Source organism: Algoriphagus sp. 10J20-15 (assembly GCF_055809615.1).
In genome coordinates this window covers 1-57375 of sequence record NZ_JBVVUG010000009.1, presented here as the reverse complement: position 1 = coordinate 57375, position 57375 = coordinate 1, and the positions used below count along the sequence as shown (strand labels likewise).

Sequence of the window (57375 nt, the reverse complement as noted above, 5' to 3'; positions counted from 1 at the left end):
TTACAAATAATACTGATCAAGAAGTGGAAGTAACCATGAGTGTTAAGGAGGATGAACTAAATGAATTTAAAAATTTAAGACTCTTGCCTGATGAAAGCACAACTCTTTGTATAGAATATGAAGGTTCAATAACTGATGGGATCCATATGGAATTTGGAAATCAAACCACAATCATCAAATTGGTTCCCCAACAATCTAATGAGTTCATTTTGCTGGAAAGAGAATTGAAAAAAACTTTAGCCAAGGTCGTTAACTCCCACTTTGAAAAAACACAGAATCGATTAAAACATGGGGCAAGACTTTAAAATAGAATTTGATTTTGACCCAAAAAACGAATGGAGAGTTTTTAGAAAATCAATTATTTTTCACATTGGGACACTTAGTGGATTTATTTACTTTCTCGCAACTAAAGAAGATATTGGACTTTTTTTAGGGTTTGGTTTTCTATTATTAGCACTACCTCAATTGGTTTTACATTTTCAATACAAACTGAATGACAGAAGGAAAAAAATTATAGTAAACCATTCAAAGCAGACAATTAGAATTGAGAATAATGGTAAGCTTGAAAAAGAATTTCGATTTAAAGACATAAATAAAATCATTAGGTATAAGGGACAATGGGACGAGGAAAATATGACGTATGCTCTACCAACCTTCTTTTACAATTACACAGGAATTATTCTTGATGACGGTCATAAAATATTCTTCTCTGACTTTATAGCAAAGAACCTTGGTTTAAAGAATATTGAAATAGAGGAAAAACTATCCTTATTTAATTTGATCCAATATTAAGTGACTGTGAATATGAGGATTAGCAGAATTTATTGGCCAAAATAATCTTTAAATTTTAGAATATCTTTTAGGTCACCTCAAATACCCAATCCTTAGACAATTGAAAAAATAATGCCTAACAAGGAACCAGAAACATATTGCCCTACCAGCCGAACAGATTGGCGTGAATGGTTAATAAGAAATCATCATTCACAGCAGTCTGTTTGGCTTGTATATTATAAAGCATCATCAGAAGTTACTACCCTAAGTTGGAGCGAGGCAGTTGATGAGGCGCTTTGTTTTGGTTGGATTGATAGCACCAGAAGGCCAATTGACAGTGAGAAATTCATGCAGTATTTCAGCAAGCGAAAGGCAAAAAGTAATTGGTCCAGGATAAATAAGGATAAAGTAAAAGCTTTAATTGATCAAGGACGTATGACGGAAGCAGGCTATAAAAGTATTGAAGTTGCCAAAGAAAATGGGTCTTGGGAAATTTTGGATGAAATTGAAGCTTTGGTAATTCCGGAAGATTTAAAGAAAGAACTAGCGAATCACAAAGGTGCCTTTGAGTACTTCGATAGTCTTAGTAAATCCAACAAGAAGCTATTACTGCATTGGGTGCTTTCTGCCAAAAGACCAGAAACAAGGCAAAAGAGAATTGCGGAAATTGCGGAAAGTGCTCGTGATAATCTGAAACCTAAGCAGTTTAGGTAATAGAACTTTATCTATTGAAATTTGCTCTTGAGTTACCACGCATAAGTCTTATTTTTCTAACCATAATCAGAAAACTACCAAATGACAAAAGAAGAACTATCTGCATTAACAGATCAGGAACTGCTAGACAAGGCTAAAAAAACGAAAACGAATTCCTTGATAAATGCGCTTTTTATTGGGGTTATGATTGGGGTGATAATTTTTAGCATCTGGAAAAACACCATAGGGTTATTCACTTTAATCCCGCTGATTTTTGCATTCAAGCTATTCAATAATTCTAAAAATGATAAAGCTTTAAAAGAGCTTTTAAAAGAACGGAAGTTGAATTACTAATGTCGTATCAAATCCGGTTTTTTAGAATATGTAGATCTGGATAGCGGACCTAAGCTCAATTAGTCTACTTGGTCTTGCTATTTTAGAATTCCGTAAATTCCCAGCTAAACATAACATATAGATTCTTTATTATATGTCGACCTTCTTCCCTGCCAGTAGGGAACTCAAAGCAATAAAAACGGAAGCTTAAGCAAGCATTGGGGCAGCTTCGGTCATCAGTCTTCAGGCCAGCAAACGAAGATGTTACTGCTACTGGCATCATTGCAGATATGTAATTACTAATAAATCATAACTCATAAAGTATGTGGTGGCAATATCTTTTGGTATTTATAGGTGCACTTTTATTTGATATCGTCCCTTTTCCGTTTCTGCCGGCATTTACGATTATGGTTTTCCTCCAAATCATATTTAAGCTCAATATCTGGTTGGTAGTGGTGATAGGTGTGGTGGGATCTGTTTTAGGCAGGTATATTCTTCTGCTCTATACCCCATTTCTTGCCAAGAAATACCTGAAAGAGTCTAAGAATAATGACATTCAGTTTCTTGGGGAAAAAATGAAAGAGAATGTGTGGAAGGGACAACTGTTGGTGCTTGTTTATTCCTTGTTGCCACTTCCCACCACTCCGCTATTTCTGGGTGGAGGGATTTCAAAAATCCCACCCAAGTATATTATTCCTGCTTTCCTGATAGGCAAATTTACTAGCGATACGCTTGCCTTGTTTTTGGGTGCCTATGCTGCAGAAAATGTGCAGGCTATAATCGATAATGCGGTTTCTTGGAAATCATTGGCAAGTCTATTATTAGCCTTTTTCCTGCTTTTTTGCCTATTTTTTATCGACTGGCGGACTCTGATAAAAACCAAGAAATTGGTTTTCAATTTTAAGGTCTTTAAGTAGCTAAGGAATTTGGTGTTAATATAAAACCAATAAGGCTCTATTAATTCTTTAAACTGATAAGGTGTACCAGTGAATTATTCAGGTTTTTGCCTAACAACTCTTTAAGATATTTTTCTCCTAATCTACCTGTAAAGGAAAATAACATTAACTCAAGAATGTGTTGGAATGTAAATAGGATCAGGTGCGAAAAGAAAACCGTTGATCCGGCAACGGCGAGGAATTTCATTCTTTTTTATTGAAATAAAACTACAGATCAACTGGCTGAAATCCAGTACTGTTGTAGCTAAGAAACCATGTATTTTTTATAAAGGACAAGTTGCTTTTGATAAAACCTTAGCCGCTGTTGATTTTAAGATTTTGTATGTTTATCCTTTAGACTTTCTGCTACTATTTGCTGAAAGATGAATTTCCCTAACCGGCCAATCTATTTATGAAACTTATACCTAGCCTGCTGATAGCGGCAGCTGTTTTCTTATCTTCCTGCACTTCTGATGAATTCCTGGATTTTCGATCACCGAATGATGATTTGAGAATCAGCCTACTTAATGCCTCAAATGAAAGTTCATTCCTAGCGGTTTTCAAAGGAGATACTTTACTCAAGGAGTCCACATTAGGGTTGATGGTAAATGGTATTGATTTTACTCGAGATGTAGTTATTTCTGAACTATCCAGTGATGAATTTGATGAAACTTGGGAAACGGTCAACGGCAAGCAGAAATTGGTGAGAAATCATTACAATGAATATCAGGTAAAAGTAAGTAAGCTGGATCAACCTCAATATTTTTATGAACTCGTAGTTAGAATTTACGACAAAGGTTTTGCTTACCAGTATGTCTTTTCAAAGGATGCTATAGGTGATAGTTTACAAGTCGAAAAGGAATTGACAGAACTCAATTTCCAGCGTGATTTTGACTATTGGGCTTACAATCATGAGCATCACAACCTAGGACCGATACGTCGTTCAGCGAAACGTATGGAGAAAGTGGAGCCACCCTTTGTGATGCAGTTTAGCTCAGACAGTTTTCTTGCTATTCATGAGGGAGCTATTTTGGATTTGGCTCCATTTTCCATCAACGCCTCTTCCAATACCAATTCCTTACAATTCAACACATCCTATTCCAGCCAATCCAATGCCTTCAGCACTTCGTGGAGGGCATTTATGCTAGGTGAAAGAGTAGGTGATTTAGTGGAGTCTGACTTGTTGGTAAATCTGAATGAACCGAATAAAATCGAAGATACTTCATGGATAAAGCCGGGTAGGTCGATGTGGGATTGGCGAGTCTGGGGATACACGGCTGAAGATGGTTTTGTATATGGTCCAAATACAGAATCTCACAAAAGAATGATTGAATTCGCATCTGAAAACAATGTTCAATACATGCTTATAGATGCAGATTGGTATGGTTCTGAGTTCAGTGATGCATCCGATCCGACGACATCAAAGGAGGGGATTGACATCGTAGAATGCATGGAATATGCAAAGGCCAAAAATATAGGGATCATCCTATATCTTAATGATATTGGTGCTAAGAAATTTGGATTGGAAAGAGTCCTGAAACAGTTTTCGGATTGGGGGGCTAAGGGTGTGAAATATGGATTTATGAAAGGTACACCAGAAGATAAAGTGGAGCAAACTCGAAAGGTGGTAGAATTGTGTGCCAAGTATAAGCTCATGGTGGATTTCCATGACAGTCCAATCGCTCCAAGCGGAGATCGAAGGACCTACCCAAATCTTGTCACCAAGGAGTTTGGACATTCTCAGTCAGATGCCAAACGATCCTATTTCCTGAAACGGCGGTTAATCAACCGTTGATCAACATGATTGCAGGTCCTTTGGATCTTTGCAATGGTTGGTTTAGTTTGAATTCTGCGCATATCGGGCGTTCAAAAGTTTTTGAAGAAATTCCAGGTACAGTGGTAGCTGAAGTCGCCAAATTAATTACAATTTACACCGGATGGGCTGTGCTGCCCGATAGTCCCGAAGAATATAAGAAGAAGGATGATCTCTTTGAAATCATACGAAGAATGCCTGGTCAATACGATAGTTTCAAAGTCTTGGATGCGAAATTGGACGAGTATGTGAGTATAATTCGACAGTCAGGAGATGATTGGTTTATAGGGTCACTTACCAACAGAGAAGCTAGAACGCTTACTTTGGATTTCGGTTTTTTGCCAGAGGGAGGGAAGTATAAGGCTACACTTTATGAAGATGCAGCTGACTCCCATTTTCTGGAAAATAAGGAATCGTATACCATTAAGAATTTGGAAGTTGATTCAGAAAGTAAGCTCGAAGTGAAACTAGCTGCAGGAGGTGGGCATGCCGTGCATCTCGTGAAGATGAATTAGTAAGAAACTTATACGTTAATAATTCAAAACCATACTCTCTTGTTCACCAAAATTTTAGTCGGGTTATTCATCGCTCTAATTTTGTATTTGCTTTTTCGTCCAAAGAAAATAAAAAGTGGATATGATGCGCCGGAAGTATTTCCTGAGAAATGGAGACTTTATCTCCTTCAGGAAGTGAATTTTTACGCTTCACTGGACGACGAGGATAAAGCTATTTTTGAAGCCGATATTCTACGTTTTTTAAAACGAGTGAGGATCACCGGTATCAAAACTACGGTGGATGATGAAGATCGGCTTTTAGTGGCCAGCAGTGCTGTTATCCCGGTATTCGCCTTTCCCGATTGGGAATACAGCACTTTGCACGAGGTGCTCTTATATCCGGATTTATTTACGGAGAAATATGATTTTAGCGAGCAGGAAAGGAATATTTCAGGTATGGTGGGAAGTGGTGGTGTGATGCACCATGTGGTGATTTTTTCCAAGCCTGCATTACATCAGGGGTTTGAGAATGCCAGTGATAAAATGAATGTAGGAATTCATGAATTTGTGCATTTGTTTGATAAGCAGGATGGAGATATCGATGGTATCCCAACGATAATTATGAAGAATCAGGCCGTGTTGCCTTGGCTGCATTTGATCTCTGAGAATACGAAGGAAATGCTGTCTGGAAGAAGCGATATCAATATCTACGGAGCAACAAATAAGCAGGAGTTTCTGGCTGTTGCAAGCGAGTACTTTTTTGAGCGACCCACGCTTTTCAAAGAAAAACATCCTGAATTATATGAGGTTCTATCTGAAGTTTTTCAAACCGATTTAGCAACTAGTCAGAATGGTGATAATACTTTGAAAAGAACGATCGGGAGAAATGATCCTTGTCCCTGTGTTAGTGGAAAGAAGTTTAAGGACTGTTGTATGAGTCAAGATTAATTATCTTAGTTGGGTAAAACTGAAATCCATGAAAAAACTTGTCCTAATTCTCGCGCTGACGCTGTGCTTTGATTGCTTTTCACAGGAGATAGAAAAGACAGAAGTAGCAGCTGTAACCGCTGTGGTCAATCAGTTTTTTGAGGCCTTAGAAAAGCAGGATACTGTTTTATTAAAGCAAGTGGCTTCTATGGAGGGGCAGATTTGGACGGTTAATAATACCGTAAGTCCAGCCAGACAGCGAATGAGGTCATTTAGTGATGATTTGAAGACTCTCATTTCTCAGAATTCCTATCTGGAAACGCCCTTGAGCATGGATGTGAAAATTCATAAAGGCATGGCCATGGCTTGGGTTCCCTATGAGTTTAGGCTGAACGGAGAGTTCTCGCATTGCGGCGTGGATGTCTTCACCTTGATCAAGAAGGAAGAAGCTTGGCAGATTATTTTTCTTTCCTACACGATTGAAAAAGAGAGTTGTGAACAATTGAAGACTAAATAATAATTGATAATAGATGAAAACTGAATTTCTCCAAATTAGTTGGAATAAGAGACTGGTCCAATTTGCGATTAACGGTGGTGCTTTTGGTCTGCTCCTTTTTTTAACCCAGTTTTTCCTGGATAGAGAAGCCTTGAGTTTGAAAATTATCCTGTTTCAAAGTGTGTTTTTTGGAGCATTTATGACTTTAGTATTTCCTTATCTTTTTGGGAAATTTGCAGTTAGCCTTGGGAATAATATTAACCCTGACTTGGATCTTAATGAGGAAATTGAATCTCTAGGTCCGGCAAATTTATTTCGTGGAAAAGAAGCCGTAGGAGGAAAGCTTTTCCTGACGAATGAGAAGTTGATTTTTAAATCCCATAAACTCAATATCCGCACTGGGCAAACAGATATTTTATATGAGGCTATTCAGGGATATCAGGAGAGAAAAACGGCGAAATTGATTGACAATGGCTTGCACATTATCACCATTGATGGCAGTGAATATAATTTTGTGGTAGATAACAGGGATACTTGGATAGAAAAAATTCAAGGGAAGTTGAACTTGTAATTTCAATCCTTTAACTCATACCATTCTATACCAGTCAGTGGAACTCGTCTCCCCTTCGGAGCTTCCGGAGCATAGTTTGCGGCCAGATAATCTAAAATCATAGCCTCATTTCCGCCAAGATCCCATAATCCTTGAGTCTCCTGCATCCATTCAATCTTTGAATGCCAACCTTCACGGGTAAAGCGATTCTGGAGAATCAGGGCACTGGAGTGACATGCAGTGCAATTCGCTTTCACTAGCTCCAATCCATCTCCCGCTAGTAAGCCAGTTTCCACATCCTTTCCATCCACTAGTTCAGTAGAAAAATCCGTTAATGGCGCTGGATTTTCTTCGGAAGTTTCGGAAGTCAAAGAGTTAAGTCTTGCAGAAATTTCAGGTTGAAATAGGACTGATAAAACCAGCCCCACGAGTATGATGACCACACCCACCAAACCAGCTACGGATTTGATCAGTCCATTGAAAAGCTTTTCCTTCTCCTGAGTAGAATTTGAAATCTTATTTTCAGGTACGTTTTTCATGGCCTTAGCTAACTTTTACTGCAATTCTATGACAGGCATTATTTAGGTAGCCTTTAGGATTCCATCAGGAATCACCATAGGCTGGGAGATTCCTTGATCGTCAGTTGCTTTTGCCCAGATCTCGTAATACCCAGTCTGTGGAAAGTTTAATTCTATGGACCATTGTTGCCACGCAAGTCTGTTGACAGGTTTTTTTAAACTGCATTTTTTCCAAGTTGCGCCGAAATCTGTACTTACTTCCATCGTACTCACTTCATGCTCGCCCGCCCAGGCATGTCCCTGAACCATGAGCTTCTTGGAAGTGTCGAACATTGCCCCCGATTTTGGATAGGTAATGATTGACTTTACGGGCATGGATTCTATAATTTTCATATCCTCGTCAGGAACTTCCTGTCCCGGAGCTACAGGATATTTGGGTACTCTATAAGAATCACCCATCATTTTTTCACCATCGTGGACCTGATTTCTTACCACCAGTTTATGCAGCCATTTTCCTGAAACAGAAGCGGGCCAACCTCCACAAACCAAGCGAAGTGGATAGCCATGTTGTAGAGGAATATCTTTTCCGTTTAATGCCCAAGCCAGGAGTGTTTCATCCTGCAAAGCTTTTGACATCGGAGCGCCTCGGGAGATCACAACCTTGTTTGGATCTCCATTGAGATGTTTATCCTTGCCGTAATAACCAACATAAACCGCATCTGACTTGAGGCCTACATCCGCCAACACATCTTTCAGTCTTACTCCAGTCCATTCCGAGCAATATACAGCTCCTTCTTCCCATTGATTTCCGGATGCTGGAGGGTAAAAACCTGCTCGACCGTTTCCACCACATTCAAGTGTGAGCTGGTAAGTGTAGGATTTGAATTTCTTTTTAAGCTCGTCGAGCGTGTAGGTTTTTTCCTTTACCACCGATTCTCCTCCTATGGTAAGCGTCCAACTTGCTGCATCGACATCTTCTGGAATCAGCCCATTATTTCTAATGAAAATACTGGCGAAAGGAGTGACTGCATCATTCAAAAGATGAGGAGCTGGCTCTACATTCCAAGGTTTTTCATTGCGTATGATCATGCCATCATTCTTTCCTTTCATAGGATCAAAATCTGCCAGAAGGGCGATAGGAATGTAGTCCTTTGGCATAGATAACGCATGGACTATGTCTGTCCCAAGCATAGCGGACAAAGCAGCAAGTGAGCTTTTCTGCAAAAATGCGCGTCTATCTTGGGTTAGGTTGAGTTTTTTATTTGGGCTGTTCTTGTCAGTTTTTGACATGGGTAGAGGCTAGGGAAAAGTGATGAAAAGTAAAATTAAAAATCTTGCCGACTAATGCCTTACTAAGGGCGGGGCAATTCGGTAATTTCTGATTCATAACGCCCATTTTTTATTTCAAGAGGTGATGAGGCTGATATTCCTAAAAATACGTGGCCCAGTGTCTGGTTTGCCAATCTATATAAAGTGTACTTTGCCCACGAGCGGACAAAAATGTCCGATTGATTTTTTGAAAACACGCTTTATGTGTCAATTTCGGGCTGTTTCAACTGTTTTTTACTGGCACAGATATTTGATAGCAGGGATAAGGAATTCTATGTTCAGTAGATTGATGAAGTAAGTCCAGGACAAAGGTCTCCTCCAAGATTAAAACCTAACACTATTTCCTATGTGGAAGAACTATTTTAAAATCGCAATCCGTAACCTTTCTAAAAACAAGCTGCACACCGGAATCAATTTGATTGGGCTTTCTTTAGGTCTTGGGGTAAGTATTTTGATTTTCTTTTTTGTTCAGTTTGAAAGCGGTTTTGATACTTTTCACCAAGAAAGTGAGCAGATATTCAGGATAGAAAGACATCAGGTAGAAGAAGGAGGGGATTTAACCTCGTTTTCTACACCTATTATCGCAGCGCCAACTTTTGAGAGTGAGTTTTCTCAGGTACAATATACCACCCGGATGATAGGGGGCTCAGCTCAGGCTTACCTAGATGATGAAACCACACAGAACCAAAGCTTTTTGATGGTGGGAGCAGATTTTTTGGAGATTTTTAGTTTTCCATTACTTCAGGGGACCAAAGAGCAAGTATTGCAGGATAAGTTTGGAGTAGTCATCACGGAGGAGGTTTCCAAAAAATACTTTGGAGATGACAATCCAATCGGTAAATCCATTCGGATGAGAATGGGAGACAACTTTGAAGAGTACCAAGTAACTGGACTTTTGAAAGATTTGCCAACAAATTCCAGTATCCAGTTCGAGATGCTGATAAACGATCAAAGCCTGGATTTTAGTGTAGATGAGGATAGTCAAAACTAAGTCGTTCAATGTTTATGGCGATACCTATTTGAAGCTCAATGCAGGGCAAACAAAGGAGTCTGTAGAAGCCGGTGTCGAGGCGATGATGAAGAAAGTACTGGGAGAGGAATATGTAGAAGGTGAATACGTATTCACGCTGCAGCCTATTTCGGAGATGCATCTAACTGAAAGTTCGAATTATGGTATGATAGAAGCTACCAGACCGACATTACTATGGATTCTAGCTGGAATTGCCTTCTTAATATTGTTGATTGCCTGTATCAATTTTACCACCATGGCTATCGGGCGCTCTACCACTCGTGCGAAGGAAGTCGGCGTACGTAAAACTATGGGAGCAGACTTTGGACAGCTCGTTTTCCAGTTTTTGACGGAGGCATTTTTGACTACACTTGCAGCATTGATCTTAGGGTTGATTCTGGCAGAAACTTTAATTCCGACGTTTTCTAATGATTTGTTTGAAAAGGAATTGTCATTGGTCTATGGACCTGTTCAAATCCTGATTTTAGTAGGGTTGGTGATTTTGATTACTGCGATGGCTGGAGCCTATCCTGCGTTTTTCATGTCCAGTTTGAAGCCCATCAAAGTACTGAAAGGGAATCTCTCTATACGTTTTGGGAAGCAAGCCCTAAGAAAAGGACTGGTGGCTTTTCAATTCTTTATTCCGTTCTTAATGATCGCCTCAACGCTGATTATGGTGAATCAGATGGAGGCTATACGAGATTATGATTTAGGCTTCGATCAAAATATGGTGGTGTTAGTCGATATTCCAGAGGTGCCGAGTACCAGCTTTGTAAAGTCGATCAACGAAGGTTTTTCGCAAGCCGAACTGTACAGACAAGCATTGCAGAAGAGATCAGAAGTCCAATCCGCAGGAATTACAATCGCCACTTATGGAGACGATGCATTTTGGGACGGAGGTTTTCCCACGCCTGAAGACGAGCAATTTAATTTTCGATTAAACTTTGTGGGCGGTGAATATGTAGAAACTTTGGGCCTTGAGATAGTAAAAGGACGCGATTTGAATCCAACGCCAGGGTCCGATAGCAGTGCAGTGTTCATCAACCGAAACTTTTGCCAAAGCCATGAATTGGGATGATCCATTGGGAGAACTGCTGCCAAGCAAGAGAATCGGTAATCATGAAATCGTAGGTGTAGTGAAGGACTTCAACCACAACTCACTTTATAAAGATATTGAACCCATTATTCTTGCGAAAAGCCCAGAGACTATATTCAGTGGTATCAATATGCTGATGATTCACTCTGCTACAAACCCTAAGGTGATGGTGAAAGGGCATGGTTCTGACTTTGAATCATTCAGAATCATGCTGGAAAATGAATGGGAGCAAGTGTTTCCTTTGGAAGCGTTTAGTTTCAGTTTCTTGGATGAGACAGTTCAAAAGCAATACGTTGCAGATGAACGCTTAGGCAAAATGGTGTTTTTGGCGGCTTGTGTAGCTATTCTAATAGCTGCAATGGGATTGTTTGCCATGGCTGCTTTGAGTATAGCAGGTCGTACAAAAGAGATAGGAATTCGGAAAGTACTAGGAGCTTCCAGCTGGAGTATTTCGTGGATGTTTAATAAGGAATTTCTTGTAATTACCGTATTGGGAGTTTTGGTTGCTCTGCCACTGAGTTTGTACTTTATGCAAAGCTGGATAGCTCAGTTTGCTATAAAATCCTGGCCTTGCTGGCTTAATTTTACGGTTTTGGGCATTGCTGGAATACTATTTACATTACTGATTGTATCTGCGCAGTCGTATCGTGCTACTCAGATGAATCCGGTGAAGACATTGAAAGATGAATAGGGGGGGAAGTACGAAGTATGAAGTAAAAAGTGAAAAGTAAAAAGTAAAATGTAGAAACTAAAAAGTGGTAAGTTTTTAGAATCAGGGTTTTAGTGTAGGGGGTATATAGTTGAAAATCAATTTTATTATGAATCTAAAATCTAAAATCTAAAATCTAAAATTTAAAATCTTCCAATTTTTCAATCCATATAGAACATGCTAAAAAACTACTTCAAAATCGCCTGAGAAATCTCCGTAGAAATAAGCTAAGAGCAACAATCCATATTTTGGGTTTGTCGATTGGCATTGCGATCTGCTTTTTGATTTTCAATGTGGTGACGCATTCCTATAGTTTTGATCAGTTCCATGTTGATAAGGATAGGATTTTCCGAATTAATACCCTTACTGATTGGGGAGATGGAGGGAGTTTTCCTAATTCGGGGACTCCAGGTCCACTGGGAGAAGCGATTAAAGAAGAAATTTCTGGAATTGAGGAAAAAGGCCGGCTCTACACCATGTATGAGGTTTTAGTGGCTTTGCCAAATACAAATAAAGTATTTGGAAGGTCTAGTGAAGTCACATTTGCTGATCCTGGCTTCTTTAAAATTTTCCCAAGGAAATGGCTAGCGGGCAATCCTGAAACGGCACTTTTACAGCCAGAATCTTTGGTGATCTCAGAGGAAAGTATGCATAAATACTTTCCCGGTTCGGTAGCTTCAGATGTATTAGGTCAGGAATTGATGTTTGTGGATTCGGATTCCATCTATGCAAAAGTCACAGGAGTTGTAGCTAGTTATACAGACAATACGGACTTTATCTTCAATGATTTTATTTCTTACAGCACCATAAGAACGCAAGAGCAAATCGAATGGTATGGTCTGCATGACTGGACTTCGGTGAATTCGAGCAGTCAGCTTTTTGTCAAACTCGCTCCTGAAGTGTCCCCTGAATCTGTGGATGCAGCTTTTCAGCCATTGATAGAAAAAAACATGGAATCTGAAGAAGATGGTAAATACGCCACGAGCTTTTTCACTGAACCACTTTCAGAGATGCATTTTCAGCCAAATTATGGAAGTACTCACGTTTCCAAAACATTCCTAAATGGCTTAATTTTTATAGGTATGATTATCCTGGTGCTGGCTACCTTGAATTTTGTGAATTTGGAAACAGCTCAAGCGATCAGCCGATCTAAGGAAGTTGGCATACGGAAGACGATTGGAGGAACGCGATTTCAATTAATTTCCCAGTTTCTCGCAGAGACATTTATGATTATTTTGATTAGCACTATACTAGCTCTAGGCATAGTAGAAGGGCTGAAATTGCTGTTTTCAACTTACTTACCGAGGGATTTCAGGATTGAATACTTCTCACTTCCAAACATGCTGTTTTATGCAGCATTCCCACTACTATTAACGCTGATCACGGGGATTTATCCTGCTTTGATCCTGTCCAACTATGATCCTCAGCGCGCCTTGAAAGGGGAAGTGATCAGAAGTGGAAAGTTCTCTTTGGGGGTGTTTTTGAGAAAAAATCTTACCGTCATTCAATTATCATCTTCCATTGCTTTCATTATTCTAGTGATGGTATTGAACTACCAACTCAATTTTGTGACTAGCCAGCCACTTGGATTCGATAAGGAAGCTGTGATGTACGCCAGACTGCCATTTATGTCTGATCCGGATAAAATGCTGCAACTCCAGAATCGCTTCAATCAGGAAGCAATCGTGAAGGGTGCAAGTCTAAGCGGTAGCCTTGTATCGTCTACGAGCCTTTGGACTTCAGATGTCAAAATACCTGTGGACACCACAGAAAAAGAGATGTACATTCAGGTGATGAATGTGGATTTCTCTTTTGTGAAAGTAAATGGAATTCCTCTGCTGGCTGGTACTGATGCAATAGACAGAGTGGATGAGATATTGGTAAATGAGCAGTTTGTCAAAGAAGCAGGGTTTGGAACTGCGGAGGCTGCCGTAGGTTCAGAAGTCACCTATAGCCAAGAGAAAGTGAAGATTATTGGTGTGGTTGCAGATTTTCATTCAAGGACTTTGCGTGAAGAAATTCGTCCCTTATTGTTTACCTACAATCCAGAATATTTTCAGTCAGTGAACGTGAAGCTGAATTCAGACCAAAATCTGGCGATTGCTAAGGAGAGATTGGAGCAGATCTATCTGGAAGTCTATCCATACGAAACTGCCTCGTTCAACTTTCTCGATGCTCAAATCGATAGGTTTTATCAGGAAGATGTGAAAATCAAAAATGTACTGGGTTTTGCTTGTGGTTTGGCGATTTTGATTTCCTGTCTGGGATTATTTGGACTTTCCAGTTTTACCATTGCTCAGCGTACTAAAGAGATTAGCATAAGAAAAGTATTGGGAGCTACTCTACAGCAGATTCTTTTCCTGATTTCAAGAGAGTATATGAGCTTAGTGGGAGTTTCATTCCTAATTGCAATATTCCCTGCATATTATTTCCTCAATGATTGGCTAAAAGGATTCAATACCCGGGTAGATATGCCTTATCTGTTATTTGTTGCTGCAGGCTTAGGAGTGATGGCGATTTGCTTGCTTATAGTCGGAATTCATTCTTATATAGCTTCGCAAACTCAATCCTTCCAAAGTGCTTAAGAGCGAGTGATTCGATTCGTGGTTTTTGATGTCGGATGTCGGATTGAAATCCCCCTAACCCCCTTTGTAAAGGGGGAATTGCCTCAATTGAACTTCAATCAGATCTACTAAGCTTTGTCACCTTTGAAATTTAAGCTTATAGGTACTTCTGAGCCAATTCCCCTTTTTTAAGGGGACAGAAGAAGGAGCTTTGAGACTACTTGGACTCTTGTACATAATACTTTGTACTTATCTATTCTAAAACAAATTCAAATTCCCGCCACGTCTGAACTTGCTTAGATCAAATTCAGGCATAGTTCTGCCCGCGAAATATTTTCGTTGGGAGGTCTTATACAGTTGATTGATCATCTCGGCGACTTTGCCTTCTCCCCGCATCCCGCCTTCCGAAATCCGAGTCATTCAGCTGACCGCCATGCACGGATTTTATTTGAGCGATGACTTTTGGAGCTCTATCTGGGAAGTTTTTGTAGATCCAGTCTTCAAAGATCTGCCCCACACTTCCATTCAGTCTGACCATTGTCATTCCTGCCATAAGAGCGCCATGCTCGGCAGCAGCTTTGAGAATGGCTGGGACCTCATGATCTGTGAGCCCTGGAATAATTGGAGCGCACATGACCCCAACGGGAACTCCAGCTTTTGAAAGCTCCTCAATAGTTTGGAGTCGCTTTGCTGCATTGGCAGTTCGTGGCTCCATCGCCCGTCTCACATTTTCATCAAGTGTAGTGATAGAGATATAGACCTTAATTAGCCTGTCTTCCGCCAGATCCTTTAGCAAATCAAGATCCCTGAGAATTAGGCTGTTTTTGGTGATCATTCCTACGGGATGGCGGTATCGGGCAAATACTTTCAACAAACTTCGGGTCATCTCCTTCTTTCGCTCCAGTGGTTGATAGCAATCCGTATTGCCCGAAGAGTACTGATAGGAGCAGGTTGCCATTTGGGGCTTAGCAAGTGAAGCTTTTCAAGCAATTGGGAAGCATTTTCTTTGATGATGATTTTGCTCTCAAAGTCTAACCCAGCATCGAAACCATAATATTCATGTGTATTTCGGGCATAGCAATAGCTACATCCATGCTCACAACCCTGATAAGGATTGAGCGAATAAATCATTCCCACATCAGGACTAGTGACCTTATTTACGATGGTCTTCGAATGTTCATGAAAAATTTTAGTCTGCGGAGATTGAATTAAAGGTTCGTCAATTCCCTCGATATGCTCGCTTACGTAACGGTTATTTAGGAATTTATTATCTGGTTTGATCTGAGAACCACGCCCCTTGAAATAGTTTTCTGCCTCTGTTTTCTCCATTTGCAATCAATATACTGGCAGTTTAGCTTACGAACAAGAAGATCAAATGATCCGGACGCAAGGTGTCAGATGAATGAGTTAGTAATGGATTTGAGTAGTCTGTTGTTCGCCCCCCATCGGGGTCAATGGGTTAAATAATTACTACGATTTGCCCTAGGTTGCACCCAAAGCTATTTATGGTTTAATTTTTCCATGATCATAGCATCGTATTGGAGAATTTTGGATTAATCACCACGAAGTAATCATCTCTTTCAATCCTTGTGTGTCTTGGTCTACTAATTTATGGACCTGAAATTTTCATGGATTTAGAGAAATGAAAGGCCTGCTTTCCGGATTTTATACTTTTTACTGGCAGGGTGCTACTCAGCCTTTTCCCATTCCATCTTTTCCGAAAAAATCAATAAATACCCATAGGTGTAAATAAAAATTTTAATTAAGTCAAATCGCTGAAAATTGGAGTGAAAGGTTAAATTGCACTCTGGTTTTAAAGAATGAGTAAACTATTAGCTTCAAAAATCCTCTTATGTCCAAATCTAATTCTGTCTTTGTACCGACAATTTACGCTTTTGCGGCCGCCTTTTTTTCCTGCAGTTCACAGAAAAGAAATACTGATAAAGGCTTTGTTTCACTTTTTAATGGGGAAAATCTTGACGGCTGGGTAGGCAATAAGACTTCCTACCGGGCAGAGAACGGTATGATAGTCATTGACCCAAAAGGCACTGGTGGAGGAAATCTCTTCACTGAAAAGGAATATGGAGATTTTGTATTTCGCTTTGAGTTTCAATTGACTCCGGGAGCTAACAATGGCTTGGGAATCCATGCGCCTTTGGAAGGAGATGCTGCCTATGTAGGTAAGGAATTGCAGATTTTGGATAATACGGCAGATAAATTCGCAGACCTGCAAGAATACCAGTACCATGGCTCGGTATATGGCGTAATAGCGGCTCAGCGTGGTTTTTTGAAGACCTGTAGGAGAATGGAACACGCAGGAAGTAATTGTAAATCATCCTCACATAAAAATTATTCTGAATGGAGAGACGATAGTGGATGGGGACTATTTAGAAGCGAGCAAAAATGGTACAAAAGACCACAAAGATCATCCAGGATTGCAGCGCAGCTCTGGGCATATCGGCTTTTTAGGCCATGGGGATGTAGTCCGTTTTAAAAATATCAGTATCAAAGAATTATAAAATAACCCAGTAAAAAATTTACCGAAACATGAGTAAAAATATAGAAAGTATAGACCGTAGGGAGTTTGTCAAGAAGAGTGGTTTAGGCTTATTGACTGCCGCTCTAGCACCGTCATTTTTAGCCAATTTGAAAGCTGGAGAGCGTTTGAGAACTGCGCACATCGGTCTTGGAAGTATGGGGATGGCTGATTTGGGAGCCATTGCATCCCATGAATTAGTAGATGTAGCTTTCCTATGTGATGTGGATAGCGAAAATCTGGCGAAAGCTCATGCACTACATCCGAACGCAAAGATCTATACTGATTATAGAATCATGCTGAAGGACATGAAAAACGAGATCGACGCAGTAGTAGTGTCTACTCCAGACCACACCCATGCACCTGCTTCCTTGATGGCAATGAAAATGAACAAGCCTGTTTATTGTCAAAAGCCATTGACTCACCATGTGTCAGAGGCTCGTAAAATGAAGAAAATTGCAGAAAAGAAGAACCTCGTCACCCAAATGGGAATTCAGGTTCATTCTTTCTATGATTATAAGCTTGCCACGCTATTAATTCAGTCTGGGATTATTGGTAAAGTTCATACAGTTCGTGCTTGGTCTCCTAAAAATTGGGGGTATGATGGTCCAGAACCAACGGGATCTGATCCTGTGCCAGCTACATTGGACTGGAACTTATGGCAGGGGACTGCTCCTGAAAGACCATTTAAGGAAGGCTATTATCACCCAGGAAACTGGAGAAAAATAATGGATTATGGTTGTGGTACACTAGGAGATATGGGAGTCCATATTTTTGATACTCCATACAATGCGCTTCAGCTTGATGTACCTGAGACTATTCTCAATGAATGCCGTCTATCAACAGGTTTTGGATTTCCAGAGCACAATATGGTGACTCACGAATTTCCCGGTACAGAATATACTGCTGAGAAACTTAAGTGGATATGGTACGATGGACCAGGAGCACCTTCTGAGCATCCAGATTTGAAGCTTCCAAATGGTGATGAATTACCTGATCAGGGAGCGATGTTTATGGGAGACAAGGGGAGATTACTTTTGCCTCACTTCCAGCAGCTTCCACGTAAAATTGTGGACGGAAAGTACGTGGAGATGGATATTGAATCTTTCAATTTAGGCAAACCAGTGAAGGATTACGAGGGAGAAAGCAAAAAGCATTACCATCAGTTCGTAGATGCATGTATGGGCAAAGCGGAAACTAGTGCGCCATTCTCTTATGCTGCCCGATTAACTGAGACGATTTTGCTTGGTGTGATTGCAGGTAGATTCCCAAATCAAACACTTCACTGGAATAGCAAAAAAGCCAAGTTCGATGAGAAGGAAGCAAATGAGTTCTTGAAAGGGAAGTATCGCAAATTCTAGTAACAAAACAATAGTATCAAGACATAAGATTATAGATTCAAGAGTTGAGAGCCAAGTATTGAGAATAAAGAATCAAAAGTCAAGGTTTTAGTAAGGGTAGTAAGTGTCAGTCCGAGCGGAGTCGAGGACCTTTCAATTACGTTTAAGTGTTCAATACGCGATACTTATAGCTTGGGACGCTTGCTTTGATATTTGACATTATACTTGAACATTGAATTTGAAACTTGAACATTGATAATTTGTTTTGTTCGCTGGCGAACAAAAATGTTCGAGAAAGTAAATAGGAGAAAAGTATAAAAATGCCTCTGGAGTTTATTCAGAGGCATTTTTTTATGGCATAAAAGTGGAAAAGAATGGATTGAATTAAAAATGTAGAATTGGAAATCAGATGTTCAATCTTCTGATTTTTCAATTTTTCAATCTTAAACTTATGTGGAAAAACTACCTTAAAATATCCTTGAGGAATTTGCGCAAACGCAAGTTGTACACAAGCATCAACTTGATAGGGCTAACGATCGCTATCGTGAGTTTTTTGGCGATTTGCCTCTACATCCAACACGAGTGGAGCTACGATAAGATGTACACGGACTATGATCGTATATATAAGTTTAATCAGGAATTTGTTTCTCAGGGTGAAAGCCAATTGGTCAGTTCTACCCCTTCAAGTCTGATTCCTACATTAATTGAAGAAGTTCCTGAAGTAGAGACAGGAACATTGGTTTTTGATATTAGTATTTTTTCTTCTGTATTGGTAGATGCAGGCGAAGGCAATCAAGAAGAAGAATCTTTTGCATTTGCCGATGAAAATTATTTCAAGGTTTTTGATTTTGACTTATTGGCAGGGAACACTACTCAAGTTTTGGCGGAGCCAAATCAGATAGTCCTAACAAAAAGCACTGCAGAGCGCTATTATGGAAGCGTAGGTGAAGCTTCTGGCAAAGTGATGAAAGTAGATGGAGAAGATTATACCGTTTCCGGTGTGATGGAAGATTTCCCGAGCAATAGTCATATGGTGTTTGATTTTTTGGCTTCCTTCAAATCTCATAGACATGGCAGAGAACCTGAGTGGTCTCCGAGTAATTATTACACCTATGTGAAGCTAAAGCCGGACACGGATTTGCCAGCTTTTGAGGCCAAGGTAGAGGAAGTTAAAGAGAAATATTTGGGAAAAGACTTAGCTGAATATGGGTACAAGACTTCTTTTCACTTGCAGCCTGTAAGCCAGATCCATTTGGGCGATCAAACGCTCGGAAGCATCACGCCAGGCACAGACATCCGTTACCTATATATTTTTGGGATTGTAGCATTATTGCTGATTGCTATAGGGATTATCAATTATGTGAATTTAGCCACAGCAGAAGCTACCGAGCGAAATAAGGAAGTCGGGCTGCGTAAAGCTATGGGAGCTGGAAGAAGTCAGTTATTTGGCCAGTTTGTTTCCGAATCTATGCTCCTCACCTTTGCAGCTACTGTGCTGAGTGTGTTGTGCCTATATTTGGTTTTACCCAAATTCTCTCTCAATAGGAGGAGTGCCTTTGAGTGCCAATGCCCTAATAAATCCTGTAGGAATTGGTTTTTTGATCGGGCTAATTGCAATTGTAGGATTGCTTGCCGGAATGTATCCATCGCTGATTCTATCTGGAATGGAGCCGATCAAAGCATTGGCTAACAAGACAAAAATAGGTGGGGGAGCATGGGTTAGAAAATCCCTGGTGGTTTTTCAATTCTTCGTTTCCATTGGTTTATTGATTGCCACTTTTGTAGTGAAGAGCCAGTTGGATTACATGCAAAATGTGAATTTAGGATACGATAGAGAGCAGGTAGTTGCATTGACTTACCACTATAGTATGCGGAAAGTAGCGGAGACCATGAAGTCTGAAATGCTAAGAAGTGGCGCTGCAAACTCCATTGCATTGGCGGGAGATATGCCGGTTCACATCAAGGCAGGATATACTATTTTTCCAGGAGGTGACAATCAGCGTGAATTTATGATCACGGGATATTCCACTGATGAGGATATCGTACAGACCCTGAATTTGGAAATCCTTGCCGGTACCGATCTGAATGATAATGATTACACCAGAGCAGAGGTCAGCGCACGTGAAGATTTAATCCCGGTCATACTTAATGAGTCAGCGGTCAAAGAAATGGGTTGGACTCCAGAGGAAGCAGTAGGAAAAACCATAAATTTTGGTTTCTCCAATGCGACAATTAAAGCAGTGGTAGGTGATTTTTACTTTAATTCAATGCACTCAACTATTGGTCCTTTGGGGATTTTCAAGGATCAAGGAAATGCCAATGTTCTGCTTGTCAAAATACCTGAAGGGAATCCAGCTGCTTCATTGGCCTCCTTGGAAGAGGTTTGGAAAAAGTTTGTCCCTGAACGCCCATTTAACTATCGTTTTGTAGATCAGGAATACGCCAAATTGTATAGATCTGAAGAGCGGGTAGGAGTAATCTTTACTTTATTTTCGGGGATTGCTGTGATGATCGCATGCATGGGCTTATTTGGTCTTGTTTCCTATGTTGCACTTCGTAGAACTCGGGAAATCAGTATACGAAAAGTGCTGGGCGCTACACAAAAAGATGTGATTTCTGTCCTAGCTTCTGATTTCTTTAAGTTGCTTATGTTAGCATCAATCTTAGCGGTTGGGTTTGGGGTTTGGTTTTCCAATACTTGGCTGCAATCTTTTGCAAATAAAGTTGCATTCTCCCCATGGCCTTACATAGTGGCGATTTTGTTAGTCTTGTTATTGGCAGCATTGACTATAGGGTACAGAAGCTGGAAAGTTTTCAGGTTGAATCCTGCGAAAACATTAAAGAGTGAATAGTGTGTGAAGTCACAATCACAGAACTTATAATTTTACAATATTTCAATTTAAAAATCTTCCAATACATTAATGATAGAACTTAAGAAGTTAGACAAATATATAGAATCACGTTTTCAGCGGATTTTTTTGCTCAAAGGAATAAATCTAACCATCAACGAGGGAGAGTTTGTAACCATCATGGGACCAAGTGGCGCAGGTAAGTCTACACTTCTAAATATCTTGGGCTTACTCGATGAAGACTACGAAGGAGAGTATTGGTTTGGAGATAGAAGACCTGGCCAAAATGAAAGAACGTGAACGCGCTGCCCTTCATAAAAGTGAGTTTGGATACATCTTTCAGGCTTATCACCTGATTGATGAATTGACGGTGTATGAAAACATAGAGACGCCACTTTTGTATAGAGGTGTGCCTTCCAACGAGCGGAAAAGCATCATTGCCAACCTACTTGACCGATTTAATATGGTAGCAAAAAAAGATCTTTTCCCTGCTCAATTATCAGGAGGTCAGCAGCAGTTGGTAGGAATCGCAAGAGCAGTGGCTGGTAAGCCTAGGGTGCTTCTGGCTGATGAGCCTACGGGAAATCTGCACTCTGGACAGGCAAAGGAAATCATGGAAGTTTTTCAGGAATTGCACAGAGAAGGAACTACACTAATTCAGGCAACACATGCCCGTGAAAATGCAGATTATGGCACTCGATTAATCGACATGCTGGATGGTAAAATAGAAAAAGATGAGGCGATTATCCATGTTTAAGAAGTATATAGCGGTACTTATTGTAGCCACGGTGACGGGTACACTTCAAGCGCAAGACACTTTAAGAATTGATTTCAGAACAGCGGTGGATTTAGCTTTGTCAGCTAATGCTGCATATCAAATTCAGTCCAATAATATGGAAGTGTTGAAGGTGCAGAAGCAGTCAGCTTTTCTTTCCCATTTCCCAAACGCAAATATAAATACATCCCTCTCACAGCAGTCAGGCCAGCAATTTCAGCAGATTGAAGGTGAGATTGTGGTTACCAATGTTACCAATGAGATTGTAAATGCGGGCCTAAACATGAGTATGCCGATTTTCAATGCGGGTAGAAGAGATACTTGGATACTCAGTCAGCGAAATTAGCTTATGACGCTGGAGAAAAAGGGCTTGATAGAGCTTCTCAGCAGGTAATGTTTGATGTAGCTAGAAGGTATCTTCAGGTGCTTTTGGATGGGGAAATAGTTCGGATTTCCCAGGAGAATCTTGATAATCAAAAGGAGACCTTAAGGCAAATACAAGGTTTTGTTGATGCTGGACTTCGTACGCTTTCGGATAAGTACAATCAGGAATCCGAGGTCGCAAGATTGGAATCCGTGCTAGTGGATGCACAGTTAAAGTATGAAAATGATGTTTGGGACCTGTCAGAATATTTGCAATTAGAGCCCGGTGTTGTGCCATTATTAACGGCGGTAGATCCAAGAGCAGGTGAGTTGAGGTTTGAAGGTATGGAAATGCAGGAGTTGTATGAAATGGCACAGTTAAATAGAGCAGATGGCACACAGCAGGACCTTCTGGTGACTTCATACAAAAAGGATATGCAAGCAATCAAATCCATGTATTATCCACGAATTGGAGCATTTTATAATTACAACACTTTCTTTACTTCCTTAGACGATAGAAACCTTCAGGATCAACTATGGAAAGTATATCCTCAAAATACATTAGGACTTAGCCTTACCATTCCAATCTTCAATAATTTCCAGAATAAGCTCAATGTAGCTAGCAGTAAGGTGGCCTATAAAAATCAGATTTTGCAAAAGGAGTCGATGGATAGAAAAATCTATCAGGATGTGAAATTGGCCTATCTAAATTATATGGCTGCAGTGAAAAAGGAAAGCAATACAGAGATTCAGGTATTAGCAGCAAAGGAAGCTTTAAATGCCATTTCTGAGCGCTTTCGTCTAGGGATTTCCAATTTCGTAGACCTTGCTACCGCAAACCAACAATTGGTGAGTGCTCAGGCTGACCAGGCTCAGGCAGTTTATACCTTGTTTTTCCAGGAGGTGTTAATGCAACATGCGTTAGGTACACTGGATGTTTTGGATTTGAAGTAGTATAAGATTTTGACCACATTTGAGCCTAATCAGCGAAGACTAAAATGTTTTTGTATGCAATTGGAAAAAGCATTTTCTGATGAAAAAAAAACGTTTCAGAACCTTAATTCTTCTGTAAAATATATTTGGTATCCACCTTCCAATAGACCAGTCACTAGATGCTAATGGACTTCAATGTCAGCACCATTTATTTTGTGAATTAATTCGTCTAAGGCTCCTCTGTCAGAAGAATGAGCTTTTGAAATGAGAAATTATTTACTGAAAAGTTAACCAAAAAAGCAGGCTCTAGAGCCTGCTTTTAGGTTGTGGTAGTTAAAGTAACTTGGTGGTTTTTATGTATTAAAGCATCGCAAAGAACATATCCAGATCTGGGATCAAAACAATTCTTGTTCTTCTGTTGATTGCCATGTTTTCAGGAGAATCATTTTCCACGATAGGCATATAACTTGCTCTTCCTGCAGCAATCATTTTTTCAGGAGATACATTGTACTGCTCTTGCAACTTTCTTACAATACTAGTCGCTCTTTTCACAGAAAGATCCCAGTTGTCCTGAACAACTCCCGTTGAGATTGTTCTTGGATCAGTATGACCTTCAATCATCACTTGTAGGCTTGGCTCAGCGTTGATCACTTCAGCCAATTTCTGCAGTAATGGATCAGCTTTAGAATTGATTCTATAGCTACCGGTGTTGAAAAGTAGTTTGTCGGATACAGAGATCATCACCACGGTTTGGTCAATGCTAATGTTTACATCATCCTCTTCACCATCTACGGTAGTTTCGGTGATATTCTTTTTCAAATTGTATTCTACGGCTAGATTCACTGAATCCTCCAATGTTTGAGCTTGGGCAAGTTTAGCTTGGTCGACATTAGCCAATGTTTGCTTCATTTTCTCCTTTGATGTTTTAGACATCATTGTAGCACCTTCCAAAGAGTACATGCCCTCATTCTGCAGGGTCAAAGCATCATTTGTATCGCGGAGAGAATTGATTCTTGCGTTGTACTCAGCCACTCTATTCTCAATGATCTGCATTTTCTCCTCTAACTCAGCTTTTTCCTGCTCAGTGGTAGCAAGCTCAGTTTGTGTTTTGTAAAGATTACCCTCTAGTTCGGTGTATTTTTTCTTTGATACACATGAGACCATCACTGTGGCGCTCAAAAGTCCTGTAACAATTAGTGATTTTTTCATAGTTGATTTCTTTGTAGTTGAATCAACTATTTCAAAGGAATTGCCACAAAGATTAGCTGCATATTATTCCACATAAATAAATGGATAGAAAAGGTGCATATTATCAGATTAGAGCCCTTTTTTAAATAAAAAAGAGGCTCCAAAACATATTGGAACCTCTTCAAAAATGTGTGGAATCACTACACAAGTTGACTAATTCTTTACTCAGAAATATTCACTTATTATTCCATGAGGCGATTTACAACTTTGAATTCATTCATTACTCTATATGCTGCCCGAGTCACATCCGATTGGAAGTTGGGGGATTCTGAATCAAAATTGGCAGCTGTATAACCTTGCCAGATGGTATTTCCTCTCTTACTATCAATTACATAAACTACTAGCATTCCTTGGTTTTGGCTATACTTTACGTGATTATAGGTTTCATCTTTTTCTTGTTCTTTGTCTAGATCTCCATCTTCCTTCTCGGGTACATTTTTCATTCGTTGTAAGTAATAGTCAAACTCTGGCTGTACGTAGCCACGGTATCTTATCGAATCCATGAAAATTTTGTAGCTGACTAATAAATCCGGCTTGGATTCTTGCTCTCGGAATCCCTGAGAACCTAACCTTGCACCTATCGTGGCCGTCAATACGGGTGATATCATACTGGTATCTTTTTCCGTAGGAACTACGAATGCAAAGGTTTTATATTTCTTAAAGGATGCTTGATAATTATAGTCATAGTCAGTAACATAATCTTTGGAGGAAAAGCATCCTGCGCAAATAATAAGTAATAGTGCGAAAAGGAGGTAGGTGTTTTTCATGGCATATATGAGTAGATGGTTGATTGGTATGTCAATAAGATACGAACAAATAAGGTCAGGTGGATTTAACTAGAATTAACATCTCATTGTTTAAAGTAAAATGTTGCTGTTCAATAAACTAGCCTAATAATTTAATATAATTTCCCTACAATAATTAACCGATTTTCATATAATTTCTGTTTTGGATTCAAAAAGTGGTAATAAATAAGATAAATGTCGTCTGATGGATAGTTTTGAGTCTTTAGTTATTGATGCTCAGGCTTGTAAAATGTGCAAAGAGTTTTTGCCTCTTGGTCCAAAGCCTGTGTTCTCTATACATCCAAAAAGTAAGATTTTGATTATAGGACAGGCTCCTGGTACCAAAGTTCATGCAACGGGAATTCCTTGGAATGATGCGAGCGGAAATGAATTAAGAAGATGGTTGGGTGTAGATCGTGAGCAATTTTATGATCCTAAGATCTTTGGGATCATGCCTATGGGTTTTTGTTATCCTGGCAGGGGAAAAGGAGGTGATTTGCCACCCAGGCCCGAATGCGCACCTTTATGGCACCAGCAAATGAATGAGCGTATGCCGGAGGTGAAATTGACCTTACTTATTGGGCAGTATGCTTTGAAATATTACTTGGGGAATAAGAAAAAGAAGACACTGACGGAGACTGTTAGGAATTTCGACTTGTACTTACCGGAATTTATTCCACTAGTACACCCCTCTCCGCGAAATCTCATGTGGAGGCGAAGAAATCCTTGGTTTGAGGAGGAAGTAGTGCCTACACTTCGTGAGCGGGTCCATGAATTGATCGCTAGCTAGATTTTGTTAAAAATTCTTATTTAGTTGTAGTTATTCCTAGTATTTAGTTTTTTAGGTAGGATTCTGAAAAATCATACCACTACAACCCCTTTTTAATATTTGCCATGAAACTCCAATTCACTCATTTTTTTATCTGTTCTATAGCTATAAGCCTTCTTTCCTGTGGTGAGAAAACGGGGAATAATTCTATCACAAAATCCTTTTCTCTAGAAATCACTGATTCTTTACAGATAGATTACTTGGGAGAAATGATGTTGCTAGACTATGATCCGAAGGCTGATAAGTACTTGCTTGCGACGGATTCTTACTATGAATACTTAGAAGTGGATGGGGATGGAAAGATTCTTAATCATAATAAATTCAATCAGGATGGAATAGACGCGGTTGGACAGGCGCTAGGATTGGGCTATTTCAATGGGGATGTGACCGTATTTAATCCTCCGGAAGGATATTTTAGATTTCAGGATTCAAGTAAAGTTGGTGAGGTGACGATTCCTTATCCTCATCAGGCTTTCATGATGTATCCCAAACTTGGGATGTTCGAGTCAGAGGGTAAAGTCTATTACCCAAAGCCTTGGCCAGAGACTTTGGCTGTTAATTTTGAAGAGGGGGAATTTTACCAAGCTTTGCTTCATCTGCCTATCATAGAAGCTCAGGATATGGAGACTGGAGATACGCTAGGGGTATTAAGTTTGCCAGAGTCTTCGGCATTATTAGATGATGAAGTGAAAGGTTTTCCTATTCCAGTGTACACGGTGGATGGGGAAAAGCTGTTGCTTAGCATGTGGTTTACGCCAGAGATTTATGTATATAATAAGGTGGGGGGTAAATTTGAGTATGAAAAAACAGTGGATGTAGATATTCCAGGTTGGATTCCCACTACTTCTGTTCCATTGGATAAAGCAGAGCAGTTTTTTACAGAAAACCAGAAGAAAAGACCTGGCAATCTTACTAATATTTTGGTGTCAGGAGACTATTACATTGCTATCTACAATAGAGGACTTTCTGAAGAGGAGAAAGCTCAGCTTGGGCCTCCGACTATAGACGGACTAGCTGCACGCAAAAAAGATCCTAACTATGCAGCGATTTTCGACAAGGATTTCAATCAATTGGCCACGAATGTCCCTTTTCCAATCACCAGCAATTTTCCAAATGTAGTAAATAAAAAAGGTGAGCTAGTCGTTTCCAAAGTCGCAGGTTTGTCCGAAACCGAGGATGATGGTATTGTTCTTTACAAGTTGAAATTGGTCAGTAAATGAGTGATGGGTTTCTGACTATTTTTAGAGTTCAGGAATGGCATTGTGTGTTTAGCTAAATAGTGTCAAAGTGAGATAGGTCAGTTGGATAAAAAGGATATTTTGAAAGTTGTTTTGTGCTATTCATTTAACCAGTTTTTCCAAGATCTACACATCATGAAATTTTTACCTAGCCTCCTTATCATCTTAATTCTATTTTCCTGCAAACCTGAGAATACTTCCGAGTTTGAGGCTGACATCATTATTTATGGAGGGACCTCGGCAGCGATTACCGCTGCAGTTCAGGCGAAAAAAATGGGCAAATCAGTCATTGTTGTTTCTCCTGATAGGCATTTAGGAGGATTGTCTTCCGGAGGTCTAGGTTTCACGGATACTGGAAATAAGTCTGTGATCGGAGGTTTGGCTAGGGAGTTTTATCATCGAATCTACCTTCATTATCAGCAGGATTCTGCTTGGAAGTGGCAGAAAAAAGAGGAATACGGAAATAAAGGTCAAGGTACGCCAGCGATGGATGGCGAGAATAGAACTATGTGGATTTTTGAACCGCATGTAGCCGAACAGGTCTTTGAGAATTTTGTTTCGGAATACGATTTGGAAATCCATCGTGATGAATGGCTGGATCGAGAAGCTGGAGTTAAACTGGAAAATGGGAAAATCATGCAGATCTCAACACTTTCTGGTCATATCTATCAGGGAAAAGTTTTTATAGATGCAACCTACGAAGGTGATCTAATGGCAGCAGCTGGAGTTAGCTACCACGTGGGACGGGAATCAAATGATACTTATGGCGAGACCTGGAACGGGGTACAGGTGGGTGTTTATCAACACGGACACTATTTCAAAAATGACATCAGTGCTTATATGATTCCCGGAGATTCTACCAGCGGCTTATTGCCGGAGATCTCAGCAGATCCACCGGGGGAAAACGGATCAGGTGACAAACGTCTTCAGGCCTATACTTATCGTCTGGCGATGAGTAGGCACCCCGACAATCGTATTCCTTTCCCAAAACCTGAAGGATATGATCCTGCACGCTATGAATTGCTTGCTAGAGTCTATGCTGCTGGTTGGGATGAAACTTTTGATAAATACGATCCAATCCCAAATTTGAAGACGGACACCAATAATCATGGGCCATTTTCTACAGATTATATAGGGAAAAACTATGCTTATCCAGAAGCGAGTTACGCTGAAAGAAAGCAAATCTTACAGGAGCATACCGACTACCAACAAGGCTTACTTTACTTCATGTCTCACAATGAAAAAGTGCCAGATTCGGTGAGAGCAGAGATGGCAAATTGGGGTTTGGCAAAAGATGAATTTGTCGATAATAACAACTGGCCTCACCAGATCTATGTGCGCGAAGCCCGAAGAATGATAGGTGCCTATGTGATGACTGAGCATGATGTACTTGGAGCAAAGGAAGTTCCGGAGCCTGTGGGGATGGGATCCTATTCACTGGATTCGCACAATGCTCAGCGATTTGTGACGTTGGATGGCTATGTGCAGAATGAAGGAGATATAGGAGTTCACCCGAAAAACCCTTATTCGATTTCCTATGGAACACTTGTTCCGAAAAAAGAAGAATGTTCTAATTTGCTCGTTCCGGTGTGTGTTTCTAGTTCACATACTGCCTTTGGTTCTATCAGGATGGAGCCTGTTTTTATGATTCTAGGTCAATCTGCAGCAGCGGCGGCATCACTGGCTATTGATGGTGATGTGGCTGTGCAGGATTTGCAGTATGAGAAATTGGAGAAAGTACTGCTGGAAGAAAAGCAGGTTCTTGCCAAATAACTTTTTATAGAAACAGCTTATAGTAGTTGATGTTGCTTTGATTACTCCGGGTTTTTCCAAGGGGGATGATATCCGTGTGTTTTAGTAGCTGACCCACCTATTTTCCATGCACTATCTAGAATAACATCTAAATGCAATATGAGTCTTAGTGTAAAGAATTCTGAGTTGAATTGGTAGAAATAAGGAAATGTAAAGGCCAATGGGTAAAGGGTAGAAAAACCATTAAAGGTATTCCAATCAGGAGGGCCTAATTCTGTATAAAGGATGAAAATCCGTAAAATTATATTTGGTTCCTGTATTAATTTTAAAAAGAATATAAATCTTCTTTAAATTTTTTAATAATTTTTTTAGGACGTTTGCCTTAAAATTCAACAATTGCACTAGATTAGTGCAAAAGTACAAATGTTATTCTCTCTATTAAATTTTTAATAATCATGAGAATAGCTCATTGAAGTGAGCACTTCTAGATTGATATCTAATTCAATGAAATTCACCTAAATCAAAATCCAAAATATGCCTATGCAGAATCAACAATCATGTCTATTACTATATACTTCATACATAAAATGACTAAAAATTGATACAATAAAATCAACTGAAATATGAAAATAAAATTACCATTGTTAGCTAAATCGCTGACCAAAACCTTCCTGATCGGCATTGGAATGCAATGTGCCATTTTGGGACCATTAGCGGCGCAACAGCAATTATTTGAAGGAAAAGGAACAGTCGGTGCTAGTGAATCTACCCTAGGGAATGTATTGCGAGCTTCAGCTGTGAAAGCAGAAATCCAAGTTACCGGGGTGGTGAAGGATGAGACAGAGTTCCCGATTCCGGGAGTAACTGTGATCGAATACGGAACCACTAATGGTACAGCTACACTGATCTTGATGGGAAATATACCTTGACAGTTCAGGAAGGTGCTTCGTTGGTTTATTCCTTCGTTGGCTACAAAGCTCAAACTATACCGGTAGAAGGTAGAAGCTTCATTGACGTGTTTTTGCAGGATGATGTAGGAGATTTGGATGAGGTCGTAGTAGTAGCCTATGGTACTCAGAAGAAAAGTAACCTGACTGGATCTGTGACTGACTTGAAAGCAGATAGGCTTGTTCAAACTCCTGCGACGAACGTTAAAGGTCTTTTGATTGGCCAGGTTCCAGGTTTGATCTCCAATCAAAATCCTGGTCTTCCAGGTGAAGACAATGCCACTTTGAGTATTCGAGGCTTTGGAAATCCACTGGTAATTGTAGACGGAATTGAGTCATTTTTAGATCGTATAGATCCAAATGACATCGAAACTGTGACAGTGTTGAAAGATGCATCTGCGGCTATTTATGGTGCTAGAGCTGGTAACGGTGTTATTCTGGTCACTACTAAAAGAGGTAAGGCTGGTTCAATGTCTGTGAATTATCACGGATATGTGGCTACTCAGAAAAGATTGACTTTTGCCAAGCAGGTTGATGCTGCTGGATTTATTCAACTTGGGAGAGATGCAGTATTTAATGGTCAATACGATCCTCTTAAACCAGATCAGCCAATCAGCTACGGTACATTATTTACTGAGGAAAAACTTAATCAATACGAGTCAGGGGAGCTTCCTAGCTATGATTGGGTAGATGCAGTATTGAAGGACACAGGTTCTCCATTGATGAGTCATAATTTGAGCTTCAGAGGAGGCAGTGAGAAAATCAGATATTATTCATCTGTAGGATATACCAGTCAATCCGGGATTTTCAAAGGAGATTATGATTATAAGAAATTGACTTTGACCAATAATATGGATATTGATTTGTCCAAAAACATTGTTTTGATATTAAATGGTCAATATATCAAAGAGGATAAGGATTATTCAATTATTGATCCATCCACCATCTGGAATGATCTTCAGACATCCCAGCCTCTATTCAACCCAGACTTGCCAGATCCACAGAGCGCCTTATTCAGGCTTTAGCGGTCGATCTCCAGTAGTGAGAATCAATCAGAAATTTGCCGGATACAGTAAAAGCTACCAACATACGTTGACTGGTTCTGCAGAATTGAAGTATTCACTACCATTTGTAAAAGGTCTGAGCGTAGGCGGTAAAGTAAAAATGTAAGAGCAAGAAACTTACAAGAAGCGGCTTTGGCTACACCTTATGATGTATGGTCGTATGATCCAAACGCTGTCACCGAAGATTTTGATGGGTATACTTTAGAAGCTTCTCTTCTAGGGAATTCTTTTTCTAGATCCTACGGTAGTTTCAGTGATCCAATTAACAGAATACTTTCAAGAGGTTATGCTACCTACGAAAAGGCTGTTGACAAACATGAGTTTGGATTTTTATTACTTTGAGAGAGAAAGAAGATAATACTTATCGTCAACTTACTGTGACCAGAACTGATTTGCTGTCAACTGAAGTTCCACAAATTGGAGGTACAAATGAATTGACCAGAAGCTCGGGAACTGGTAGGGATATTCAATATACCAGAGTAAGTTTTGCAGGTAGATTCAACTACGCATATGACGAAAAGTATTTGCTGGAAGCGACTCTTCGTGCAGATGCCAGCTCTAAATTTGGTAATAACGCATGGGGATATTTTCCATCAGTATCAGTCGGATGGAATATCGCCAGAGAAGATTTCTTGGCTACTTCAGACGTGTTGGATCAGTTCAAACTTCGTTTGTCATATAGCCAAACCGGTGTAGATAGCAACGTAGGGAATACTTCCTTCAACTTCCTATCAGGATTTGAAGAGTCATCAGGAGCCTGTTTGTCACTTACACGGATCTCCTACTGCGATCATTAGCAATACGGGTTTGGTTAATCCAGACATTACTTGGGAGTCCACTACCCTATACAATGCAGGTATAGACTTGACTATGTTTAACGGGAAGTTGTACTCTACATTGGATGTGTTCTACCGATACAGAGATGGATTGCTAAGAACTCCATTGGAATCTCTTCCTTCTACTTTCGGAGCTGCTTTACCTCAGGTGAACCTGGATTCTAGAAGTAACAGAGGTTTTGAACTTTCTTTAGGCAACCAAGGAACTTTTGGTGAGTTCAAATACGAAATCACAGCTGGCGTTGCCTATGCAAGAGAGCGCTATGAGAATTATGAAGAAGACATCAATTTTGAGGACCCTATTCAGGTCGAGTTTGATCAGCTAAGTGGGAGATGGGTGAATATTACCTACGGATACAAAACTGATGGACTATTCAATACCCAAGCTGAGGTAGATCAGTATTTGGAGCAATATACAATCGAAGACATCAATGGTAGACCAAAAGCCAGGTGATATCAGATATGTAGATATAAACGAAGACGGTGTCATAAATAGAGCTGATAGATACCAGATTGGGTATGGAACTAATCCTGATATCACTTATTCACTAGCTCCAAGATTGTCTTATAGAGGCTTTAGTCTTGCTATGCTTTGGCAAGGTGGAACCAGGTTTAATGTAAATATATCAGGGCTCTATAGAGGAGCATTTAATAATGAGCAGGTTCCACTTGAATTGCACGAGCAATATACCGTGGACTCAGGATCCAAATAACCCTGGTATTGGTTCAAATCCTAATGCGCAACTACCAGCATACGAGAGAAATGGTACAAGAACTTGGAATAACATTAACTCTGATTTCTGGATGTACAACGGAACTTACCTAAGATTGAAAACTGCTACAGTTTCATACTCCTTACCAAGTAGTTTTCTGTCTAAAATCGGGTTGAGCAATGCCAATGTCTACATGTCCGGCGATAATTTACTGTCATTTAATAACATGGGTATTTTCAAAGATGCCGTTGATCCTGAAGAAGCAACAAGTGCAAATGCCTTCAAATTGCCTCTATTGAGAACGATGTCATTTGGCGTACAACTTGGATTTTAAATGTTAAAACGAAAAAACATGATAATCATGAAATCAAGAATATTACTATTGATGCTGCTGACGATCGTTTTTGCATCATGTGAAGAACAACTTACAAAAACCCCTGATTTTATTTCTGAAGGCGTCGTTTTCGAGGATGAAAATCTGACTGAAGCTTATCTAGCCAACGTGTACTCCGACATGCTGTTCATCGATGTAGGTGGTGAGGCCCAGAATAATATGGGTATGATACCAGCAGCTGGCGCTGAGCACATTAATTTCGCCAACTGGCAAACGCCAAATACCACTTACAGTAGATCATATACTGCTGCATCCGGTGCCGGACCTCTCGATTATTGGGGGTATAATTCGATCAGGGATATTAACTATTTATTGGAAAATATCGGATCAAGTAAATCCTTGGATGATTCCTACATTTTGCAAAAAATGAATGAGGCAAGATTCCTGAGAGCATATGCTTATTTTCAAATGGTCATTAGATTCGGAGGGGTGCCTCTAATCACCAAAGTACAAAGTGTAGATGATCCTGAGAGCGAATTGTATCCGTCACGGGCTACTGAAGAGGAGATTTATAACTTTATCGTGACAGAACTTGATGAAATTATCGCCACCATGCCAGATCAAAAAACAGGAGCAGCGGGAAGAGCAGATAAATATACCGCACTGGCGCTTTTGTCTAGAGCATCCTTATACGCAGCAAGTATTGGGAATTTCAGTACCGTTCAGGCGGATGGTTTAGTGGGGATTTCATCTGGAAGTACTCAAGATTTTTATCAGAAATCTTATAATGCTTCAAAAGAGATCATTGAGTCTGGGATGTTTTCTCTTTATGAGAAGTATGAGGATAAGATGGTGAATTTTAGTCAGCTTTTCCTGAACGAAGGAAATGATGAGGTGATTTTTGCGGAAGTGTTTGAGCCAATAGTCAAAGGTCACTCCTTGGATAATATTGCTACTCCAGCTGGATTTGCAGCTACTTGGAATTCAAATTTCCCTGTTCTCTATGATTTTGTTGAGCTTTTTGACTTTGTGGATGGAAGAAAAGGGACTGATATTTCAAGAGATGATTTGATTGCATCTAATTCTTGGGAAATCGAAGACTTCTTTGGGAAAAGAGATCCAAGGTTCAGAGCGTCTGTATCTCTATCCTGAATCTACGTGGCAAGGTGGCCTGGTTGATTTTCATTCCAGCACTATCTATACTAATGATGAGGGAGAAAGAGTATCTGCTACCAGCGGCACATTTGATAGAAATGGAGAAGTGTGGCCTGCATCCTGTCATCCTCGAAATGTAAGAAACACAGCCTTACTTCTTCGTAAAAAACTAGACGAAACGAACCTTGAGCCTCTTTCAGGGAGATCTGGACAGGATTTCTATGTATTTAGATATGCGGAGACACTTCTTAATTATGCGGAAGCAGCCTTCTATTTAGGTAAGACAGGCGAAGCATTAGTAGCCTTGAATGAGTTGAGAGAAAGAGCAGGGATGCCAACATTGGCAGAAGCTACCGAAGCAAATATCAGACAGGAAAGACAAGTGGAGTTGGCATTTGAAAGCCAAAGATTCTGGGATTTGATCCGTTGGAGAATCGCACCTCAATACTTGGATAATGTAAGAACAAAAGGATTGGTATTTAATTACGATTTGGACAATGATAAATATGTGATTACCCTGAAAAATGCTGAAGGTGTAAGTCGCGTATTTGGACCTGAGAGATATTATTTGCCAATTTCTCTTGGCCGGATAGCTGATAATCCAAACTTAAAACAAAACCCTGGTTATTGATTTCATATCAACCAGAATAGCTAAAATGATAAGGCCAGACTAGTTCTGGCCTTATCCATTACTAATTAATTCGTCATATTTCATGAATTCATTATTGAAAAAACACTTCTCTTTTCTATCCCTGGTAGGGTTTTCCCTTTTAGTGTCCTGTGCCGGAAAGCCAAGTAGGGAGGAGGTTTCAGAAGATAAACCAAACATCCTAATTATCTATACAGATGATGTAGGGTATGGGGATATTTCCGTTTATGGAGGTAAAATCCCTACTCCAAATATCGATAAGTTAGCTGCTGATGGCTTACTATTCTCCAATGCCTATGCGTCAGCTGCAACTTGTACTCCTTCTCGTTATTCCCTGCTTACCGGTGAGTATGCTTGGCGAGCAAAAGGACGAGGAGTAGCAGCTGGAGATGCTTCTGCTTTAATCCGGCCAGGGTTTGAGACATTACCCTCAGTCGTTCAGCGAGCAGGTTATAGAACGGCTGCGATTGGGAAATGGCATCTTGGCCTTGGTGGTGACGAAGGGCCTGATTGGAATGGGGAGTTGAATCCTGGCCCCTTGGAAATAGGTTTTGACTATTCCTTTATTATCCCAGCTACAGGAGATCGGGTTCCTACGGTATTTGTAGAAGATCACCATATTGTTGGATTAGATCCAGCGGATCCGATTTCCGTAAATTACCGTGAGAAAATAGGAGACGGCCCTACAGGTAAGGATAATCCTGAGCTCTTGAAAATGATGTGGTCACATGGGCACAATCATAGCATTGTGAATGGAGTCAGCCGTATTGGTTATCAGACCGGTGGGGAAGCAGCTATGTGGCGAGATGAGGACTTTGCACAGACTTTTGTAGATAAGGCTACGGATTTTATCAAAGCAGAATCCGATAAACCATTCTTCATGTACTTTTCTACCCACGATATTCATGTACCTAGAATTGCTCACGAGCGCTTCCAAGGAGCTACTGATTTCGGTCCAAGAGGCGACGCAATCGTTCAGCTAGATTGGACAGTAGGTGAGCTGATGAAACTGCTGCGAGAGCAGGGTTTGGAAGAAAATACGATTGTGATTTTCTCCAGTGATAATGGACCAGTATTAGATGACGGATATGTGGATCAGGCGAGAGAATTGATCGCTGATCACGACGCTGCGGGAGATTTGAGAGGAGGAAAATACAGTGCGTTCGAAGCTGGAACCCGAGTGCCGTTTATAGTAAAGTGGCCAAAGTCAGTCAAGGCTGGGGCTACATCGGATGTACTATTCAGTCAGGTGGATTTGTTGGCTTCCTTCGCGGCAGTGAATAATATTTCTTTATGATTCTGCTCAGGCTATTGATACAGAAAACCACTGGGAAATATTGATCGGAAAAGAGAGGCAAGGTCGGTATGGCTTAGTACAGGAAGCACTTTTCAGCAATTTAGCTGATGTCCGAAATGATGGTTATAAATTCATTCCAGGAAATACTGGGCCTGACATGGTGCCTTGGGGACCGATTATTGAAACAGGTTTTGACAAGGAAGATCAACTGTTCAATATTAAGCTTGATCCTAAAGAAACAAATCGATCTGATCTACTTCGGAAGCTGAAATAATGGCAAAAATGAAGGAGGAATTAGAGGAGATCGTAAAGAAAAACTAATTCAGAATTTATAGTTTACAATGAGTTTTGGAAGTACTACTTCAGTAATGAGGTAGTCTTTTTTATTTTATACCCATTAATTCTACAAATATGAAAGTAATAGATTACATTTACTTTTGTAAATAAAATAGATTACGAATATGAAAGGTTATCATTTGGGTGAATTGGAAGAGTTGATTCTTTTGACTGTAGGGATTTTAGATCAGGAAGCTTATGGTGTTTCCGTATTGGAGGAAATCAAAAAGCAGACAGGAAGAAAGGTTAACATTTCGGCTATTCATACGGTTTTGAATCGTCTGGAGGATAAAGGATTTCTCAAATCAGAAATGGGTGGGGCAACTGAAGAAAGAGGTGGTAGGAGAAAACGATTGTTTACGCTGTCTGCTACGGGTCGAGCGGCTATTGAAGAAGTGAAAACTCTTCGAAATAAAATGTACGACCAGATTCCGCCGCTTGCTTTAGACTTTTCCTATGGACACTAAACAAAAGCATTTTCCGCCCAAATGGCCTGACCGATTTCTGGAGTTCTACTGCACTCCCAGTCGACTGGAGCAGATTCAAGGAGATGCTTATGAGATTTTCTACATGAATCTGGAAGAAAGGGGCTCGCTTTCGCCCGTTTTAGATTTTTTATCCATGTACTCAGCTTTTTCAGATGGAATAATATCAAAAAGTCCAACTCAACTTATCAATCCTATAATCAAGGTGCTATGCTGAAGAACTACTTTAAAATTGGCTGGAGAAATCTAGTTAAGCAAAAAGGAACCACATTCATCTCTGTGTTTGGCCTTGCCGCTGCAGTGGGATGCTGCATGGTGGCTTACTTGTTTATAGCAAATATTTGGTTCAAAGGCCTTCACCAGCCCAACAAGGATGAGATTTATCAACTGACCTATACCGCTGAAGGCGAGAATGGGTTGGTTACTTATGGATCAGTAGGACGCCCACTAGCAGAGATGATTCCTGATAAGTTGAACATGATTCAGCGGACTACCCAAGTGATGCGCGACTTTCCTATTTTGATTCAAAAGAATGAAAGTTACAATCAACGTTCCTTATATGTAGATCCCACATTTATGGAGATGTTTGTGTACCGAATGGATTACGGATATCCGGGCGCATTGGATGATCCAAGTCAAGTGATTTTGACCCATGAACTTTCAGAGAAACTTTTTGGTGATACACATCCGATAGGACAGGAGCTTTCCCTGGTGACAAATGGGGAGGAGAAATTATACAAAGTCGTGGGAGTGTTGGCTGATCTGCATGATATGGATATGTTCACCTTTGACCTCTTGGTTAATATTGAGACGCATCCTGTTTCTACTGTTGATATCCCGCTTAAAGATAGCTGGAGAGATGAATTATGGACTTTTGTCCAAGTGGAGAAGGGAGCTGATATTGCACAAATGGAATCGGAACTTATTGCATTGACTAAGATTCAAAATGAAGTCAATCCGGAAAAGCCCTATCAGAAACTAGAATTGGTTGCGTTCTCTGATTTGGTTTATAAAGTGGGTGAAATTGAAAATGGTGTCAGAGATTTTTTAGGGCTGGGGCCACAGATACTGCTTGGTGCGATAGGGTTATTCATTCTTATTCTCGCAATTTTCAATTACGTCAACATTTCGGTGTTAATGGCTTCCAAAAGACTTAAGGAAATTGGTATTCGAAAGGTAATAGGTAGTAGAAGAAGCCAGTTGGTATTCCAATTTTTGAGCGAAAATCTGATGGTCTGCTTATTTGCCATGATTTTGGGTTGTTTGTTAGCTGGCTTTATTTTCCTTCCAGGTTTTAATGAAATAGCCTCCAAGAACCTGAAAATTGATCTGCTTGGAGATCCGTTTATCTGGATGTTTATGGGCGGTATGTTAGTGTCTATTACCCTCATTTCCGGTCTTTATCCAGCGATCTATGTGTCATCTTTTAAGCCTATCAACATACTAAAAGGCAATCAGAAAATAGGCAGTAAAAGTACTTTTACCAGTGTATTGCTCACTTTTCAATTTACCTTGGCGATCATAAGTATTGTAGCCGGAATTGCTTTTGTGCAGACAAACTACATCAATTCGAATAGGGACTGGGGATACGATAGTGCAGATAAAATCATCGTGAATGTGCCAAATCAGGAGGATTATTTGCCACTTAAAAACAAGCTTTCTGCACTTGCTTCTGTGACAGAAGTTAGCGGAAGTCAGGATTATGTGGGAAATTGGATACGGGAAGAAGTGTTGGATTTTGGCAAAGAAAAGCATGAAATAAGCCTACTAAATGCAGAAGCTAATTATCCTGAACTACTGGGTCTGCAGCTCAAACAAGGCCGCTTGTTCAATTCTGATTTAATTTCTGATACGCAGGAATCGGTTATTGTGAACCAAACTTTCTTAGATCAACTGGGACTGGAATTTCCTCTGTCCGAAAAGATAACGCTCGACAGTGTGAACTATACAGTCGTAGGTGTGGTGGAGGATTTTCATACGATTTTCTTCCAAAGTGCTATTGACCCCATGGTTATCAGAGCTTCTCCAGACACGACATTTAACTACCTTACCCTCCAAGTGACAGATGGAAGTGCTGAGACGACTATGGCATCTGTCAAAAAGATTTGGCATGAGACAGTTCCTAGAGGACTTTTTGAGGGAAAATTGCAAACCGAGGTATTTGAGCGGGAATTTTCAGATGTGGAGGGAGTAAGGAATATTCTATTATTCTCGGCCATTCTTGCCGTCCTATTGGCAGCGCTGGGGCTTTTTGGATTGGTTTCCTTGAATATGAATTCGCACATCAAGGATTACTGTGTCAGAAAGGTTTTTGGAGCCGATATGGGAGATTTGTCTGTGAAATTGTACAAGCGTTACCTGATTATTTGGGGAATTGCAGGAGTATTAGGAGGAGCTTTTTCTATCCTGATTATCTCTAACTTTCTAGATAGTTTTTTTGCTTTCCATTCTGGAGTGGGCGTTTTGCCAATAGGTACTGGTTTGGTGCTTCTATTGCTGGTAGTCGCAGGTACTGTTGGTTCGCAGATTTGGAAAATAGTCAAAGCGAATCCAGCCGTCATTCTTAAATCCGAGTAAGTATTCTTAGATATTATTGACCGATAATCAAAACAGCCTCAATCGTTGTTAGTAAGGTAGATGGAGGTAAATTATTCTATAGAAGAAGGGCTGCTACGTTATGTGATCGATGGAGTCATCACAGTTGATGACACGCGCGAGTTACAGATAGCGAGAGATAAGCTTGCTGCCAATAAGACTATAAAAGTTTTGGCAATCGTAACCTCATTCAAGGGTTATGAAAGCCTAGAAGCATTCAAAAATGCCATTTACGGAGACATTCACATGCTACCAAAGCTTTCCAAATACGCGATGCTTACAGACAGTTTCTGGCTAAGCTTCCTAGTGGCTTTCTTAAATAGCTTGATGTGTAAAAGTAAGCTGAAAGCATTTTCTTTCCGTGACCGCAACTTGGCAGAATCATGGCTCGATTAGCTTTCAGCTTTTCTTGGTTATCTGGGTTAAAAATGATTTTTGAAACAGCTCGAGTACGTTACGTAAGACTAGCCTCAACTGGCTTACTTAAGAGTTCTATTTCGCTTTTAATTTTTGAAAATTGATCAGACATTTTTGCAAGAATTGCACTTGAATCTACTTCTACTTTGTCGATCAATTCCTGATAATATTCTACTCCTTGGATCAGATTGTTTCTGAATTTTTCTAAGTATGCATCCCTCTTGGCAACCTTCTCTGTCACCTTGTTTTCAAATTCCTTTTTCAAATAAGTGACATATAATTGGAGCTCTTTCACTAGAACATGTGGTCGGTCAGTATCGACATTGAGGCTTAACTTTCCATAGATGTGATCTACCATTTCTTTTAGTGAGAAAGTGCCTTTGAAATAAGCTAGGTTTGGCCCAGGGCAAATCGTAACTGCCTTAAGATTTCTACGCGGCGTTTCTCCTGCTGCTAAAATCGCCGGTGCGCTGAGGCCTTCGCAAAGACAGTCTTTTGCTTTCACTTTTTCCATCTCTTCACATCCAAATTCACCTGTTTCAAACTGCTTAGATTTTAAAATTTGGTATTGTCTGGAAGCAGTGCAAATGGGCTTAGCTGTGAACTCAGAATTATTGGAGAGGAACTTTTTATAGCAGGGACTTCCTGTCCGATTATTTTCAATTCTCTTCATGCGCTGCTCTTCTCCGGAGGATGTTCGGAGGTTATTGAAAGGCACGCCGAGAGGAGATGCATCGCTGAGGTAATAGTCAGATTTTTTGGATTTGAACAAGCGCTCCAGGGTGTCTTCATCTACAGAAGTAGCCTCGGGGACCAAAAGAAATGGACTGCCCCAACCCGTTCCATCGAGCTCATAATACTCGCGCAAGAAGGAATCTTCGCTTGCCGTACCGATTCCACCTTGGTAAGTTATCCTGAAAGTAGGGCTTTTTGAAAGTGTGTTTAACTCTTTGCTTTCCAGATATTTTTGGCATATTTCATAAAGTGTTTGAAAAAGCTCATTTCTGTTGCTTTTGAACTCCTCTAAAATCTGTCCGATCAGAAATCCATCTGTAGCAAAAGCGTGTCCGCCACAGTTCAAGCCTGACTCAATTCTGAATTCCGAAACCCAAAGACCTTTCTTTGCCAAGAACTTTCCTTGGATCAAAGCTGATCTATAGTCACTCACTTTTAGGATAATTCCTTTCGAAATTTCACCAAATTGATTCGGGAAAAACTCAGGGAATTGTTCTGCATAACTGTACAAAGCAGGGTTCATACCTGCGGAAAATACTACGGATCCATTCGCTTTGCTATGCGCAAATCCTCTTAAAGCTGACAAGGCATCCGAGTATTCCCTCGGCAATTCCTTACCTGATTTATCAGAATTTATTTTGTCTACTTTCGTCATGATGTTCACATCTACAGCTCCCACATTCATCATGGATTTGAACTCCTCTTTCAGATGGAATTTTTCAGACTCAGGACTGCTTTCTATTTTTTTTACAAGGTTTAGGATAGGCGATTCTTCTGGTAGTAGGTCGAGATATTTTCGGAATTCTGTATTGGTTTCCCAGTCTTCATTCACCAATTTATTGAATTGCTCTTCTACGATTGATTGAGTCAAATTAAGGTAAGCAGTGATTCGCTTTGCCCGGTAGTCATCTTCTGTATCCGAGATCGGAATGAATTCCCTCACATATTTTTTCGAGTAGATTTTGCGCATGTCTTCCAGCAGGTGATCATCCATTATGGAGACTACACTGGAGATCCCATACTTGGCTACTTTGATTGGAGTATCTACTGTATATCCAAGTCCCATTACAGGTATATGGAAGCTATGTGCGGAGCTATAATTTGGCATTTTGATCGATCGGAATTTTACTAGATTTTGAAAAAGTAAAGCTAGCTTTAGCAGTTTTTCATTAGTCTGTTAGAACTCAGTGAACGGAGTGACTTTTATCAGTTTTGAGATTTGGAAAGGTTTAGTCGGCCTAAATGGAAGAATTAATTTTTTTATTTTTCAGATCACCTCCTAAAATAATTCGGCTCAGGTGTAGCGTATTCCCCTAGCTTTCCGTCAGGGTAATAAAGCAAGATGAAAACACTTCTAAAGATCTATCTGATATTGATATTTGCGAGCAGCGCACTAAATGCTGGCTCGGATAATGACTCAATTGTTAAGGGATCTGGAATTAGGATGGAAGGGGCTAGTTTTGTTACTACATCTAGCTATCCTCAAAATTTGGAGGGAATAGCAGATTGTATGAACTCCTCAGGAAAGAATGTGTATAATAAAGCAGGAGAAGCTTTGAGGGAGAAAGAATCAGCAACAAAAGTCGGTGAATTAGTGCCGAGATGAATAGCTAAAAAATGAAAATTCCGACCCCCAATTGGGTGTCGTAAACCATAGATTAATAGGTTTGAATTGAAGTGGACTGATCAGGAGCTGATTGAAGGTTGCAAAACGACGATCGGCTAAGTACGAAGAAGTATTCTATAAAAAATACTATGGCTATGTCATGGGTATCAGTCTGTCCTATTCTAAAGAAAAGGCCTTGGCCGATGAGATTACGAATGACTCTTTTATGAAGTTTTTCGGATCGATCAAGAAGTTTGACGACTTCCAGTCTGTGAAAGCTTGGCTACGTCGCATCACAGTAAACACCGCCATTGACTATTTCAGGAAGCAGAAGAAATTTCAGATCAAACCGATGTGGCGGAAGAAACTGGAGTGTTTCATGAGGTTAATGCGCTTCAGGATCTAGCATTTCAGGACATCATCAATCTAATTAATCTATTGCAGGAAGATCACAAAATGGTTTTCAATCTCTACGAGATCGAAGGCTATAGTCATAAAGAAATTGGCGAGAAACTAGGCTTGACGGAAAGCTCTTCCAGAGTCTATCTAGCGCGGGCAAAGTCTGAGCTTCGCAAATTAGTATCATTACACTTGAAAGAATATGAAGGAAGATAAGCTGGATAAGGAAATCGCTGCTTCCCTTAAAAAGAAGTTGGTTGAAGCCTCTGTGCCCTATGAATTGGGAGCTTGGGAAGCTTTTCAGAAAAATGCGTGCAAAACGCAAGCGAAAAGCTATTGCCTATTGGGCGACAGGAGTTGCAGCCTCTCTGTTATTAATAGCAATAGGAATTAGTTCGGTTGATTTACCTTTAAATCTTAATGAAAATGCTCGTGAAGTTCAGGTAGCAGATAACACAGATATTAGACAAGAAATTACTTCCAAGCAATTGCCTACTAAGGATTCTGCAGGAGAAAAGTCGATTCCAGAACCCGGTATTGAATCGAATTCAAAAAATCTAAATAAGACTCCAGCAAAGACTCCAGCAATAGGTGTAACTCCTTCAGAAACTCTTACTCCAGAGGTTCGAGATGCAGAAGACAAAACCTTAGCGACTGTTCCTGAGATTGAACAAAAGTCAATTCTGACTGAAAAAGCTACGATTTCTCCTGAATCACCTGCACTTGCTAATCAAAAAGTAGTTGCACAAGTACCTGAAAAACCAATTGCGAACCAGCCCGAGCAAGCACTGATCACCAAATTGCAGGAAGAGAAAAATGAAGAAACTTCGAATTCTTCCCTTGTAATAAAAGCACCTGAGAAAATTGCACTAGCTCAAGCTGAAGAATCTGAGACAACTCCACTGAAAAAGGAGGCTTTTGTAGCCGAAAGTGATTTCCCAGTAATAGAAAAGGATAAAACGTCAGTAGGACTTGGTATGGGTTTATCTCCGGGATTTGGCGCCGTCCAAAGCGATAATCAGGTTGCAACCGCTTCTTCTATCGGACTGGGAATGCTAGTAGATATAAAATTACCTGGCAAACTAACCTTGGGTTCTGGATTAGGCTTGAACTACTATAATCAAAATGCGAAGCAAGAAAGCATGGTAATGTCTTTTGGGAATAACTATCCGCAGACGGAGAAACTGGAAGTACAACAGATGCAGGTAGAAGTTCCGGTATTTGTTAAATATCCTGTGACTAGAAACAATTCTGTCTCTGTGCAGGCTGGTTTTTCTAACTTTTATTCGCTCAATGGAACAGCATCTCAAGAGTTCACGGTACAGAAACAGTTGGCTTTTTATGCGAACGATGCGATGGGTAACTCCTCCGTTTCTCTCCGTCAAGAGGCTGTGGTAGAGAACAATTCTCTAGAGTCCAAAAGTGGTAGGTTTTACCCCTTTGCTACGTTGAATTTTGGAGTGAATCTGCGAGTACTGGAAACAAAAGGCGCCAACTATGTGATCATGCCTTTCTACAATTATCAATTGAAGCAGGTCTCAGGTTACGGAGATACCTATGGATTATTTGGAGCGAGTTTTAAGATGAATTTTGGAGGAAAGTAATTGAGTCACTATACTTTTGATCAGGTACACCTTCTTATCCTACAATTTTAATCCTTTAGAAAGTTTTAAAATTTGACTAATTCTGAATATCTGTTTCAGATCTCAACGATTAATTATATGATTATCCGTAATGATGCCAGCACCTTAGATTCTTTGCTTGTCAGTTGGAATACTTCCCGATAGCTACCGCAAGACCGAAGACTCTCACACTGTCGTGACAGGCTAAGGTGGCCTCAGTTCTTAAGTTTACATATCTTACATAGCTTTTGGCACCTTACTGGAAGGATAGTGGATATACATAGTAATTAAATAGCACCAGATTTAGACTTGGTGCTATTTTTATTTATGCAAGTTTTGATTTTTATACTGTTTTGAAGTGGCGCTCTGATGAGGTTTTTGTCTTACCACCTGAATGTTACTTTTGAAGCTCTTTCTCAAGCAGGGCTTTCTATTCGAGCTCAAACGATGTTTAAACCTTTGATTTAGGCATCTCAAAAGTTGATTTGTTTACCCTATCAACGTTTTTATGTTTCCTTAACCGGGCAGGGGAATGGGAATGAATGCCAGTCTAAAGGGTGAGGGCTGCTTTTAAACTCAATTTCTCACGCTACCTCAGAAACTACAGATAATTTTAATGGAGCTTCGTGTGCCAGAACTACTTGTTCTTTGGGTCATCTTTTCTTATACGACGTTATTTCAAGAAGGGAAAATCATAAAAACAAAAAAATCCCGACCTATAGAGATCGGGATTTTCCATTGTGGGGTATGGGGATTACTTAGTAATCTATATAGTTGGTTAATAATTGCAAATCAAGTTTTTTAGCATTCTCTGTGGACTGCTTGTAGCCTCTAAGAACCAGCGTATAAACTCTATTTCCTATCAATTCTACGTTTGTTGCGGTAGCAAGTACTTCTCCCGTGGCTGAAACTACTGTTAGCTTATAAGTGTCTGAATCCAGACTTTCGAACTCCGAATTTGATTTGAATGCAATCCCTTCGAAAAATGGATCAACTACCTCATCAAGTTTCAGCGTTACCGCGCCTGCATCGGGGGATAGGTTAATCATTCGGATTTGTGCCTCATCCGCATTTGGTTCAGACCAATCGTCATCTACCAATACAGCATCCAATTCATCTTGATCTTCCAGCACAAACATGGAGTAAACAGAATCTACTTTGATTTCATACTCTTTTTCCAAAAGGGAAGTAAGAGAGTTTGGATCTGAGAATTTGAATAGTCTATCTCCAGGAAAGAAGTTTTGGTAGGCCAAAACCTCCTTGTATTTAATAGGAAAATTATTCACCTGATTTTGATCAGCATAGACTATGACGCCAGCATTGCTTGGAGCGCCATTATAAATAGAAATGTAACCCGCATCTGGGTAGTCCAGCATGTCGTCGTCATTATCCAAGCAGCTGGTTAATCCTAATGTTCCGGCTAGTAATGCTACTGTCGCCAGTGATTTTAAATTCTTCATTGCAAATGAATTTACACTCATCATACGATTTTGTTGGTTTTAGTTTTAAATCAATACCAAGACGCATGAGGTGATCTTTTCGCTACAGAAGAATTGATAATTTGAGTAAGTGTATTGGTTTACAAAGCATTATGTTTTATAGAATATTATTATCCGCAAAGATGCCAGTCACCTTAGATTCTTTTATTATCTGGTAGGATGACAAATGACCGAAGCACTGACGGGACAGGCTGAAGTGGCCTCAATTCTTAAGTTTAACATATCCTTTTTCGCTTTTGACTTCTATAACTGGCACAAAAGCGGATGTACATATTATATAATTTTAGGAGCGGTCTGTGTTTCCACAAACCGCATAAGGCATAGCTATATAGATTAATACTGCTCCCAGAAGTTAGGAGGCGTAATTCCTAGTGCCCGCAAATAAACATAACCTTGTCCGCGATGGTGGATTTCATTGTCCATTACATAAAATAGAATGCTGTAGCCTGTACCTTCATATTGCCCAAAGGCAACTACCTTTTCTTGGAAGTTTTTGATGGATATTTGCTTCCAGTACTTTTGGATTTTCTCAGTAGATTCATCCCAACTGGCCAAAAGATCTGCTTTAGTGGTGAGCTCGGATTTTTCTTCATCAAGTGTGCTCCATTCTCCCGTTGCCACTCCTTTTGCGGTAGCACCATCCATAGCTAGCATTTCTTTCGTTAGCTGAGCATATGTTCGCATGCCACCTATGGTAAATTCAAAAAGTTCTTTTTCCGGAAAGGCGTCCAAAACTCTGCGAGTAACCTTACGCTGTCCTAGCCATTGATTTAGCAGTTGATCTTTGGTGATGAGTTGAGTCTCATTCAATGTTTCTGTAGTTTCCATTTTCTCTATGTTTTGTTTAAGAATACTCAAATAAACAACTGACTTGTGTCAGCCCTATGTCAGTAGGATTTTGGTATTTCCGAGAAATTCTAAGTTTTTTCAAGTTTCTTTACATTCTCAGAAGTTAACTTTTCGTGCCTCCACTTTCTTACCAGTAAATAGCCAAAAGCAACATAGGATTGGGGAAATTCAGGAGTTGATGTGCTTCGGTCTTCCGGCCAGTTGAGGAAAGAGAAATAGGTAACTCGCAAAATTCAGATAATCAGATTAACTCTTTTCCATGAATCGAATAGACAGGCTAACTGCCATTCTTACTCACTTGCAATCCAAGCGAACTGTCAGGGCTTCGGAACTCGCTACTCGTTTTGGAGTAAGTTTACGCACGATCTATAGAGATGTGAGATCGCTCGAGGAGTCGGGAGTGCCAATTATCGGTGAGGCAGGCCAGGGATATTCCTTGGTAGAAGGATACAGACTTCCGCCGATTATGTTTACCAAAGAAGAAGCATTGTCTATGCTGGTTGCGGAGAAGTTGGTGGAAAAATCGCTTGGTGAGCAGAGTAGCAGGTTTTTCAAAGAAGCGCTTATCAAAATCAAAGCTGTGCTGAAGTCTTCCGAAAAGGATTTGCTAGTGGAAGTGCAAGACACAATACAAGTGCTAAAGTCAAATCCATCCCAAGTAATGGATAAATCCAGCAAGGCATTTCACACAGTACTGGAAGCTATTTCCATGAAAAAAGTGCTTTTGGGTTCCTATGTTACCTTTGATCCGGAAAAGAAGACAGAGCGAGAATTGGAGCCAGTTGGTATGTTTCACTCCTTTGACCAATGGTATTTGATAGCCTATTGCAGATTGAGAAATGATTACCGCACCTTTCGATTGGACAGATTTAGTAAGCTTGTGGTTTCGGAAATTTCTTATTCCACGGCCAAGCATCCCACATTGAAATCCTATTTGGACCAGGTTTCCGCTGAACAAAAGCTTCATCAAATCATTCTGAAAGTTCCGGATGGAGCTATGAAATACCTCGCAAATTCAAAGTACAATTATGGATTCGTCTCTGAAGAGAGAGTAGGAGACATGACAGAAATTACTTTTATGAATTCATCCATTGAGGGATTTGTGCGGTGGGTGATCTCGCTATCTGATTTGGTAGTGGTGAAGCAGCCATTAATACTGAGAAATCGGCTAGCCGAATTGATTGAAGAAATCAAAACAATGCAGGGATAGGGTCTACTTGCAGCATGTCCTTTGGAAGAATTTCCCGGGTTTTATATTTTGTAGTAAATGTAATCCGTGATCATTGGAGCAATTCCGTTTTGCCGTAGGTCTGAAATCAATTGCCCTTTGTGATGAGTAGAATGATTTGAGATATGAAATAGGATTTCTTGTACTGAGTTCTCAAATTCTCCACCGCTACTATTCTTGTATTTTATTCGTTTGCCAAAATCGAATTCTGAAATAATCAGCAAGGTGTCCTCGAGGTTAGAATCATCTAGACTCTTACAAGTTTCAAGGTTGTGGAGCTGGTGCACACCCAGTGGAGTCTTTCCTAGAATTCTCGAATTCCAAATCTGGTTTGCATTTATGTTGTGAGAAAACAGCGGAATAGTCCTTTCTGATAGACTGTCTTTATTTTCAATAAAAAGCGCCACCAACTTTTGGTTAAAATGATGATGGTATTCGAATATGTCTTTAAATAACTCTTTCATTTGCTACGTTGATTATCACATTACCAATTTTCTTACCTGAGAGGACATATTCGTACGCTTTAGCTATCTCTTTCAGGGGATATTCCCGATCGATGAGTGGTTTGAAAACACCCTTTTCCATTTTGGATTTGATATCTGGAAGTGTAAAAGTCAACGGATAGGGAATAGGGAATTTGACTTTTTTGCCACCAATAAGAGGAGTGAAGATTGAGTAGAAGATATTTTGGGAATGCGGTCCCAATTCTGAAGAAATGTAGGTTCCATTCTTTTTTAATATAGGCTTACATTTTCCAAAAGTACTTTTGCCTACCGTATCAAACACAATATCATATTTTCTACTACTTCGCGTAAAATCTTCTTTGGTATAATCGACAACTTGATCAGCTCCCAGTGAACGCATCAGTTCAATGTTTTCAGTACTGCAAGTTGCTGTGATTTTCACATCAAAAGTTCTTGCAAACTGTAGTAAAGCAGACCCAATTGCACCTGTGGCACCATTGATCAGGACTTTTTGTCCGGAATGAATTCCAGATTTAAGAATAAATGAATGTGCATAATGGGCACCTTCCAGACTTGCCACAGCCTGCGCGAAATCAATCTGCTCAGGGATGACAATGAGGTTGTCTTTTGGCTTCAAGGCCATGAATTCAGCTTGTGATTCCAGTCCCATATCTGTAAAACCAAAAACGCGTTGGTTGACCTGAAATGAATCAATGTCCTTTCCAGTTGCAACCACCACACCAGCGAAATCAGTACCCAGGACTCATTTTTCGGGGTTTCGTCAAACCTAGCATTAGGTGCATGATAAAAGGCTTTCCAGTCAAATTAGCACAATCTGTTCGGTTCACCGTGGTAGCAAAAATCCGTATTAGAACTTCGTTGTCCTTAAGGGTTGGTTTCTGGATTTCTTCAACTTTGATTACATGTGGTGAACCGTATGATCTTCGAATGGCGGCTTTCATGGGATTGTTAATTAGAAAAGAATCTTAAATCTTAAGATCGGTATTTTGAATTTATTTTAATAAAATGAGGGTTCATGATTTCACCTTTTATCAATTTAAATTGAAAATTTCAAGGACTCTTTGAAATCTTACTGAGAAACCCTAAGCCTATTTCTCGTCAAATACTTGCTTTCTAATTGCGGGCTTTCCATAAATCTCAATGGTAAACGTTGAGGATTTTATTCCCGAAGTGGGGAAAAACCATCACGAGTGCCAATCTGAAGGTTCACACTATTTTAAAAATTTCTGTTGCATTTTTAACAGGGAGTAAAAGAAGGTGAATTGAGTTCTTCTCTTGAAAAAAAACTAAATATTGGTTTAGGGCGGTCTTCTTGACTATTTTTGCTTCAGATTTAATGTAAAAGATTAAGTCGTTGTTTGAATTTTTATCCGTCTGGAGCCAAAATAAATCTAAAAACAAGTTGAGTCTCCTATGGAATGGCATTTGCGAAATTTATACTGAAAACCAAATACAATAAAATTGAAAATTATGAATGTTAAGATATTAGGTACAGCTGCTGCGGCACTTTTGATTGCGGTAAGTTGCCAGCCGAAGAGAGGCAGAAAATGAAGAAGTAGTCATGGAGGGAACAGAAATGACTGCTCCGGCAGCGATTTCAATTGAGAAATTCACAGATTCTCCGGCATATGCTTCGTCTTCTTTAACTCTCAAAAATCCTTCTAACACAACTATTGCAAAAGCTGGAGAAGTTGATTTTGCTTTTGACGTGAAGGACTACAATTTGGGTGAAGTAACTGAGCGTAATGGAATGGCTGGTAATTTGGCTAATTCTGATAAAGGTCAGCATATTCACTTTATATTGGACAATGAGCCATATTCAGCGCACTATGAGTCTGAGTTCAAAAGAGAAATGCCAGAAGGAACGCATTACTTGGTTGCTTTCTTGAGCAGATCATATCATGAGTCAGTAAAGAATTCCAATTCTTTTATTGCCAAGAAGATGGTTGTTGGAACTGCCAGTGATGATATGAATGTGGATTTCGACAAGCCAACGATGATTTACAGCCGTCCTAAAGGAGAGTATACTGGAGCAGACACGGAGAATCTATTATTGGATTTCTTCTTGTTGAATACTACACTATCTGAAGATGGGAATAAAGTAAGAGCAACTATCAACGGTCAGGAATTTATGATCACAGAATGGGCTCCTTATGTAATCAAAGGTCTTCCAAAAGGTGAAGTGACTGTGAAATTCGGAGATGCTTGATGCTCATGGAAACTTGATTCCAGGTCGATTCAATGAAGTAACCAGAACAGTGACTTTGAAAGACTAATTAGCACTAAAAGCCACCAAAGTAAAACTCCCTGTGATTCATTTCGCAGGGAGTTTTTTTTATGCGGTTTTCATAGCCTCGCCGGGTCGTAAGGTTTGAGGTATTTTTCTGACCTCCGAACTTTTGATTATTTGTTTTTTTTTCGCAATCAACACTAACCTATAGGATAAGAAAATGATGAAAGCCGTAGAATAGCTCAGACTATCTAAACAGGAAAATACGCAGGAATTAGGCCTTTGATTTTATCTATAGTCTCAGGCATAGAGAGTTCACTCATTCCACCAGCCAGCGTTTGCATGCCCGCCTCCATCGAAATGGGCTGCCGCTAAGGTGTTTACAGGATTTTCTTTTCCTTTCGATGGAAAGACATCATGATAATGCCATCGCGTTCAGAAAGCATAATGGCTACTTTCATTCCTTTGATGGATAGAGCAAGGTTGGCAAGACTGTCAGTATCTCCTTTTTTGTAATCATAGGTGGCCAATTCCTCTTTAGTCAAGGGAATAATAGCAACAGAATACTCATTCAAAATCTCCATCTTTTGGGACATTGCAAATCCTTGAAGTCTAAGTCTACTTGCTGTATTGGTATCGTTCAGGGATTCATGAATCAGATGATGTTTGACACCGGCAGCTAGCAATTTGGCAAGGACTTCATGAGTTCGTGGTTTGACGGAATTAAATCGAAAGCTACCTGTGTCAGTCAGAATTCCTACGTAAAGAGGAGTTCCAATTTTTTCATTCAATAAAGCTTCATTTCCTGACTGCTCAATTAACTCCACAATCAATTCTGCCGTGGAGGAAGCAGATGTTTCGGAGATCGTTAGAGAGGTGAATCCTTGCGGATCAATAGATGCTCCATCGAATCATGATAAGTGTGCAGGTGGCTGCTTCTAGCAAAACCTGCAAACTCCTTGCCCACTCGGTCCGTAGAATTATAGTCTAGGCAAAAAATTAAATCTGCGGCTATAAATGCTTCGGTGACCCTTTCTTGTTGCTTATCCATCGTGATGATGGGTGATAAGTCTAGGAAATGTAGAACATCAGGCGCGCTTTGTCAGGATGGCAGATAGTGGCCTTTTTCCCCAAGCTTTTCTATAAAATGCAATAGTCCCAAAGAGGAACCGACAGAGTCACCATCGCCTGATTTGTGGGCGGTAATAAGAATATTTGAAGACGCCAAGATGGCCGCCTCGATTTGTTTGAACTTATTCATGAAAGGGATTTGTTCTGCTTCTAAAGAACGAAAAGGTGAAATTCTTCTAGCCACAAAGGAACAAAAGAGAAGAGGAAAAATAGTGGTATTGTGTTTTTAATTCCCAGCTAGGCTATTTTCACCCACGAGGATTTATCCCAGATCGATAAGTTGATTAACTACTTTCTCAAATCTAAAATTTTCATCGACCGCGGTTAACTCTAATTTTTCAGGAAAAGTGTATAAATAGGAAATCAATTTCTTGCATCTGTTTGGCTTCAAACATCGCTTTTGTAATACTTCCTAACCCCGTTTTGGTATAGAATAATGAGTTTTTACAGCGCCATCGCGACAGAGTATATTTTCTGGCGTATTATTCTCTGTCTGGCAAGTTGGATTGAATAATCAATTCAATAAGTTCATTATAGATCTCCTCAGGCAGTTGACCAGTAAAATTCCCAAGGGCAGCTTGGCTGAGTCAATCTCATAAAAATTTTCATCCTTAAAATAGTTTCCAGAGAATTTCACTGTGCTATCCTCAGAAATCTCAGAGATATGCATGACAGGGCAATTTCCATAGCAAGTGGAAGTATGAAAAATTAGTTTGGTGAAGTTAAAAGTACTGTCAATAAAGGTTTTATTTTCTGGAGAACCGAAAGTGAATCCCAGTGCTTGCTTCTCAGTAGTACTGTTTTCTTTTTGATGAATTCACTATACCAAAAGTGAGCTGAGCAAGCAGTGTGAAGGTAATGCAAAAAGGCATATCGCATAGGAAAGAAATTAGTTTCAAGAAGATGACGAAAACTTTCGCTGGGTTTGCTACCTCAGTTAACTGTTTTTAACTCCATTCTTTTATCTTCAATTTCAGCTGCTAAAATTGCATTGATATCAGTTTTAGCTCCTAGTAATAAGTGTATCGAAGTTTCCGAATTCTCTAGCATTCCGATCAGTGATAGATCCTATTTTTTCTGACTTTTCAAAAAGAGAATTCTCTCCCGTACGCTAATTCCATCTTCCACTTCTCTGACCAAAATCACGTTTTTGATTTCCCTGCTTAGATCGATCCAATTGACGTAATCAGCATTCATAGTGATTGCTTGAAGACCTTTGGTTTTAGTGTAAAAGTTAATAGCTCCAGCTTGGCCATAATTGGCCGCAAATAATTACCGTGTATTCATCCGAAGGCGCTTTGGAATAAGCGAGGTCGACTTTTCTTCTGCCAGTTCTTTCCGCCCCAGCATATCTGCAAAATCCTGTGGCAAGTCATCAATTTCGCCATCTTCCCATCGGTTTTCCATCAGGTCAGGATGTCGGGATTGTACTCCTTTTAGGTATTCCGGATCTCCGATAGGATAGGTCATCGGCGCTGAGACTACAAATAGGCTAAATGGGAATAATCATCGCCACTGGCTTCAGGTACTTTCCCCAGCTTTTGCTTAGCACATGTGAAAGATAAATCAGCACCAAAAGCAAAGTGAATTGGGTACAGGCCGATTGCATAATAGTTTTTTGCCTTGAAAAAGGTAAATATGGCTAAGGTGAAAATGGTAGTCCAGAAGAATACCTGATACTTTCGAAACGGAGGATGTTTGAAATAAGAAACAAAAGCCAGAATCAACACGAAACTCGATCCGAAAAAGAAGAAAAATTGCTCTGTCAAAAAGTCCAATCGATTCACATTGACCAATTGATACTTGCTGAGCATTCGCATATGCCAAAGTACAGGGAAGTCGTTTTGCAATTGCCAAATCAGGTTAGGTAAGGCGATTAAAAAAGCCAAACCAAATGCTCCATACAAATTTGGGTTTTTGAAAATCTTCCGATCTGAAGTCAGAAATAAAGCTGGTATTAATCCAAAAACTTGAAAAGCGATGTTGTATTTGTTCAGAAAGCCAAACCCGACCCCAACTCCCAACCAATACAGCCATTTATTTTTACCCGTTTTGATATAAGAGAGCAAGGAATAGAACACAAAAGTCCAAGCCAGAATATCAAAGGAATTGGGTTGGAAAAGGATATTCAATCTTGCTAACGCTGAAAAGATCAGGCAAATCGCCGCTAAGGACTGTGCATACAAACTGCCTCCCAGTTTTTCAATTGCTTTCCAAATCAGGGTAATTGTCAGTGCCCCAAAAAGGGCCGGAAAGAACTTTACCCAAAACTCAGTATTGCCCAACAGGTAAATCAAGTAAGAAAACCAGGATGTCACAGGTGGGACCGAAATATATCCCCAAGCCAGATGATGAGCTTGATCGAGGTGCAGGTATTCATCCCGATGCAGGTCGTATCCAGAATCGATTAATAGGTATTGCACTACAAACTTGAGCAGGATGAAGCCGAATAAAAATAAGTTCCGTTGCGACATGGTATTGAAAAATGGTGGATGAGTTTGATCTTATATTCCTGTGGTCTGTGGCACACAGACCAAGGTTTTAGGTTTGATTGACGTGGCTTATGAAATGTTTATGAGTTTAAGGTTTAAATTCCTTCAGCCTTCTTATTTTATCTTTCTGAATTCGAGACTTACCCGTTAAAAATCAACTTAAAAGTTGTCCCTTCACCCTGAGTGGAACGCACTTCAATATTGCCTTTGTGACGTCGCATAATCTGTTTGGATAAACTCAAACCGATTCCAGAACCCTTGGATTTGGTAGTAAAGAATGGTATGAAAATCTTGGAGAGTGCTTCCTCTTCGATCCCTTTACCAGTGTCAGCTACTTCAAGTATTATTTTCCCAGCTTCATCAATAAATGCCCTTAGGATTATTCTCCTCACTTCAGAATCTTCCACAGCCTGAATAGCATTCTGAGTAAGGTTGATCAGCACTTGCTCGATCTGAGTTTGATCGCCAAATAGGATGAGTTCTTTAGGGTTAATTTCTTTGATCAATTCTATTTGATGTGTTTCTATCTGGTTTTGTAATAAAACCTCTAACTGGTGGAAAAGCTTTGCGATAGCAATACTGCTGAACTTTGGAGCAGGAATATGCGCCAAACTTCTAAAGTCAGATACGAAGCTGATTAGTCCTTGACTACGCTTTTCTATCGTACTAATCCCCATCAAATAATCCTCCATTTCAGAAGGGGTGATTTGCTCCACCTGTTCGATTTTGCTTTCCATTTCACCTTGGATTGTTCCTGCCAAAGAAGAAATAGGAGCGATGGAATTCATGATCTCATGAGTTAGGATTTTGACCAAATTTTGCCAAGCTTCCATTTCTTTTTCTTCGAGTTCGGACTGAATGTTTTGTAGGGAAACCAATTTGAATTTTTCGCCTCGCATCAATAATTCAATCACATAGACTGAGATCTGCATGATGCCGTCCGGATGGGCAATTTTGATCAATTCACTTCCTCCAGTACGGAGATTATTGATGGCCAGGTGTAGTTCTTTATTTATTCCTTCGATTTCCCCGATGTTTTTCAATTCCTCTACATCGAGAATTCGTTTGGCAGCAGTATTCACAATTTGAATTCCGCCATTTTCTCCAAAGGTGATAAGTCCTATACTCAGATGTTTGAATACTGATCTGAAGTATTGGTAGTTCGCTTCCTTCTCAGCTTGATCTTCTTTAAGCTTTGCGAGAATCGCGTTGAATTCTATATGCAAGTCATCCGTTTCTGTCCCATCAAACTTCACAGGATAGAGTTGGGAGTATTTATCCTGCTTGATGTTGTCGAGGAAAACACGCACTTTCTTGAAGGATCCTTCGGAATAACGGAGCAAATAGATAATTTGAAATACGACCAAAACGAGGAGTAGGGAAATCATAAAGACTCCCCAACTATCGATCATAGCGTAGGCAAGAAGAAAAAGAGAAGCTGCTAGAAAGGCGATTCTCCCAAGTAAGCCAACTTTATAGTCCATATTTTTCCAGCCTTCTATACAAGGATGCTCTGGTCAAACCAAGTTCCTTAGCTGCTTTAGAAATGTTACCGCCATTTTTATCAATAGCCCGCTGAATGGTTGTTTTCTCCATGTCGTCGAGATTCAATGTGACTGAAGTTGGTGCTTTGTCAGAAGCTGGCTTGGCAGAAAGGAAAAAGAAATCTCTTGAATCCAAAGTGTCACCTTCAGCCATAATGATGGCACGTTCGATTGCGTGCTGAAGTTCACGGATATTTCCAGGCCATCCGTAATGCTGCAAAAGGTCCATACCAGCGGTAGTAAAGCCAGTGAAGTTTTTGCGGTATTTCTGACTGTAACTTTTTAGGAAGTGATTGGCCAAAATAGGAATGTCATCCTGACGCTCGCGAAGTGGTGGTAAGAAAATCTCTACCGTGTTGATTCTATATAATAAATCCTGGCGGAATGCATTTTCAGAAGTGTTCTCGTGAATAGGCATATTGGTAGCACAGATCAGACGAATGTCAACAGGAATGGCTTTGTTGGTACCTATTCTAGTCACCTCTCTTCGCTGCAAAACAGTTAGCAGCTTGGATTGAAGCGGCAATGATAAGTTTCCGATTTCATCCAAAAATAAGGACCCTTGATCAGCAACTTCAAACCTACCAGCACGATCATCTTTGGCGTCCGTAAAAGCTCCTTTTTTATGTCCAAAAAGTTCTGATTCAAATAGGGTTTCGGTGATGGCACCCATATCTACGCCTACAAAAATCTCGTCCTTACGAAGAGATCTATCGTGAATTGCTCTAGCAATCAGTTCTTTACCTGTTCCGTTTTCTCCCAGTATCAAGACATTTGCATCGGTCTGAGCCACTTTATCAATAATCGAAAAGATATTCTTCATTGAAGCACTTTGGCCGATGATGTCGGTGTAAGGCTTCTTCATGTCCGTCTGCATCTGTTTTTGCTTTTTCTGCAGCTTGTCTACTTCGTTGTAGCTTTCTTTGAGCCGGATAGCAGCCGATAGGGTAGCGATCAACTTCTCATTTTGCCAAGGCTTTAATATAAAATCTGTCGCTCCTTCTTTTAGCGCTTGCACAGCCATTTCCACATCTCCGAACGCTGTAATCAGGATGACTACAGCTTTTGGATCTATCTCTTTGATTTGCTTCAGCCAGTGGAAACCTTCCTTTCCTGAGGTTGTGTCTTCACGGAAGTTCATGTCCAACAGGATCACATCGTAATTATTGTTGTTGACCAAAAAAAGGAATTCTACGTGGATCCTTTTCTATCATGACTTCTTTGGCGTGCTTCTTTAAAAGCATTTTGGCGGCAAATAATAAGTCTTCGTTATCGTCGATGATAAGAATCTTGCCTAAATCTTGAGTTTCCATAGGTTAATCGTTTCGTCTTGAGTCTGGCAAAATGATGCCAACCCTAATATAAGGCAATAGGATGGGTTTTTGAGGGGGGAGTGTTTTCCCAAAAGTGTACGCTTTTATACTAAAATCGGACATTAGTGTCGGATTTTCTCCCTTAATAGATTTTTGTAACTTTGTCCTTTACTAAAAAATAAGACTATGCAAGCTAAAAAAGGGGATGCAGTTCAAGTGCATTACACTGGAAAATTAGAAGATGGAAGCGTATTTGATTCTTCAGCAAATCGCGAACCGCTAGGATTTACCTTAGGCGACGGAAATATGATTAAAGGCTTTGACAACTCCCGCAGTTGACGGCATGAAGTTGGGCGAAAAAGTTACTGTAACAATTCCAGCTGCTGAAGCTTATGGAGAGCGCAGAGATGATATGATGATTGATGTGCCTATCGCACAAGTGCCGGCTGATATCAAGCCTGAAATCGGACTTCTCTTTGACTCTTCAGGGAGGAAATGGTCAGCCTATGCCAGTAACTGTTGTTGGTGC

At 40.0% G+C, this 57375-nt stretch carries 59 protein-coding genes and 5 pseudogenes (1 of these 64 only partly in view); 46 read left to right on the top strand and 18 right to left on the bottom strand.

The annotated features are described in order from the left end of the window. The 10 genes from AC0L6R_RS05020 to AC0L6R_RS04975 form a co-directional block, all read left to right on the top strand. On the top strand, window positions 1-305 hold the 3' portion of the coding sequence (locus tag AC0L6R_RS05020) for a hypothetical protein (protein ID WP_473270194.1). It extends 139 nt beyond the left edge of the window; the window shows 305 of its 444 coding nt (coding positions 140-444); the start codon falls outside the window, past its left edge; its stop codon occupies window positions 303-305. Beyond that, window positions 289-792, top strand: a complete 504-nt coding sequence (locus AC0L6R_RS05015; protein WP_473270193.1) for a PH domain-containing protein — start codon at window positions 289-291, stop codon at window positions 790-792. The genes AC0L6R_RS05020 and AC0L6R_RS05015 overlap by 17 nt, the downstream gene beginning before the upstream one ends. Before the next feature lie 111 nt (window positions 793-903). After that, on the top strand, window positions 904-1485 hold the full coding sequence (locus tag AC0L6R_RS05010; protein WP_473270192.1) for a YdeI/OmpD-associated family protein: 582 nt from the start codon (window positions 904-906) through the stop codon (window positions 1483-1485). Window positions 1486-1566: 81 nt separating this feature from the next. Continuing rightward, window positions 1567-1818 (top strand): FUSC family protein, encoded by a 252-nt coding sequence (locus AC0L6R_RS05005; protein ID WP_283412936.1) that lies wholly within the window; start codon window positions 1567-1569, stop codon window positions 1816-1818. A 302-nt stretch (window positions 1819-2120) separates the two neighbouring features. Further along, the gene (locus AC0L6R_RS05000) at window positions 2121-2714 is read left to right on the top strand and encodes a hypothetical protein (protein ID WP_473270191.1); all 594 of its coding nucleotides are present in this window, start codon (window positions 2121-2123) and stop codon (window positions 2712-2714) included. A 430-nt stretch (window positions 2715-3144) separates the two neighbouring features. Continuing rightward, entirely contained in the window at window positions 3145-4527 is a 1383-nt protein-coding gene (locus AC0L6R_RS04995; RefSeq protein WP_473270190.1) for a glycoside hydrolase family 97 N-terminal domain-containing protein, read from the top strand. A gap of 5 nt (window positions 4528-4532) precedes the next feature. Next, window positions 4533-5060, top strand: coding sequence for a glycoside hydrolase family 97 C-terminal domain-containing protein (locus AC0L6R_RS04990; RefSeq protein ID WP_473270189.1), 528 nt, complete (start codon window positions 4533-4535; stop codon window positions 5058-5060). A 39-nt stretch (window positions 5061-5099) separates the two neighbouring features. Beyond that, on the top strand, window positions 5100-5987 hold the full coding sequence (locus AC0L6R_RS04985) for a zinc-dependent peptidase (protein WP_473270188.1): 888 nt from the start codon (window positions 5100-5102) through the stop codon (window positions 5985-5987). 28 nt (window positions 5988-6015) lie between these two features. Beyond that, complete coding sequence (locus tag AC0L6R_RS04980; RefSeq protein WP_473270187.1) at window positions 6016-6483, top strand: hypothetical protein; 468 nt, start codon at window positions 6016-6018, stop codon at window positions 6481-6483. Window positions 6484-6496: 13 nt separating this feature from the next. Then, the gene (locus AC0L6R_RS04975) at window positions 6497-7033 is read left to right on the top strand and encodes a GRAM domain-containing protein (protein WP_473270186.1); all 537 of its coding nucleotides are present in this window, start codon (window positions 6497-6499) and stop codon (window positions 7031-7033) included. A gap of 2 nt (window positions 7034-7035) precedes the next feature. On the opposite strand, the gene AC0L6R_RS04970 is transcribed toward AC0L6R_RS04975, so the two are convergent. Further along, a complete protein-coding gene (locus tag AC0L6R_RS04970; protein WP_283412930.1) occupies window positions 7036-7551 on the bottom strand; it encodes a hypothetical protein in 516 nt (171 codons plus the stop codon). 4 nt (window positions 7552-7555) lie between these two features. After that, window positions 7556-8820 (bottom strand): annotated as a pseudogene (locus AC0L6R_RS04965) (sulfite oxidase). 385 nt (window positions 8821-9205) lie between these two features. Between AC0L6R_RS04965 and AC0L6R_RS04960 the strand changes: the two are divergent. The 4 genes from AC0L6R_RS04960 to AC0L6R_RS04945 all read left to right on the top strand — a co-directional run bounded on the left by AC0L6R_RS04960 (window position 9206) and on the right by AC0L6R_RS04945 (window position 14258). Continuing rightward, the gene (locus AC0L6R_RS04960) at window positions 9206-9850 is read left to right on the top strand and encodes an ABC transporter permease (RefSeq protein WP_473270185.1); all 645 of its coding nucleotides are present in this window, start codon (window positions 9206-9208) and stop codon (window positions 9848-9850) included. Continuing rightward, the gene (locus AC0L6R_RS04955; protein WP_473270184.1) at window positions 9831-10946 is read left to right on the top strand and encodes an FtsX-like permease family protein; all 1116 of its coding nucleotides are present in this window, start codon (window positions 9831-9833) and stop codon (window positions 10944-10946) included. Before AC0L6R_RS04960 ends, AC0L6R_RS04955 begins: the two co-directional genes overlap by 20 nt. Beyond that, window positions 10933-11655 (top strand): ABC transporter permease, encoded by a 723-nt coding sequence (locus AC0L6R_RS04950; RefSeq protein WP_473270183.1) that lies wholly within the window; start codon window positions 10933-10935, stop codon window positions 11653-11655. Before AC0L6R_RS04955 ends, AC0L6R_RS04950 begins: the two co-directional genes overlap by 14 nt. 272 nt (window positions 11656-11927) lie before the next feature. Further along, a complete protein-coding gene (locus AC0L6R_RS04945) occupies window positions 11928-14258 on the top strand; it encodes an ABC transporter permease (RefSeq protein WP_473270182.1) in 2331 nt (776 codons plus the stop codon). A 328-nt stretch (window positions 14259-14586) separates the two neighbouring features. Here the strand turns inward: AC0L6R_RS04945 and AC0L6R_RS04940 are convergent, their stop codons facing one another. Both AC0L6R_RS04940 and AC0L6R_RS04935 read right to left on the bottom strand, forming a co-directional pair. Further along, a complete protein-coding gene (locus AC0L6R_RS04940) occupies window positions 14587-15195 on the bottom strand; it encodes a radical SAM protein (RefSeq protein ID WP_473270181.1) in 609 nt (202 codons plus the stop codon). Further along, window positions 15120-15566, bottom strand: a complete 447-nt coding sequence (locus AC0L6R_RS04935) for a hypothetical protein (protein ID WP_473270180.1) — start codon at window positions 15564-15566, stop codon at window positions 15120-15122. The genes AC0L6R_RS04940 and AC0L6R_RS04935 overlap by 76 nt, the downstream gene beginning before the upstream one ends. Window positions 15567-16089: 523 nt before the next feature. On the opposite strand from AC0L6R_RS04935, the pseudogene AC0L6R_RS04930 reads away from it, so the two are divergent. The 7 genes and pseudogenes from AC0L6R_RS04930 (at window position 16090) to AC0L6R_RS04900 (ending at window position 23054) form a co-directional block, all read left to right on the top strand. Beyond that, window positions 16090-16756 (top strand): annotated as a pseudogene (locus AC0L6R_RS04930) (3-keto-disaccharide hydrolase). Window positions 16757-16784: 28 nt separating this feature from the next. Beyond that, complete coding sequence (locus AC0L6R_RS04925) at window positions 16785-18134, top strand: Gfo/Idh/MocA family protein (RefSeq protein WP_473270179.1); 1350 nt, start codon at window positions 16785-16787, stop codon at window positions 18132-18134. Between the two features lie 430 nt (window positions 18135-18564). Beyond that, window positions 18565-19803 carry an ABC transporter permease gene (locus AC0L6R_RS04920; protein ID WP_473270178.1) on the top strand — a complete coding sequence of 413 codons (1239 nt, stop codon included), beginning with the start codon at window positions 18565-18567 and terminating at the stop codon, window positions 19801-19803. Then, window positions 19751-20965: an ABC transporter permease gene (locus AC0L6R_RS04915; RefSeq protein ID WP_473270238.1), complete on the top strand. Its 1215-nt coding sequence runs from the start codon at window positions 19751-19753 to the stop codon at window positions 20963-20965. The genes AC0L6R_RS04920 and AC0L6R_RS04915 overlap by 53 nt, the downstream gene beginning before the upstream one ends. 69 nt (window positions 20966-21034) lie before the next feature. Beyond that, window positions 21035-21719 (top strand): annotated as a pseudogene (locus AC0L6R_RS04910) (ABC transporter ATP-binding protein). Continuing rightward, the gene (locus tag AC0L6R_RS04905; RefSeq protein WP_473270177.1) at window positions 21697-22083 is read left to right on the top strand and encodes a hypothetical protein; all 387 of its coding nucleotides are present in this window, start codon (window positions 21697-21699) and stop codon (window positions 22081-22083) included. The pseudogene AC0L6R_RS04910 and the gene AC0L6R_RS04905 overlap by 23 nt, the downstream one beginning before the upstream one ends. Beyond that, the gene (locus AC0L6R_RS04900; protein ID WP_473270176.1) at window positions 22059-23054 is read left to right on the top strand and encodes a TolC family protein; all 996 of its coding nucleotides are present in this window, start codon (window positions 22059-22061) and stop codon (window positions 23052-23054) included. The genes AC0L6R_RS04905 and AC0L6R_RS04900 overlap by 25 nt, the downstream gene beginning before the upstream one ends. A 339-nt stretch (window positions 23055-23393) precedes the next feature. On the opposite strand, the gene AC0L6R_RS04895 is transcribed toward AC0L6R_RS04900, so the two are convergent. Both AC0L6R_RS04895 and AC0L6R_RS04890 read right to left on the bottom strand, forming a co-directional pair. Then, window positions 23394-24242: an OmpA family protein gene (locus tag AC0L6R_RS04895; RefSeq protein ID WP_283412919.1), complete on the bottom strand. Its 849-nt coding sequence runs from the start codon at window positions 24240-24242 to the stop codon at window positions 23394-23396. A 221-nt stretch (window positions 24243-24463) separates the two neighbouring features. Further along, window positions 24464-25048, bottom strand: coding sequence for a DUF4136 domain-containing protein (locus AC0L6R_RS04890; protein ID WP_283412918.1), 585 nt, complete (start codon window positions 25046-25048; stop codon window positions 24464-24466). 223 nt (window positions 25049-25271) lie between these two features. On the opposite strand from AC0L6R_RS04890, the gene AC0L6R_RS04885 reads away from it, so the two are divergent. The 18 genes from AC0L6R_RS04885 (at window position 25272) to AC0L6R_RS04800 (ending at window position 39692) form a co-directional block, all read left to right on the top strand. Beyond that, entirely contained in the window at window positions 25272-25856 is a 585-nt protein-coding gene (locus AC0L6R_RS04885) for a uracil-DNA glycosylase family protein (protein ID WP_473270175.1), read from the top strand. A gap of 104 nt (window positions 25857-25960) precedes the next feature. Next, window positions 25961-27115 carry a hypothetical protein gene (locus tag AC0L6R_RS04880; RefSeq protein WP_473270174.1) on the top strand — a complete coding sequence of 385 codons (1155 nt, stop codon included), beginning with the start codon at window positions 25961-25963 and terminating at the stop codon, window positions 27113-27115. 153 nt (window positions 27116-27268) lie between these two features. After that, window positions 27269-28906 (top strand): FAD-dependent oxidoreductase, encoded by a 1638-nt coding sequence (locus tag AC0L6R_RS04875; RefSeq protein ID WP_473270173.1) that lies wholly within the window; start codon window positions 27269-27271, stop codon window positions 28904-28906. Window positions 28907-29508: 602 nt separating this feature from the next. Beyond that, window positions 29509-29814, top strand: a complete 306-nt coding sequence (locus tag AC0L6R_RS04870) for a hypothetical protein (RefSeq protein WP_473270172.1) — start codon at window positions 29509-29511, stop codon at window positions 29812-29814. Then, window positions 29811-30857 (top strand): TonB-dependent receptor plug domain-containing protein, encoded by a 1047-nt coding sequence (locus AC0L6R_RS04865; protein WP_473270171.1) that lies wholly within the window; start codon window positions 29811-29813, stop codon window positions 30855-30857. The genes AC0L6R_RS04870 and AC0L6R_RS04865 overlap by 4 nt, the downstream gene beginning before the upstream one ends. A gap of 171 nt (window positions 30858-31028) precedes the next feature. Further along, complete coding sequence (locus AC0L6R_RS04860) at window positions 31029-31238, top strand: hypothetical protein (RefSeq protein WP_473270170.1); 210 nt, start codon at window positions 31029-31031, stop codon at window positions 31236-31238. Next, a complete protein-coding gene (locus tag AC0L6R_RS04855) occupies window positions 31235-31693 on the top strand; it encodes a hypothetical protein (protein WP_473270169.1) in 459 nt (152 codons plus the stop codon). Before AC0L6R_RS04860 ends, AC0L6R_RS04855 begins: the two co-directional genes overlap by 4 nt. After that, window positions 31635-32186, top strand: a complete 552-nt coding sequence (locus tag AC0L6R_RS04850) for a hypothetical protein (protein ID WP_473270168.1) — start codon at window positions 31635-31637, stop codon at window positions 32184-32186. Before AC0L6R_RS04855 ends, AC0L6R_RS04850 begins: the two co-directional genes overlap by 59 nt. Further along, complete coding sequence (locus AC0L6R_RS04845; RefSeq protein ID WP_473270167.1) at window positions 32164-32445, top strand: hypothetical protein; 282 nt, start codon at window positions 32164-32166, stop codon at window positions 32443-32445. The genes AC0L6R_RS04850 and AC0L6R_RS04845 overlap by 23 nt, the downstream gene beginning before the upstream one ends. Beyond that, window positions 32402-32779, top strand: coding sequence for a hypothetical protein (locus AC0L6R_RS04840; protein WP_473270166.1), 378 nt, complete (start codon window positions 32402-32404; stop codon window positions 32777-32779). Before AC0L6R_RS04845 ends, AC0L6R_RS04840 begins: the two co-directional genes overlap by 44 nt. Window positions 32780-32806: 27 nt before the next feature. After that, window positions 32807-33931 carry a RagB/SusD family nutrient uptake outer membrane protein gene (locus tag AC0L6R_RS04835; protein ID WP_473270165.1) on the top strand — a complete coding sequence of 375 codons (1125 nt, stop codon included), beginning with the start codon at window positions 32807-32809 and terminating at the stop codon, window positions 33929-33931. Then, on the top strand, window positions 33885-34565 hold the full coding sequence (locus tag AC0L6R_RS04830; RefSeq protein WP_473270164.1) for a RagB/SusD family nutrient uptake outer membrane protein: 681 nt from the start codon (window positions 33885-33887) through the stop codon (window positions 34563-34565). Before AC0L6R_RS04835 ends, AC0L6R_RS04830 begins: the two co-directional genes overlap by 47 nt. 82 nt (window positions 34566-34647) lie before the next feature. Further along, entirely contained in the window at window positions 34648-35880 is a 1233-nt protein-coding gene (locus AC0L6R_RS04825) for a sulfatase-like hydrolase/transferase (RefSeq protein ID WP_473270163.1), read from the top strand. Window positions 35881-35920: 40 nt separating this feature from the next. Beyond that, complete coding sequence (locus tag AC0L6R_RS04820) at window positions 35921-36154, top strand: hypothetical protein (protein ID WP_473270162.1); 234 nt, start codon at window positions 35921-35923, stop codon at window positions 36152-36154. 187 nt (window positions 36155-36341) lie between these two features. Then, window positions 36342-36683 (top strand): PadR family transcriptional regulator, encoded by a 342-nt coding sequence (locus tag AC0L6R_RS04815; protein ID WP_473270161.1) that lies wholly within the window; start codon window positions 36342-36344, stop codon window positions 36681-36683. Then, window positions 36673-36918, top strand: coding sequence for a permease prefix domain 2-containing transporter (locus AC0L6R_RS04810; RefSeq protein WP_473270160.1), 246 nt, complete (start codon window positions 36673-36675; stop codon window positions 36916-36918). The genes AC0L6R_RS04815 and AC0L6R_RS04810 overlap by 11 nt, the downstream gene beginning before the upstream one ends. Then, window positions 36912-39278 carry an ABC transporter permease gene (locus tag AC0L6R_RS04805; RefSeq protein WP_473270159.1) on the top strand — a complete coding sequence of 789 codons (2367 nt, stop codon included), beginning with the start codon at window positions 36912-36914 and terminating at the stop codon, window positions 39276-39278. The genes AC0L6R_RS04810 and AC0L6R_RS04805 overlap by 7 nt, the downstream gene beginning before the upstream one ends. 60 nt (window positions 39279-39338) lie before the next feature. Then, window positions 39339-39692, top strand: a complete 354-nt coding sequence (locus tag AC0L6R_RS04800; protein WP_473270158.1) for a SpoIIAA family protein — start codon at window positions 39339-39341, stop codon at window positions 39690-39692. 58 nt (window positions 39693-39750) lie between these two features. Here the strand turns inward: AC0L6R_RS04800 and AC0L6R_RS04795 are convergent, their stop codons facing one another. Then, window positions 39751-41556 carry a hypothetical protein gene (locus AC0L6R_RS04795; protein WP_473270157.1) on the bottom strand — a complete coding sequence of 602 codons (1806 nt, stop codon included), beginning with the start codon at window positions 41554-41556 and terminating at the stop codon, window positions 39751-39753. A 234-nt stretch (window positions 41557-41790) separates the two neighbouring features. Here AC0L6R_RS04795 and AC0L6R_RS04790 point away from each other — a divergent pair, with 234 nt between their 5' ends. The 4 genes from AC0L6R_RS04790 to AC0L6R_RS04775 all read left to right on the top strand — a co-directional run bounded on the left by AC0L6R_RS04790 (window position 41791) and on the right by AC0L6R_RS04775 (window position 44057). Beyond that, window positions 41791-42054: a hypothetical protein gene (locus AC0L6R_RS04790; RefSeq protein ID WP_473270156.1), complete on the top strand. Its 264-nt coding sequence runs from the start codon at window positions 41791-41793 to the stop codon at window positions 42052-42054. Between the two features lie 91 nt (window positions 42055-42145). Continuing rightward, the gene (locus AC0L6R_RS04785) at window positions 42146-42460 is read left to right on the top strand and encodes an RNA polymerase sigma factor (protein ID WP_473270155.1); all 315 of its coding nucleotides are present in this window, start codon (window positions 42146-42148) and stop codon (window positions 42458-42460) included. Continuing rightward, window positions 42409-42669, top strand: coding sequence for an RNA polymerase sigma factor (locus AC0L6R_RS04780; protein WP_473270154.1), 261 nt, complete (start codon window positions 42409-42411; stop codon window positions 42667-42669). The genes AC0L6R_RS04785 and AC0L6R_RS04780 overlap by 52 nt, the downstream gene beginning before the upstream one ends. A gap of 59 nt (window positions 42670-42728) precedes the next feature. Continuing rightward, the gene (locus AC0L6R_RS04775; RefSeq protein WP_473270153.1) at window positions 42729-44057 is read left to right on the top strand and encodes a hypothetical protein; all 1329 of its coding nucleotides are present in this window, start codon (window positions 42729-42731) and stop codon (window positions 44055-44057) included. A gap of 776 nt (window positions 44058-44833) precedes the next feature. Here AC0L6R_RS04775 and AC0L6R_RS04770 read toward each other — a convergent pair. Next, window positions 44834-45535 carry a DUF4397 domain-containing protein gene (locus tag AC0L6R_RS04770; protein WP_283412904.1) on the bottom strand — a complete coding sequence of 234 codons (702 nt, stop codon included), beginning with the start codon at window positions 45533-45535 and terminating at the stop codon, window positions 44834-44836. A 372-nt stretch (window positions 45536-45907) separates the two neighbouring features. Further along, window positions 45908-46402, bottom strand: coding sequence for a DinB family protein (locus AC0L6R_RS04765; RefSeq protein WP_283412903.1), 495 nt, complete (start codon window positions 46400-46402; stop codon window positions 45908-45910). A gap of 280 nt (window positions 46403-46682) precedes the next feature. Between AC0L6R_RS04765 and AC0L6R_RS04760 the strand changes: the two genes are divergently transcribed. Continuing rightward, window positions 46683-47633: a helix-turn-helix transcriptional regulator gene (locus tag AC0L6R_RS04760; protein WP_473270152.1), complete on the top strand. Its 951-nt coding sequence runs from the start codon at window positions 46683-46685 to the stop codon at window positions 47631-47633. A gap of 41 nt (window positions 47634-47674) precedes the next feature. On the opposite strand, the gene AC0L6R_RS04755 is transcribed toward AC0L6R_RS04760, so the two are convergent. Next, window positions 47675-48115, bottom strand: coding sequence for a DinB family protein (locus AC0L6R_RS04755; RefSeq protein ID WP_473270151.1), 441 nt, complete (start codon window positions 48113-48115; stop codon window positions 47675-47677). Continuing rightward, complete coding sequence (locus tag AC0L6R_RS04750) at window positions 48099-48851, bottom strand: NAD(P)-dependent alcohol dehydrogenase (RefSeq protein ID WP_473270150.1); 753 nt, start codon at window positions 48849-48851, stop codon at window positions 48099-48101. Before AC0L6R_RS04750 ends, AC0L6R_RS04755 begins: the two co-directional genes overlap by 17 nt. Before the next feature lie 846 nt (window positions 48852-49697). On the opposite strand from AC0L6R_RS04750, the gene AC0L6R_RS04745 reads away from it, so the two are divergent. Next, window positions 49698-50345, top strand: a complete 648-nt coding sequence (locus tag AC0L6R_RS04745; RefSeq protein WP_473270149.1) for a hypothetical protein — start codon at window positions 49698-49700, stop codon at window positions 50343-50345. A gap of 401 nt (window positions 50346-50746) precedes the next feature. Here the strand turns inward: AC0L6R_RS04745 and AC0L6R_RS04740 are convergent, their stop codons facing one another. The 7 genes and pseudogenes from AC0L6R_RS04740 to AC0L6R_RS04710 form a co-directional block, all read right to left on the bottom strand. Continuing rightward, window positions 50747-51193, bottom strand: a complete 447-nt coding sequence (locus AC0L6R_RS04740) for a DHH family phosphoesterase (RefSeq protein WP_473270148.1) — start codon at window positions 51191-51193, stop codon at window positions 50747-50749. Between the two features lie 41 nt (window positions 51194-51234). Continuing rightward, window positions 51235-51417 carry a hypothetical protein gene (locus AC0L6R_RS04735; RefSeq protein WP_473270147.1) on the bottom strand — a complete coding sequence of 61 codons (183 nt, stop codon included), beginning with the start codon at window positions 51415-51417 and terminating at the stop codon, window positions 51235-51237. A 1148-nt stretch (window positions 51418-52565) separates the two neighbouring features. Beyond that, complete coding sequence (locus tag AC0L6R_RS04730; RefSeq protein WP_473270146.1) at window positions 52566-52694, bottom strand: hypothetical protein; 129 nt, start codon at window positions 52692-52694, stop codon at window positions 52566-52568. A gap of 75 nt (window positions 52695-52769) precedes the next feature. Then, window positions 52770-52967, bottom strand: a complete 198-nt coding sequence (locus AC0L6R_RS04725; RefSeq protein ID WP_473270145.1) for a hypothetical protein — start codon at window positions 52965-52967, stop codon at window positions 52770-52772. Window positions 52968-52978: 11 nt separating this feature from the next. After that, entirely contained in the window at window positions 52979-53971 is a 993-nt protein-coding gene (locus AC0L6R_RS04720) for a glycosyltransferase family 39 protein (RefSeq protein ID WP_473270144.1), read from the bottom strand. 158 nt (window positions 53972-54129) lie between these two features. Continuing rightward, window positions 54130-55473, bottom strand: coding sequence for a sensor histidine kinase (locus AC0L6R_RS04715; protein ID WP_473270143.1), 1344 nt, complete (start codon window positions 55471-55473; stop codon window positions 54130-54132). After that, window positions 55463-56846: pseudogene (locus tag AC0L6R_RS04710) on the bottom strand (sigma-54-dependent transcriptional regulator). The gene AC0L6R_RS04715 and the pseudogene AC0L6R_RS04710 overlap by 11 nt, the downstream one beginning before the upstream one ends. A 186-nt stretch (window positions 56847-57032) precedes the next feature. Between AC0L6R_RS04710 and AC0L6R_RS04705 the strand changes: the two are divergent. After that, window positions 57033-57375 (top strand): annotated as a pseudogene (locus AC0L6R_RS04705) (FKBP-type peptidyl-prolyl cis-trans isomerase); the annotation flags it as partial.

What these genes read in the sequence shown, in the direction of transcription:
- AC0L6R_RS04915 (WP_473270238.1), top strand. Translation starts at nt 19,751, where the DNA reads ATGTATCCATCGCTGATTCTATCTGGAATGGAGCCGATCAAAGCATTG.
- AC0L6R_RS04760 (WP_473270152.1), top strand. Translation starts at nt 46,683, where the DNA reads ATGAATCGAATAGACAGGCTAACTGCCATTCTTACTCACTTGCAATCC.
- AC0L6R_RS04810 (WP_473270160.1), top strand. Translation starts at nt 36,673, where the DNA reads ATGGACACTAAACAAAAGCATTTTCCGCCCAAATGGCCTGACCGATTT.
- AC0L6R_RS04805 (WP_473270159.1), top strand. Translation starts at nt 36,912, where the DNA reads ATGCTGAAGAACTACTTTAAAATTGGCTGGAGAAATCTAGTTAAGCAA.
- AC0L6R_RS04970 (WP_283412930.1), bottom strand. Translation starts at nt 7,551, where the DNA reads ATGAAAAACGTACCTGAAAATAAGATTTCAAATTCTACTCAGGAGAAG.
- AC0L6R_RS04995 (WP_473270190.1), top strand. Translation starts at nt 3,145, where the DNA reads ATGAAACTTATACCTAGCCTGCTGATAGCGGCAGCTGTTTTCTTATCT.
- AC0L6R_RS04795 (WP_473270157.1), bottom strand. Translation starts at nt 41,556, where the DNA reads ATGCCAAATTATAGCTCCGCACATAGCTTCCATATACCTGTAATGGGA.
- AC0L6R_RS04950 (WP_473270183.1), top strand. Translation starts at nt 10,933, where the DNA reads ATGAATTGGGATGATCCATTGGGAGAACTGCTGCCAAGCAAGAGAATC.
- AC0L6R_RS04895 (WP_283412919.1), bottom strand. Translation starts at nt 24,242, where the DNA reads ATGAAAAAATCACTAATTGTTACAGGACTTTTGAGCGCCACAGTGATG.
- AC0L6R_RS04980 (WP_473270187.1), top strand. Translation starts at nt 6,016, where the DNA reads ATGAAAAAACTTGTCCTAATTCTCGCGCTGACGCTGTGCTTTGATTGC.
- AC0L6R_RS04720 (WP_473270144.1), bottom strand. Translation starts at nt 53,971, where the DNA reads ATGTCGCAACGGAACTTATTTTTATTCGGCTTCATCCTGCTCAAGTTT.
- AC0L6R_RS04875 (WP_473270173.1), top strand. Translation starts at nt 27,269, where the DNA reads ATGAAATTTTTACCTAGCCTCCTTATCATCTTAATTCTATTTTCCTGC.
- AC0L6R_RS04870 (WP_473270172.1), top strand. Translation starts at nt 29,509, where the DNA reads ATGAAAATAAAATTACCATTGTTAGCTAAATCGCTGACCAAAACCTTC.
- AC0L6R_RS04790 (WP_473270156.1), top strand. Translation starts at nt 41,791, where the DNA reads ATGAAAACACTTCTAAAGATCTATCTGATATTGATATTTGCGAGCAGC.
- AC0L6R_RS04745 (WP_473270149.1), top strand. Translation starts at nt 49,698, where the DNA reads ATGGAGGGAACAGAAATGACTGCTCCGGCAGCGATTTCAATTGAGAAA.
- AC0L6R_RS04825 (WP_473270163.1), top strand. Translation starts at nt 34,648, where the DNA reads ATGAATTCATTATTGAAAAAACACTTCTCTTTTCTATCCCTGGTAGGG.
- AC0L6R_RS04765 (WP_283412903.1), bottom strand. Translation starts at nt 46,402, where the DNA reads ATGGAAACTACAGAAACATTGAATGAGACTCAACTCATCACCAAAGAT.
- AC0L6R_RS05000 (WP_473270191.1), top strand. Translation starts at nt 2,121, where the DNA reads ATGTGGTGGCAATATCTTTTGGTATTTATAGGTGCACTTTTATTTGAT.
- AC0L6R_RS05015 (WP_473270193.1), top strand. Translation starts at nt 289, where the DNA reads ATGGGGCAAGACTTTAAAATAGAATTTGATTTTGACCCAAAAAACGAA.
- AC0L6R_RS04960 (WP_473270185.1), top strand. Translation starts at nt 9,206, where the DNA reads ATGTGGAAGAACTATTTTAAAATCGCAATCCGTAACCTTTCTAAAAAC.
- AC0L6R_RS04770 (WP_283412904.1), bottom strand. Translation starts at nt 45,535, where the DNA reads ATGAAGAATTTAAAATCACTGGCGACAGTAGCATTACTAGCCGGAACA.
- AC0L6R_RS04730 (WP_473270146.1), bottom strand. Translation starts at nt 52,694, where the DNA reads ATGAATGCTGATTACGTCAATTGGATCGATCTAAGCAGGGAAATCAAA.
- AC0L6R_RS04940 (WP_473270181.1), bottom strand. Translation starts at nt 15,195, where the DNA reads ATGGCAACCTGCTCCTATCAGTACTCTTCGGGCAATACGGATTGCTAT.
- AC0L6R_RS04725 (WP_473270145.1), bottom strand. Translation starts at nt 52,967, where the DNA reads ATGACCTATCCTATCGGAGATCCGGAATACCTAAAAGGAGTACAATCC.
- AC0L6R_RS04735 (WP_473270147.1), bottom strand. Translation starts at nt 51,417, where the DNA reads ATGGATAAGCAACAAGAAAGGGTCACCGAAGCATTTATAGCCGCAGAT.
- AC0L6R_RS04935 (WP_473270180.1), bottom strand. Translation starts at nt 15,566, where the DNA reads ATGGAGAAAACAGAGGCAGAAAACTATTTCAAGGGGCGTGGTTCTCAG.
- AC0L6R_RS05005 (WP_283412936.1), top strand. Translation starts at nt 1,567, where the DNA reads ATGACAAAAGAAGAACTATCTGCATTAACAGATCAGGAACTGCTAGAC.
- AC0L6R_RS04885 (WP_473270175.1), top strand. Translation starts at nt 25,272, where the DNA reads ATGGATAGTTTTGAGTCTTTAGTTATTGATGCTCAGGCTTGTAAAATG.
- AC0L6R_RS04715 (WP_473270143.1), bottom strand. Translation starts at nt 55,473, where the DNA reads ATGGACTATAAAGTTGGCTTACTTGGGAGAATCGCCTTTCTAGCAGCT.
- AC0L6R_RS04990 (WP_473270189.1), top strand. Translation starts at nt 4,533, where the DNA reads ATGATTGCAGGTCCTTTGGATCTTTGCAATGGTTGGTTTAGTTTGAAT.
- AC0L6R_RS05010 (WP_473270192.1), top strand. Translation starts at nt 904, where the DNA reads ATGCCTAACAAGGAACCAGAAACATATTGCCCTACCAGCCGAACAGAT.
- AC0L6R_RS04835 (WP_473270165.1), top strand. Translation starts at nt 32,807, where the DNA reads ATGAAATCAAGAATATTACTATTGATGCTGCTGACGATCGTTTTTGCA.
- AC0L6R_RS04905 (WP_473270177.1), top strand. Translation starts at nt 21,697, where the DNA reads ATGAGGCGATTATCCATGTTTAAGAAGTATATAGCGGTACTTATTGTA.
- AC0L6R_RS04755 (WP_473270151.1), bottom strand. Translation starts at nt 48,115, where the DNA reads ATGAAAGAGTTATTTAAAGACATATTCGAATACCATCATCATTTTAAC.
- AC0L6R_RS04890 (WP_283412918.1), bottom strand. Translation starts at nt 25,048, where the DNA reads ATGAAAAACACCTACCTCCTTTTCGCACTATTACTTATTATTTGCGCA.
- AC0L6R_RS04975 (WP_473270186.1), top strand. Translation starts at nt 6,497, where the DNA reads ATGAAAACTGAATTTCTCCAAATTAGTTGGAATAAGAGACTGGTCCAA.
- AC0L6R_RS04920 (WP_473270178.1), top strand. Translation starts at nt 18,565, where the DNA reads ATGTGGAAAAACTACCTTAAAATATCCTTGAGGAATTTGCGCAAACGC.
- AC0L6R_RS04800 (WP_473270158.1), top strand. Translation starts at nt 39,339, where the DNA reads ATGGAGGTAAATTATTCTATAGAAGAAGGGCTGCTACGTTATGTGATC.
- AC0L6R_RS04775 (WP_473270153.1), top strand. Translation starts at nt 42,729, where the DNA reads ATGAATTGGGAGCTTGGGAAGCTTTTCAGAAAAATGCGTGCAAAACGC.
- AC0L6R_RS04845 (WP_473270167.1), top strand. Translation starts at nt 32,164, where the DNA reads ATGGTAGACCAAAAGCCAGGTGATATCAGATATGTAGATATAAACGAA.
- AC0L6R_RS04955 (WP_473270184.1), top strand. Translation starts at nt 9,831, where the DNA reads ATGAGGATAGTCAAAACTAAGTCGTTCAATGTTTATGGCGATACCTAT.
- AC0L6R_RS04925 (WP_473270179.1), top strand. Translation starts at nt 16,785, where the DNA reads ATGAGTAAAAATATAGAAAGTATAGACCGTAGGGAGTTTGTCAAGAAG.
- AC0L6R_RS04880 (WP_473270174.1), top strand. Translation starts at nt 25,961, where the DNA reads ATGAAACTCCAATTCACTCATTTTTTTATCTGTTCTATAGCTATAAGC.
- AC0L6R_RS04815 (WP_473270161.1), top strand. Translation starts at nt 36,342, where the DNA reads ATGAAAGGTTATCATTTGGGTGAATTGGAAGAGTTGATTCTTTTGACT.